This window comes from Corynebacterium tuberculostearicum, assembly GCF_022347385.1.
GTDB classification, from domain to species: domain Bacteria; phylum Actinomycetota; class Actinomycetes; order Mycobacteriales; family Mycobacteriaceae; genus Corynebacterium; species Corynebacterium tuberculostearicum_M.
Map to the genome: position 1 here is coordinate 1 of NZ_JAKRDT010000016.1, position 52,619 is coordinate 52,619.

49 protein-coding genes, 2 tRNA genes and 2 pseudogenes are annotated in these 52,619 nt (G+C 60.0%); 36 read left to right on the plus strand and 17 right to left on the minus strand.

Going from position 1 to position 52,619, the window contains the following annotated elements:
- Positions 1–155: 155 nt before the first annotated feature.
- The 3 genes and pseudogenes from MHK00_RS09055 to MHK00_RS09065 all read left to right on the plus strand — a co-directional run.
- Positions 156–602, plus strand: a pseudogene (locus MHK00_RS09055) (transposase); the annotation flags it as partial.
- 390 nt (positions 603–992) lie between these two features.
- Complete coding sequence (locus tag MHK00_RS09060; RefSeq protein ID WP_200435262.1) at positions 993–1,721, plus strand: ABC transporter ATP-binding protein; 729 nt, start codon at positions 993–995, stop codon at positions 1,719–1,721.
- Positions 1,722–4,265, plus strand: coding sequence for an ABC transporter permease (locus MHK00_RS09065; protein ID WP_250411439.1), 2,544 nt, complete (start codon positions 1,722–1,724; stop codon positions 4,263–4,265).
- A 55-nt stretch (positions 4,266–4,320) separates the two neighbouring features.
- Here MHK00_RS09065 and MHK00_RS09070 read toward each other — a convergent pair whose 3' ends face one another.
- The 5 genes from MHK00_RS09070 to MHK00_RS09090 form a co-directional block, all read right to left on the minus strand.
- On the minus strand, positions 4,321–6,630 hold the full coding sequence (locus MHK00_RS09070; RefSeq protein ID WP_250411441.1) for a bifunctional lysylphosphatidylglycerol flippase/synthetase MprF: 2,310 nt from the start codon (positions 6,628–6,630) through the stop codon (positions 4,321–4,323).
- Positions 6,617–7,819 (minus strand): alpha/beta hydrolase, encoded by a 1,203-nt coding sequence (locus MHK00_RS09075; RefSeq protein WP_250411443.1) that lies wholly within the window; start codon positions 7,817–7,819, stop codon positions 6,617–6,619. Before MHK00_RS09075 ends, MHK00_RS09070 begins: the two co-directional genes overlap by 14 nt.
- Positions 7,820–7,880: 61 nt before the next feature.
- The gene (locus MHK00_RS09080) at positions 7,881–8,240 is read right to left on the minus strand and encodes a fluoride efflux transporter FluC (protein WP_150850471.1); all 360 of its coding nucleotides are present in this window, start codon (positions 8,238–8,240) and stop codon (positions 7,881–7,883) included.
- The gene (locus MHK00_RS09085; protein WP_049360965.1) at positions 8,237–8,539 is read right to left on the minus strand and encodes a fluoride efflux transporter family protein; all 303 of its coding nucleotides are present in this window, start codon (positions 8,537–8,539) and stop codon (positions 8,237–8,239) included. The genes MHK00_RS09080 and MHK00_RS09085 overlap by 4 nt, the downstream gene beginning before the upstream one ends.
- Positions 8,540–8,549: 10 nt before the next feature.
- Complete coding sequence (locus MHK00_RS09090) at positions 8,550–9,971, minus strand: alanine/glycine:cation symporter family protein (protein ID WP_250411445.1); 1,422 nt, start codon at positions 9,969–9,971, stop codon at positions 8,550–8,552.
- Positions 9,972–10,104: 133 nt separating this feature from the next.
- Between MHK00_RS09090 and pgm the strand changes: the two genes are divergently transcribed.
- The 4 genes from pgm (at position 10,105) to MHK00_RS09110 (ending at position 13,137) form a co-directional block, all read left to right on the plus strand.
- Positions 10,105–11,721, plus strand: a complete 1,617-nt coding sequence (pgm, locus tag MHK00_RS09095) for a phosphoglucomutase (alpha-D-glucose-1,6-bisphosphate-dependent) (protein WP_250411447.1) — start codon at positions 10,105–10,107, stop codon at positions 11,719–11,721.
- Between the two features lie 16 nt (positions 11,722–11,737).
- Positions 11,738–12,202, plus strand: coding sequence for a MauE/DoxX family redox-associated membrane protein (locus tag MHK00_RS09100; RefSeq protein WP_250411449.1), 465 nt, complete (start codon positions 11,738–11,740; stop codon positions 12,200–12,202).
- A 54-nt stretch (positions 12,203–12,256) separates the two neighbouring features.
- Positions 12,257–12,988, plus strand: a complete 732-nt coding sequence (locus MHK00_RS09105; RefSeq protein ID WP_250411451.1) for a DsbA family protein — start codon at positions 12,257–12,259, stop codon at positions 12,986–12,988.
- 76 nt (positions 12,989–13,064) lie between these two features.
- Positions 13,065–13,137: transfer RNA gene (locus MHK00_RS09110), tRNA-Ala, on the plus strand.
- A 52-nt stretch (positions 13,138–13,189) separates the two neighbouring features.
- Here the strand turns inward: MHK00_RS09110 and MHK00_RS09115 are convergent.
- A complete protein-coding gene (locus MHK00_RS09115; RefSeq protein ID WP_250411453.1) occupies positions 13,190–14,098 on the minus strand; it encodes an NAD(P)/FAD-dependent oxidoreductase in 909 nt (302 codons plus the stop codon).
- Between the two features lie 79 nt (positions 14,099–14,177).
- Here MHK00_RS09115 and MHK00_RS09120 point away from each other — a divergent pair, with 79 nt between their 5' ends.
- On the plus strand, positions 14,178–14,552 hold the full coding sequence (locus MHK00_RS09120) for a DUF805 domain-containing protein (protein WP_250411455.1): 375 nt from the start codon (positions 14,178–14,180) through the stop codon (positions 14,550–14,552).
- A gap of 30 nt (positions 14,553–14,582) precedes the next feature.
- Positions 14,583–15,308: a fructosamine kinase family protein gene (locus tag MHK00_RS09125; protein WP_250411457.1), complete on the plus strand. Its 726-nt coding sequence runs from the start codon at positions 14,583–14,585 to the stop codon at positions 15,306–15,308.
- On the opposite strand, the gene nadE is transcribed toward MHK00_RS09125, so the two are convergent.
- Positions 15,305–16,126 carry an NAD(+) synthase gene (gene nadE, locus MHK00_RS09130; protein WP_250411459.1) on the minus strand — a complete coding sequence of 274 codons (822 nt, stop codon included), beginning with the start codon at positions 16,124–16,126 and terminating at the stop codon, positions 15,305–15,307. The genes MHK00_RS09125 and nadE overlap by 4 nt on opposite strands.
- A 27-nt stretch (positions 16,127–16,153) precedes the next feature.
- On the opposite strand from nadE, the gene MHK00_RS09135 reads away from it, so the two are divergent.
- From MHK00_RS09135 to nrdE, 6 genes are all read left to right on the plus strand, one after another.
- Complete coding sequence (locus MHK00_RS09135) at positions 16,154–17,509, plus strand: sugar porter family MFS transporter (protein WP_250411461.1); 1,356 nt, start codon at positions 16,154–16,156, stop codon at positions 17,507–17,509.
- Between the two features lie 120 nt (positions 17,510–17,629).
- Positions 17,630–17,752, plus strand: a complete 123-nt coding sequence (ykgO, locus tag MHK00_RS09140) for a type B 50S ribosomal protein L36 (RefSeq protein WP_003847162.1) — start codon at positions 17,630–17,632, stop codon at positions 17,750–17,752.
- A 164-nt stretch (positions 17,753–17,916) separates the two neighbouring features.
- Positions 17,917–19,002: an esterase/lipase family protein gene (locus MHK00_RS09145; protein ID WP_250411462.1), complete on the plus strand. Its 1,086-nt coding sequence runs from the start codon at positions 17,917–17,919 to the stop codon at positions 19,000–19,002.
- Positions 19,003–19,130: 128 nt separating this feature from the next.
- On the plus strand, positions 19,131–19,370 hold the full coding sequence (gene nrdH / locus MHK00_RS09150; protein WP_179386930.1) for a glutaredoxin-like protein NrdH: 240 nt from the start codon (positions 19,131–19,133) through the stop codon (positions 19,368–19,370).
- A 23-nt stretch (positions 19,371–19,393) separates the two neighbouring features.
- A complete protein-coding gene (gene nrdI / locus MHK00_RS09155) occupies positions 19,394–19,825 on the plus strand; it encodes a class Ib ribonucleoside-diphosphate reductase assembly flavoprotein NrdI (RefSeq protein ID WP_005323933.1) in 432 nt (143 codons plus the stop codon).
- A 53-nt stretch (positions 19,826–19,878) separates the two neighbouring features.
- A complete protein-coding gene (gene nrdE / locus MHK00_RS09160) occupies positions 19,879–22,041 on the plus strand; it encodes a class 1b ribonucleoside-diphosphate reductase subunit alpha (protein WP_250409253.1) in 2,163 nt (720 codons plus the stop codon).
- A gap of 55 nt (positions 22,042–22,096) precedes the next feature.
- Here the strand turns inward: nrdE and MHK00_RS09165 are convergent, their stop codons facing one another.
- Positions 22,097–22,792 carry a FadR/GntR family transcriptional regulator gene (locus MHK00_RS09165; RefSeq protein WP_250411464.1) on the minus strand — a complete coding sequence of 232 codons (696 nt, stop codon included), beginning with the start codon at positions 22,790–22,792 and terminating at the stop codon, positions 22,097–22,099.
- 146 nt (positions 22,793–22,938) lie between these two features.
- Between MHK00_RS09165 and nrdF the strand changes: the two genes are divergently transcribed.
- The 4 genes from nrdF (at position 22,939) to MHK00_RS09185 (ending at position 27,983) form a co-directional block, all read left to right on the plus strand.
- Positions 22,939–23,928 carry a class 1b ribonucleoside-diphosphate reductase subunit beta gene (gene nrdF, locus MHK00_RS09170; RefSeq protein WP_005323941.1) on the plus strand — a complete coding sequence of 330 codons (990 nt, stop codon included), beginning with the start codon at positions 22,939–22,941 and terminating at the stop codon, positions 23,926–23,928.
- Between the two features lie 342 nt (positions 23,929–24,270).
- A complete protein-coding gene (gene ctaD / locus MHK00_RS09175) occupies positions 24,271–25,965 on the plus strand; it encodes an aa3-type cytochrome oxidase subunit I (RefSeq protein WP_179386926.1) in 1,695 nt (564 codons plus the stop codon).
- Between the two features lie 103 nt (positions 25,966–26,068).
- Positions 26,069–27,259, plus strand: a complete 1,191-nt coding sequence (serB, locus tag MHK00_RS09180; protein WP_250411465.1) for a phosphoserine phosphatase SerB — start codon at positions 26,069–26,071, stop codon at positions 27,257–27,259.
- Positions 27,252–27,983 carry a peptidyl-tRNA hydrolase gene (locus MHK00_RS09185; protein WP_250411467.1) on the plus strand — a complete coding sequence of 244 codons (732 nt, stop codon included), beginning with the start codon at positions 27,252–27,254 and terminating at the stop codon, positions 27,981–27,983. Before serB ends, MHK00_RS09185 begins: the two co-directional genes overlap by 8 nt.
- Here MHK00_RS09185 and MHK00_RS09190 read toward each other — a convergent pair.
- Complete coding sequence (locus tag MHK00_RS09190) at positions 27,949–29,928, minus strand: ATP-dependent DNA helicase (protein WP_250411468.1); 1,980 nt, start codon at positions 29,926–29,928, stop codon at positions 27,949–27,951. The two genes, MHK00_RS09185 and MHK00_RS09190, sit on opposite strands and share 35 nt — an antisense overlap.
- Before the next feature lie 18 nt (positions 29,929–29,946).
- Complete coding sequence (locus MHK00_RS09195; RefSeq protein ID WP_366511686.1) at positions 29,947–31,275, minus strand: nicotinate phosphoribosyltransferase; 1,329 nt, start codon at positions 31,273–31,275, stop codon at positions 29,947–29,949.
- Positions 31,276–31,397: 122 nt separating this feature from the next.
- Here MHK00_RS09195 and clpS point away from each other — a divergent pair, with 122 nt between their 5' ends.
- The 8 genes from clpS (at position 31,398) to rdgB (ending at position 36,816) form a co-directional block, all read left to right on the plus strand.
- Complete coding sequence (clpS, locus tag MHK00_RS09200) at positions 31,398–31,724, plus strand: ATP-dependent Clp protease adapter ClpS (protein WP_005323948.1); 327 nt, start codon at positions 31,398–31,400, stop codon at positions 31,722–31,724.
- A gap of 4 nt (positions 31,725–31,728) precedes the next feature.
- Positions 31,729–32,265, plus strand: a complete 537-nt coding sequence (locus MHK00_RS09205; RefSeq protein ID WP_005327313.1) for a DUF2017 domain-containing protein — start codon at positions 31,729–31,731, stop codon at positions 32,263–32,265.
- Complete coding sequence (locus tag MHK00_RS09210; RefSeq protein WP_250411484.1) at positions 32,265–33,191, plus strand: P1 family peptidase; 927 nt, start codon at positions 32,265–32,267, stop codon at positions 33,189–33,191. Before MHK00_RS09205 ends, MHK00_RS09210 begins: the two co-directional genes overlap by 1 nt.
- Positions 33,192–33,204: 13 nt before the next feature.
- The gene (locus MHK00_RS09215) at positions 33,205–33,858 is read left to right on the plus strand and encodes a rhomboid family intramembrane serine protease (RefSeq protein ID WP_250411470.1); all 654 of its coding nucleotides are present in this window, start codon (positions 33,205–33,207) and stop codon (positions 33,856–33,858) included.
- Positions 33,858–34,637 (plus strand): glutamate racemase, encoded by a 780-nt coding sequence (gene murI / locus MHK00_RS09220; protein ID WP_250409259.1) that lies wholly within the window; start codon positions 33,858–33,860, stop codon positions 34,635–34,637. The genes MHK00_RS09215 and murI overlap by 1 nt, the downstream gene beginning before the upstream one ends.
- Positions 34,638–34,708: 71 nt before the next feature.
- Complete coding sequence (locus MHK00_RS09225; RefSeq protein WP_239194593.1) at positions 34,709–35,470, plus strand: MBL fold metallo-hydrolase; 762 nt, start codon at positions 34,709–34,711, stop codon at positions 35,468–35,470.
- Between the two features lie 15 nt (positions 35,471–35,485).
- The gene (gene rph / locus MHK00_RS09230) at positions 35,486–36,214 is read left to right on the plus strand and encodes a ribonuclease PH (RefSeq protein ID WP_005323955.1); all 729 of its coding nucleotides are present in this window, start codon (positions 35,486–35,488) and stop codon (positions 36,212–36,214) included.
- Positions 36,208–36,816 (plus strand): RdgB/HAM1 family non-canonical purine NTP pyrophosphatase, encoded by a 609-nt coding sequence (rdgB, locus tag MHK00_RS09235; RefSeq protein ID WP_005327300.1) that lies wholly within the window; start codon positions 36,208–36,210, stop codon positions 36,814–36,816. The genes rph and rdgB overlap by 7 nt, the downstream gene beginning before the upstream one ends.
- Here the strand turns inward: rdgB and MHK00_RS09240 are convergent.
- Together MHK00_RS09240 and MHK00_RS09245 are read right to left on the minus strand one after the other, a co-directional pair.
- Positions 36,813–37,157 carry a DUF3817 domain-containing protein gene (locus MHK00_RS09240; protein WP_179386919.1) on the minus strand — a complete coding sequence of 115 codons (345 nt, stop codon included), beginning with the start codon at positions 37,155–37,157 and terminating at the stop codon, positions 36,813–36,815. The two genes, rdgB and MHK00_RS09240, sit on opposite strands and share 4 nt — an antisense overlap.
- A 2-nt stretch (positions 37,158–37,159) precedes the next feature.
- The gene (locus MHK00_RS09245; RefSeq protein WP_250411472.1) at positions 37,160–37,582 is read right to left on the minus strand and encodes a hypothetical protein; all 423 of its coding nucleotides are present in this window, start codon (positions 37,580–37,582) and stop codon (positions 37,160–37,162) included.
- 90 nt (positions 37,583–37,672) lie between these two features.
- Between MHK00_RS09245 and MHK00_RS09250 the strand changes: the two genes are divergently transcribed.
- Together MHK00_RS09250 and MHK00_RS09255 are read left to right on the plus strand one after the other, a co-directional pair.
- Positions 37,673–37,754: transfer RNA gene (locus MHK00_RS09250), tRNA-Leu, on the plus strand.
- 78 nt (positions 37,755–37,832) lie between these two features.
- Positions 37,833–38,423, plus strand: coding sequence for a hypothetical protein (locus MHK00_RS09255; protein ID WP_234447241.1), 591 nt, complete (start codon positions 37,833–37,835; stop codon positions 38,421–38,423).
- Here the strand turns inward: MHK00_RS09255 and MHK00_RS09260 are convergent, their stop codons facing one another.
- Positions 38,424–40,334 carry a solute carrier family 23 protein gene (locus MHK00_RS09260; protein WP_250411474.1) on the minus strand — a complete coding sequence of 637 codons (1,911 nt, stop codon included), beginning with the start codon at positions 40,332–40,334 and terminating at the stop codon, positions 38,424–38,426.
- A gap of 316 nt (positions 40,335–40,650) precedes the next feature.
- Between MHK00_RS09260 and pflB the strand changes: the two are divergent.
- The 4 genes and pseudogenes from pflB to MHK00_RS09280 all read left to right on the plus strand — a co-directional run bounded on the left by pflB (position 40,651) and on the right by MHK00_RS09280 (position 46,362).
- Positions 40,651–43,032 (plus strand): annotated as a pseudogene (pflB, locus tag MHK00_RS09265) (formate C-acetyltransferase).
- Between the two features lie 2 nt (positions 43,033–43,034).
- A complete protein-coding gene (gene pflA, locus MHK00_RS09270; protein ID WP_005327293.1) occupies positions 43,035–43,904 on the plus strand; it encodes a pyruvate formate-lyase-activating protein in 870 nt (289 codons plus the stop codon).
- Positions 43,905–43,915: 11 nt separating this feature from the next.
- The gene (locus MHK00_RS09275) at positions 43,916–45,154 is read left to right on the plus strand and encodes an alpha/beta fold hydrolase (protein ID WP_250411476.1); all 1,239 of its coding nucleotides are present in this window, start codon (positions 43,916–43,918) and stop codon (positions 45,152–45,154) included.
- Between the two features lie 59 nt (positions 45,155–45,213).
- Positions 45,214–46,362, plus strand: a complete 1,149-nt coding sequence (locus tag MHK00_RS09280; protein ID WP_250411478.1) for an SPFH domain-containing protein — start codon at positions 45,214–45,216, stop codon at positions 46,360–46,362.
- Between the two features lie 131 nt (positions 46,363–46,493).
- Here the strand turns inward: MHK00_RS09280 and MHK00_RS09285 are convergent, their stop codons facing one another.
- Positions 46,494–47,924 (minus strand): peptide MFS transporter, encoded by a 1,431-nt coding sequence (locus MHK00_RS09285; RefSeq protein ID WP_250409268.1) that lies wholly within the window; start codon positions 47,922–47,924, stop codon positions 46,494–46,496.
- A 43-nt stretch (positions 47,925–47,967) separates the two neighbouring features.
- Here MHK00_RS09285 and MHK00_RS09290 point away from each other — a divergent pair, with 43 nt between their 5' ends.
- Together MHK00_RS09290 and bioD are read left to right on the plus strand one after the other, a co-directional pair.
- Positions 47,968–49,239, plus strand: coding sequence for an adenosylmethionine--8-amino-7-oxononanoate transaminase (locus tag MHK00_RS09290; RefSeq protein WP_005323980.1), 1,272 nt, complete (start codon positions 47,968–47,970; stop codon positions 49,237–49,239).
- Complete coding sequence (gene bioD, locus MHK00_RS09295) at positions 49,236–49,895, plus strand: dethiobiotin synthase (protein WP_005323982.1); 660 nt, start codon at positions 49,236–49,238, stop codon at positions 49,893–49,895. Before MHK00_RS09290 ends, bioD begins: the two co-directional genes overlap by 4 nt.
- 21 nt (positions 49,896–49,916) lie before the next feature.
- Here bioD and MHK00_RS09300 read toward each other — a convergent pair whose 3' ends face one another.
- The 3 genes from MHK00_RS09300 to bcp form a co-directional block, all read right to left on the minus strand.
- A complete protein-coding gene (locus tag MHK00_RS09300) occupies positions 49,917–50,903 on the minus strand; it encodes an HNH endonuclease signature motif containing protein (protein ID WP_250411480.1) in 987 nt (328 codons plus the stop codon).
- Positions 50,904–50,978: 75 nt separating this feature from the next.
- Complete coding sequence (locus tag MHK00_RS09305) at positions 50,979–51,605, minus strand: TetR/AcrR family transcriptional regulator (protein WP_250411482.1); 627 nt, start codon at positions 51,603–51,605, stop codon at positions 50,979–50,981.
- Positions 51,606–51,608: 3 nt separating this feature from the next.
- Entirely contained in the window at positions 51,609–52,076 is a 468-nt protein-coding gene (gene bcp, locus MHK00_RS09310; RefSeq protein ID WP_005327287.1) for a thioredoxin-dependent thiol peroxidase, read from the minus strand.
- 96 nt (positions 52,077–52,172) lie between these two features.
- On the opposite strand from bcp, the gene MHK00_RS09315 reads away from it, so the two are divergent.
- Entirely contained in the window at positions 52,173–52,451 is a 279-nt protein-coding gene (locus tag MHK00_RS09315) for a DUF3618 domain-containing protein (protein WP_005323988.1), read from the plus strand.
- Positions 52,452–52,619 lie beyond the last annotated feature (168 nt).

Below are 52,619 nucleotides of genomic sequence, written 5' to 3' on the forward strand. Positions count from 1 at the left end.
CATGAGCGATCGGGCGCTCTGACTCGATTACCAAGTTCGCGGCTTCACGCCGGTACTCCGGCGTGTACTTCTTGCGCTGTTGACTCACAATGAACATCCTCTCCTACGGACACAAGATCCGCACAAATAGGGTGTCCACTAAACGAGGGTAACCTCACCTTGCCACAGTCATTGACACGTATTCACGTAAACTTGCAGGTTATGCACTCGCAGACCACATGCGGGTCTCACTAGTTATCGATGCTCTAGCCCACGCACACGGCGTGCGCGGCAGTCTTGACGGGACTATTTTCCATTCCGATCACGGCAGCGTGTACACCTCACAAGCCTTTAGGAACTACTGCTCGTCGTGAGGTGTGCGCCAGTCCATGGGCGCGGTTGGAACGAGTGCCGATAATGCCCTGGCAGAATCCTTTAACGCCACCTTAAAGCGGGAAGTGCTGCGTGATCGGAAAGTCTTTGACAACCCAATTAGCTGTCGTCAAGAGGTCTTCCGGTGGTGCATGCGCTACAACACGCGCAGGCGGCACTCCTGGTGCAATCTCGTAGCTCCTGATGTCTTTGAAGCCGAGACTTCGGCTATACTGACCACAGCAGCATAGCTAGCCCCCGATGTGTCCACTTTCCGGGGGTCGGGCCCTCACCACAACATCAAAACCGACCGTCGAGTCCACTACATCCTCGACCCCATCACCGGTACCATCGCCTGGCTCCATAACGACGGAACATACCAATTAGACCAAGCCACCGGACCACTAGCGACTACCCAAACCCTCTGGAACTACACCTGGGCACAATACCTCGCACTACAACAACAAAAAACAAAGAGAAAGGCAGCAACACAATAGGTTGATAGCATCCGGAGCACGGTTGTGTGAACGATCGTGCCTCGCTTTAATGTGCAGTTTTCCTCCTCTGGGATGATGTTTGCCGTCGTTCAGGGTAGTTAAACTATAAGAGGTAATTTCCCATTTACAAGGAGAATTTGTCTTATGACTGATGCTGCGGCTCGCGCCGTTGACTTGTTCAAGCAATACGGAAGCGATGACACAGCCGTTGTGGCCCTAGATCATGTATCCATTGAATTCGGCAAGAACGAATTCACTGCGATCATGGGCCCATCGGGCTCCGGTAAGTCGACGCTAATGCACACGATGGCTGGTTTGGATTCCGAGACTTCCGGCTCGGCGTTTATCGGCGATACCGATATGTCGGCGCTCAACGACAAGGACATTACGGCGCTGCGCCGTGATCGGCTGGGCTTTATTTTCCAGTCCTTTAACCTTGTTCCTACGCTGACAGCCGCGGAAAACATTACGTTGCCGACCGACATTGCAGGAAAGAACGTCGATAAGCAGTGGTTCGAAGAGGTAACTCGCCGCTTAGGATTGGCAGAGCGCTTGGAGCACCGCCCAGCTGAGCTGTCCGGTGGTCAGCAGCAGCGCGTCGCCTGCGCACGCGCATTGGTTTCCCGTCCAGAGATCATTTTCGGCGATGAGCCTACCGGCAATTTGGACTCCAATTCTTCGGCCGAGGTGCTCGATATTTTGCGCACTGCGGTGGATAAGGACAACCAAACCGTGGTCATCGTGACGCACGATGCCAAGGCGGCGTCGTACGCGGACCGGGTGGTATTCCTTGCTGACGGCAAGCTTGTGAACGAGTTGCACAATCCGACGATGGAAGCCATTCACCAGGTAATGGCGGAGATTGAGGGCTAAATGGCACGCGGAAATGCAATGCGCAGGGTGTCCCTGCGCAATATCGTGGCGCATAAGTTGCGCCTTGGGCTGACAATTCTCGCGGTGGTTTTGGGCACGGCGTTTATTGCCGGTTCGTTTATGTTCACCAATTCGCTGAAGTCTACGTTTGACTCCGCCGTGGATAATCAATTCCATGGCGTGGATGCGGTGGTGAGCCAAAAGGACGATAACGGCGGGAAGCTGGATGAAAAGCTTCGCCAGAAGTTGGCCGACGATAAAGATGTCAAGAACATCAACATCGCGGATTCTGAGACTGTCGTCGCAGCCAATGAGAACTCGGAGGCCTATCAGACTCAGGGCGGTACGGCCAGCGTTGTCCCGTTTTATCCAGAGGATAAGGTCGTTGGCGGTGCCGATAAGCTGAAGGAGGGCGAGGAGCCGAGCGGTAAGGACGAAGTCCTTGTCAATTCCTCCGCGGCGGATAAATATGGAATCTCCGTGGGACAAAAGCTCATTGTGGTTCACCCCGATGAGCAGGATATGGTTACCGTTTCTGGTATCTCGGAGCCCGCCGTCGACCAGGGCGAGAGCATCGTACTGAGCATGGCTGAAAAGGATTACCTGGAGCGCTACGGTGATCCGAGCCAGCTCAAGGTCTCGGCAGCCGATGGCGTGGATGCGAATGCCTTGGTGGATCACCTGAACGAGAAGTATGAAGTCAAGGCGGAGTCGGGTGAGCGCCTGGCTGAGGAGACCTCGGAGATGATGTCCTCTGCCTTGAAGTTCATCAATTACTTCCTCATCGCGTTTGGCCTGATTGCGCTGTTGGTGGGCACCTTCATCATTGCTAATACTTTCTCGATGATTGTCGCGCAGCGCACCAAGGAGTTCGCTCTCTTGCGTGCGCTGGGTGCTTCCCGTCGCCAGATCACAAACTCGGTGGTGGTGGAGTCTGCCATTGTTGGTGTTCTGGGGTCCATTGTCGGCGTGGTTGCCGGTATGGGTTTGGTCGCAATCATTAAGGCAGTAATGAGCGCGCAGGGAATGCCTCTCGATGGCGGCTTGGGCCTGAGCGTTTCGGCAATCGTAGTTCCAATCATTTTGGGCACTATCGTGACGGTTGTATCCGCGTGGGCTCCGGCACGGCGCGCGGGCCGGGTGCAGCCGGTGGAGGCAATGCGCACTACCGAATCTGCTTCCGGAAACTCCCTGAAGGTACGCACGATTTTCGGTGCCATTATCTTGCTGGTGGGCATTGTTGCGGCGTTGGCAGGCGTGCTTTCCGACGCCGAGACGAACGTCCGCGCCATCCTCGTCGGCTTCGGCGCATTCGGCGTCATCGTGGGATTCTTCCTGGCCGGCCCTGCTTTGTCGCTGCCTTTGGTGCCGACGGTGGGCAAGGCAATCGGGGCACCGTTTGGCGCTATTGGTTCACTGGCGGCGACCAACTCGCGTCGCAATCCGCGCCGTACGGCAGCCACCGCCTTTGCGCTGACCTTGGGCGTGGCCCTAGTGACCGCCATTGGCATGCTTGGCGCAACTATGAAGTCTTCTGTGGCCGATACTGTGGAGCAGAACATCACCTCCGATTACCTCCTTTCTGGCCCTAGCTCCGGTGAATTCCCAACACCGAAGGACACTGGTAAGCGTGCGGCTGAGGCCGAGGGTGTAGATAAGGCCATCACCATCGGTATGGCTCCAGTAACCGTGGATGGTCAAGCATCGATGGATTATGGTCCGCAATTCCAACAGACGATGACCGCGGATGGTGATCCATCGTCGATGATTGCGCTCGACATGGTAGAGGGCGATGCCAACTTGGATAAGGGATTCATTGCTACCGAAGACTTTGCCAAGGAACACGGCTGGAAGGTAGGAGAGACCTACAAGGTTACTTCTGCGGAAAAGGACAAGAAGGCCGAGGCCAAGTTGGTCGGTACCTTTAAGCCCACCGATGTGGTCCAGAATATGGTGCTTTCGCAGGATGTGGCGGAAAAGGTCGCACCGAAGAAGTCCTTTACCGTCCAAATGGTGGGCGTCTTGGGCAAGGAAGGCTATGACAAGGAAGAGCTGCGCCACAACCTAGAGGACTCGGTCAAGGATTTGGTCGTGGTTCAGGTTAATTCTGGCGAGGAGTATGCGGGCCAGGCGGCTGGCTTTATCGACCAGATGCTTTCCATTCTGTATGGCCTGCTTGCCCTAGCAGTGATTATCGCCGTGCTGGGAATTGTCAATACCTTGACCCTGGGTGTTATTGAGCGACGCCAGGAGATTGGCATGTTGCGTGCCGTGGGTACGCATCGCCGCCAGATCCGCACGATGATCACTCTTGAATCGGTGCAGATTGCGCTCTTCGGCGCGGTGATGGGCATCCTTATCGGCCTCGGCTTGGGCTGGTCCTTCATCGAGATCCTCGGTGATGAGGGATTGGATTCCGCGCAGATTCCGTGGGCGATGGTGCTCATTATGCTCGTAGGCTCGGCCATCGTCGGCATTATCGCGGCCGTCTGGCCGTCGAACCGTGCGGCAAAGACGCCGCCATTGGAGGCAATCGCGGACTAGCCTAATAAGCCTAAGGTCTCCCTTCTTGGTACAAAGAAGGGAGACCTTATTGTATTTACGCGGCCATCCAAGCCCTGACCGCCGATACCGCATCCTTGGTTTTCATATCCGGCAGGTAGGCATGCATGGTGGCCAATGCGATGGAAGGAAGTTTCAGTTCATCGTGGTAACAGAGGTACCACGGGTGCTCCTCGGGTTGGAATTTGCGCTTGCTGGCCGCTAGGGTGCGGAATCCATAGAGCGGTTCGACTTCCTCACCGATGCGGTTGAGGGCGATGTCGAGCCAGCTAGGCTCGTCTGGTTGTCCGGCAAGTGGGGCGCCGGAAAGGGAGATCCAGCCGAGGTCTTCGTCATGAGCGATGAGCATCGCTTCTGAGATGAGGAGCTCGATGACGCCTTTGAAGCCGTGCTCATTGCGGCGCATGACGTCGAGAACGTAGCCGACAATGGCACCATTTTCGTATACCGGCATCCAGCTGGTGACACCGTGTAGAGTGCCGTCGGCGGACTCAGCCAGCAGGAGCCGAGTGCCGTCCACCATCATTTCCTCAAGACCGCCGAGGGTAAAGCCCATTTCAGGGAGGGCTTTGTCAGAGACCCAGTCCTCGCTCAGCGCGGTGATGCGGGCGATGGAGGCGATATCCAGCTCCTTCCAGGTGGTCCACCGTGTCGTGATGCCTTCCTTTTCTGCTTTGTTTCGTGCGGTGCGCACGTTTTGGAATTTCTTCCCCTTGAACTCTACGGATTCGCAGTTGAGTACGGCTTCTTCTGCGACCTGGAGGCGTTTTAGCTCCGGGTGCGCGTCAGCGAATTGTGCATTGACGGAATACCACGCGACGGCCCAGCCTTGCTCGGCGGCGAATTGTTCAAATTCGGAGCTGATATCGAGGCCGACGGGGGCGCCCAGCGTGAGGGCAATGCCATTGGAAACCCGGTACGCCACGTAGGAATCACCGTGGAAGAAATACCGGTTGGATTTCCACAGGGTCATAAAAGATAGGTGATCGCCGGTACCGGCTTCGAGTAAGCGGCGCGCGGTGTCGCGATCGGACTCTTGGGCTGGGTCAACAGGACGGGAAAATCCGAGGTAGAGCCGTATAGCTACGAGGAGCCAGAAAGCATTTCCTACCCACTCGTAGATGAACCAAGAAATCATGGTTGCTGGTGCGACGTGGTGGGGGAGGATGAGCGCGACGACGGCCGGTACGAAGCGCAGTGGGGTTTCTGCAAGGATCGCCGCGAGGTTCGCCGGGGGTACGGTGTTGTGCAACGAGGCGGTGAGGATCCACAGGCCCGCGCCGATGGCGGCGGCAAGTATGGCGAGGGTGACCGTCCGAGTGAAGAATGCGCGGTTTTCGTGGGTGTGAAACAGTGAGCGGTTAATTAGCAGCATGAACAGTGTCAGTAGCCAAGGCAAGAGGACGAGCACGAGGTTGGGCAGGAGATAACTCAGGCGGGCGTCATCCCAAAGCTGGTAGGTCAACAGGGTGATGGCAAGTACCTGGGTAATGACCGCCATCCACCACGCGAGCACGCGGCCGCGGGTAAGACCAAAGCACACCACTAGCTGGATGATGAACGGCATGATATTGGCTACCACGGCGCCGATGCCTTGGGCGCGGGCGAGATCGACTGCCGCGGTGCAACTGGCAGAAGTGACCGAATCCGCGCAGGACTGGGTGGCCTCCAAAGCGGATAGATGTGGGGTCCAAAGGAGCTGCGTGATTTGGGAGAACGGGCCTTCTGCCATTGGATCGAGGGCTACGAACGCAGGCCCGATGGCCACGCAGGCGACGCCAACGGCGAGGAGCACTCGGCGCTCCCTGATGGAAGGCGGTGCGGGTTCGGGCTTAAAGAGAAGTTGGCCCGCCGTAATGGAAAGTGCGGCGGCAACGATGCCGAGGACATCGGACATGGTGCCGGAATAGAGCACAAAGGTAGCGGTAAGCACGATAAGCGAGATGCGTAGCCGGCGGCGCCACAGGCGGGGTAGTAGGGCGGAAGCAAAGCCAGCGGCACCGGCGATGAAACCGATTGGGGTGAGGAAGGTATCGCTAAGGAGATCATTGCCCCACCGGTTCAGCCCTGCGGTCTCGATTCCGCGGGCAAGGACGATGGATAGGGGCACAGTAATGAGCTGAGAGGTAATTCCCACCGCCAACGTGCGCAGGGAGCCCAAGCGCCATTCTGCGGGAACGAGCCACAACAGGATAAGGACCGACAAGATGATAGCGCCGCCAGGGTGCGCGGTAGTCAGCGCCAACCAGTGAGAGGTGGGGAAGTCCACTAGGTGGAGCGCCCACATGATGACTAAGACGGCCAGGGAAACAGGAAACCTGGTCAGGATGGTTTTAAGAACGGACATCGTTGGCTCCAATTCCGTCGAAGGGATCCTTAATCGCGGTCATGCCACCGCGGCTAGCGGCCCAAGCGAAAGATTCGCGCAGGGCTGGGCGCCACACCTGAAAGGAGTGGCCGCCGGGTCGGGTGCCAAAGTAGGTTTTCATGCCGGCAGCGCGGGCGGCATCGGAAAGCGAACGCAAAGCATTGACCGAAGCAGTGTCCTTATCGCCAGCGATGAAGATGGCCTGGGTAGAGAAGTGCTTGTGGGCGAGCAGGTGGGCGGGGTCTTGGTCATTGAAGGCGGATTCGTCCCCGGCGAAGAATCTCTTCACCGTCGCCGCGTGGTTGCCAATGGTGGGCTCAGCCTCGCCGGAAATGTCGATGATGGAACCATAGGCTTCGGGGCGGTTGGTGGCGATCTGTAGGGAGCAGGTGCCGCCGTAGCTTAATCCGCCCACCGTCCAGGTGCGCTGATCCGGGTTGACTTTGAATTTTTGTTTAATGGCCTGTGGTACGTCCTGGCTGAGGTAGGTCATTACCTTAGCCTGGGAGCTATCGGCGCAAATGGGGTTGGCGGTTTCAGAGCCGGTGGCGTCCACAGCTATGACGATGGGGCTGTGGCCCCCGTTAGCCGCCTGGAATTGGTCTGCAGTTTCGGCCGCCTCGCCCGAACCGAACCACTGATCTGGGCCGCCCGGGTTGCCGTGCAGGAGCACGATGACAGGCAAGGTGTGGTCCGTCCAGTATGCCGGCGGAATATACGCCGTGGCTTGCCGAGCGGCGAAATGGGAGGTGGTGCCGGGAAGATCCACATGGACGATGGCTGCACCAGACTTGGTGTGGGAAAACTCTTCGTAGCTCATTTCCTTTGCCACAGGGCGCGGGTCAAGGGACGCAATATCTGGATAGGTTTGGTATTCCATGTTGACGATGCCGACCGTGGCCAAAAGGGAAAAGATTCCGACGGTGACCGTGACAATCTTAGGTTTGCGTACCAGCGCCGCCACGGGGACGAAGGCGGCGAGGAAGATGTACCACGGTACTTGCCAGTGACGGAGTAGGAACCAAGCAATAATGCACAGCAAGGCGGCGATGACCAGTGGCCACACCTTGCGTTGGAGGAGAATGATGATGGCCGCAATCGCGAGGATGGCGTAGAAGATCACGCCATTGATGGGATCCGCCAAAGGCAGATTCAAAAGGAAACTCACGCGAAAAATATTAGGCCTGAGCGGGCCAAAAGTAACTGCTAGTTAGCTGGGAGTTTACCCTTTAAATCCCGTGATAAATGCGGGCCGCCCAGATGGTGCCGCGCCAAGCTAATACGATGCCGAGCCCGATGGTCCAGAAGAGATACTTGCTAAGCCGCCACCATTGCCTGCGTTTGATCATTTCTCCTAGTTCCTTGGCCAGCGTGGACCAGGTGGACAGGCCACCTGCAAGGCCGAGGGCGAGGAAGGGGTGGATGAGGGGGACGTCGGCAAGCTGGGCGAAACCATAAGCCAGGCCGAGGGCGAGGGAACCCAAAATATTCGCCACGAAGGTGCAGTAGGGGGCAGGTAAAAGCCGGGTAAAACCATAGCGGAGGCTGCCGCCTATGAAGCCGCCGAAAAGGACACAAAGAAGATTCATCGCAGCTTGTCACCTGCCAGGTAGCCGCCTACGCAGCCGACGATGGTGGCTAGGACATATGCCAGAGCAATGGTCCAGTGTGCCTCGGAAGTGAGGAAGGCGAAGGTGGCGAAGCTGGTGAAACCGCCCAGCACGCCCGTGCCCCAGAAGGGGCTGGGGCGGAAGTAGCCCATGAGCGCGCTGCCAAGGATATTGATGATGAGCAGCGGGATCATGCCGCCGCCGAGTGCTACGGAAAGCAAGTATCTGGCAGCCGCACCGAGCGCGGCGCCAGCACCCACGACGAGGAATTGAGGCATGCGCCCTATGTTACTTCCACTTCATTCCTTGGGACTTTACGAACACGCGCACCTCATCCACTGGCTTATTGAGCTTGGGGTCAAAGGCTAAGTACGCCTTGGTTTCGCGGGCCACGAGGCCGGAGAGCAGGAGCAGGCCAATGAGGTTCGGGATGGCGATGAGGCCATTGGCCAGATCGGAGAAGGTCCAGGCAAGCTCCAGCTCCGAGACGGAACCGACAAAAAGCAGGCAGGCGAAGAACATGCGGTAGGGGATGGAAGCCTTGCGTCCGCAGAGGGACTCCAGGGAACGCTCGCCGTAATAAGCCCAGGCCATGATGGTGGAAAAGGCGAAGAAAATAATGGAGAGCGAAACGATGGTGCCGCCCCAGTCGCCAGGCAATACACGGGAGAAGGCCTCGGCCGTCATAATGCCGGCTTCTTCGCGGCCCATACCCCAGGTGCCACCGACCACGATGACCAAACCGGTAATGGTGACCACAATGATGGTGTCAATGAAGGTCTGTGTCATGGAGACTAGCCCCTGGCGCGCCGGGTGTGGGGTTTTGGCGGCCGCGGCGGCGATGGCGGCGGAGCCCATGCCGGACTCATTAGAGAAAATGCCGCGGGCGACGCCGTATTGAATGGCCATCATGATGGTCGAGCCCACGAAGCCGCCGCCGGCAGCCGTGCCGGTGAAGGCATCGCTGAAGATCATGGCGAAGGCGGCGGGGATCTCGGTAGCGTGCGAGAAAATCACATAGAGTCCGCCAAGAACATAAACGATGATCATTAAAGGTACGAAGGCCGCGGTGATGCGGCCGATGGCCTGGATGCCGCCGAGGAGCACGGAGCCGACCAAGACAAAAAGGATCGCACCGGTGGCCGCCGGGGCGATGCCGAAGGTCGATTCCATATTGGTGGCCACGGCATTGGCTTGGGCGAGGTTGCCAATGCCAAAAGAGGCACAGATTGCAAAGATAGCAAAGAAGACAGCTAGCACGGAGCCGAGCGGTCCGGGGATGCCGCGCTTGAGATATTGTTGCGGGCCGCCGGACATCTCGCCCTTGGAGTCGGTGGTGCGAAAGCGTACACCGAGGTATGCCTCGGTGTATTTGGAAGCCATGCCAACCAGGCCCGTAATCCAGATCCACACCAGCGCGCCAGGGCCGCCAATAGACAGCGCAGTGGCCACGCCCACGATATTTCCCACGCCTACGGTGGCGGCAAGGGCGGTGGTCAGCGCTTGATAATTGGAAATATCTCCTTCGGTGGACTCATCGTCAGAGTCTGTGGCAAAGACGTGGCGCATCGCCCGCCCCAGCGTTCGGAACTGGAGGCCGCCCAAACGGATGGTCAGCCACAGACCTGTGCCCAACAGGAGCGGAATGAGGATGAATGGTCCCCAGACCACGGTACTGATGGCGGAGAGGATGGAATTAAGCGAGTCCATTCTGTAAAACTAGCGAACTATAGAAATGGAGTAAATTTGCCCATACCCCCAGCCGGGGGAATATTCGTCCTGCGCAATCACCGGGGAAAAGGCAAGCTATAACTATACGGACCCCAACCCCAAGGAGCACGCCATGGCCCACGAGCGCGCCGGCACCCTGGCACAACCATCGGACCTTATCGATATCGCGGAACTGGTTACCGCCTACTACACCCGCACCCCGGACGCGGAGAACCCGGATCAGCAGGTCTCCTTTGGCACCTCTGGGCATCGCGGTTCCGCACTCGACTGCGCTTTTAATGAGGCGCATATCCTGGCGATCACCCAAGCCATTGTGGACTATCGCGCGGAGCAAGGCGTTACCGGGGCAATTTTTATCGGCCGCGATGCCCATGCGCTATCCGAGCCCGCCATGGTCTCCGCCCTCGAGGTGCTGCTGGCCAATGGGCTGGAGGTTCGCGTCGATGATCGTGGCCGCTATACCCCGACCCCGGCGGTATCCCACGCAATTTTGACCAATCCCGGTACCGACGGCATTGTGATTACCCCGTCTCATAACCCTCCGCGCGATGGTGGCTTCAAGTACAACCCGCCAACCGGCGGCCCGGCCGATGCGCAGGCAACCGATTGGATTGCAGGTCGCGCCAACGACTACCTGCGCGCCGGGCTGGAGGGCGTGAAGCGGACGTCTGTCGCGGGCGTGCTGGACGAGCGCTGCGTGAAGCACGACTACGTACACAACTATGTTGCTGACCTAGAAAACGTGGTGGATATGCAGGCCATCAAGGATTCCGGCTTGCGTATCGGCGCCGATCCCATGGGTGGTGCCTCGGTGGACTATTGGCAGGCCATTGTGGAGCACTACGGACTGAATATGACCGTGGTCAACCCTGAGGTGGACTCCACGTTCCGCTTTATGACCTTGGATACGGACGGCAAGATCCGCATGGATTGTTCCTCGCCGGATGCTATGGCCTCGCTTATCGACGCCCGCTCTAACTTTGACCTCGCCACCGGCAACGATGCCGATGCGGATCGCCATGGCATTGTCACTCCCGATGCGGGCTTGATGAACCCCAATCACTACCTTGCCGTGGCTATCGAGTACCTCTTTAGTCACCGCCCGCAGTGGGGGAGCGCCGGTGTGGGCAAGACTTTGGTGTCCTCCTCCATGATTGACCGCGTGGTGAAAAGCTTGGGACGCGAATTGGTGGAGGTTCCCGTCGGCTTCAAGTGGTTTGTGCCGGGATTGGTCGAAGGCACCATTGGCTTCGGTGGCGAAGAATCCGCCGGTGCGTCTTTCCTCCGCTTCGATGGCTCCGTGTGGTCCACCGATAAGGATGGCATCATTATGGACTTGCTTGCCGCGGAGATCACCGCCGTCACCGGCAAGACTCCGTCCCAGCGTTATGCAGAACTGGCGGAGAAATTCGGTGCCCCAGCCTATGCTCGCACCGACGCCCCCGCGAACCGCGAGCAGAAGGCCATCCTCAAGAAGCTGTCTCCGGACAAGGTCACCGCAACGGAACTGGCGGGCGAGGACATCGTGGCCAAGCTGACGGAGGCGCCCGGCAACGGTGCGGCCATTGGCGGCCTGAAGGTAGCGACGGAAAATGCCTGGTTCGCCGCTCGTCCTTCCGGCACGGAAGATAAGTACAAAATCTATGCCGAGTCTTTCTTGGGTGAGGAACATCTCAAGCAAGTGCAAGCAGAAGCACAGGCAGTTGTTTCCCATGTATTAGGGGTTTAACGCTACACTCAACCTCGTGAGTAGCAAGATTAATGGGAAGCTGGTGCTAGATAGCATCAGCTTCATCGCCCGCTTTGGCATGGCCTGGGTGTGGATTGACGCCGGCGTGCATAAGCTCGGCAAAACTCTAGACATGACCCAGGCCATCAAGGGCTATGACATTTTTACGCCTGATTGGGCTCTTTACCTAGCAACGGTCATTGGCCCATTAGAAGTTATTGGTGGCGTGCTCTTGCTTCTCGGGCTGTTTTTGCGCAAGTCCTCCATCGTGGCAACCATCGTATTGCTGTTGTTTATGGTGGGCATTGCGCAAGCCTGGGCCCGCGGGTTAGATATTGACTGCGGCTGCTTTGGCTATGACACCCAAAATCCTGACCGCGGAATGGACTATGCGAAAACGCTGTTGCGCGATGCCGCGTATCTATTCCTCACTGTTTGGACTATTAAACGCCCTTTCACCAAGTTTGCTCTTCACCCCTAATGGGAGGGCAAGGTAGGCTGTATTGGTCCGAAAATTTTCAAAGGCAAGGTTCAAATGAGCAAAGTAACTGACCCGAACGATAAGGGTGGCAACGGTTTTATCTGGGGAGTCGGTGTACTTCTCGTCATCATTGCCGTTGTTATTGGCTATATCGTGTGGAATGGCAAGCAATCTGATGATGGCATCGAAGACGTCAATATGACTATGGAGTTCAATGATGGTGCTATCACGTTGAGGGGCGAGAGCGCTACGGACGATACCCCTGAGGTAGATCTGTACGAAGATTACTCCTGCCCGCACTGTGCTGAATTGGCTCAGGCTACCGACGGAGACATGAAGAAGGCTATTGAAGAGGGCAAGCTGATCGTTCATGTGCGCACCCTCAACTTCCTGGATGGCAAGGATATTGAAGGCCAGGAAGGCTACTCCACAAAGGCAGCAGCCGCTATGTCGGAGTTGGCAAAGTCCGGCGACATCAAAACCTATTGGAATTTGCGTGACTTCCTCATGCAAAACCAGCAAAGTGTTGCTAATAAGTGGGGCATCGAAGACATTGCTAACCAAGCCAAGGAGCTTGGCGCGGAAGATGATGTTGTTGAGTCCATGAAGGACGTAGACATCAAGCAGGGCAATAAGGTGGCGAAGACCAACTACGACAAGCTGGATAAAGAAACCGGCTCTGTCTCCTCGCCGCGTATTGTTCAAAATGGCAAAGATGTTCCATCCGAGAAGGATCAAAAGGCCGGCAAGAACCTGGGTGACTGGGTAGAAATCGTCACTAAGTAGCAGGCGATTTGGAGAGTTAAATACCCTCCATGTATATTTAAGCGAGTTGCAGCCCACAGGGTTGCACCTCGTTTGAGGGGCTATGGCGCAGCTGGTAGCGCACCACACTGGCAGTGTGGGGGTCACGGGTTCGAATCCCGTTAGCTCCACAATAAAAAGGAGAGGAACATTAGTTCCTCTCCTTTTTATTGTTGCGGTGGGCTAGAGCTCCGCCAGATCCTCATCGAGCATGCGCTGATCGATGGCGATGCCCACGGCCGCGCCGCTGCCCATCGCTTGCGAGACTTGGTCCGGTGAGCTGACCACATTGCCGGCCGCCCACAGGCGCGACACCGAGGTCTGGCCATGCTCTACGCTGACCCACCCGTTGGCTGATTCGCAGCCGGCATCCCGCAGCAGTGCGTCATTGGGCAGAAAATCGGGCCCAGTAAAGCATGCTTCATAGGTGTCTTCTCCAGCAGAGCTGTGCACCTTTACGCCGGTTGGAGTCGCTTCATCTGTTTGGACCTGTGTCACCTCTGCATCGACTACTTTTACGCCCAATCCGGCGAGTTGAGTGCGATCAAGATCGGTGAGCTCAAGGCCGTTGGGGTAGAAGGTCAGAGTACTCGTCCACTTAGAAAGCAGTTTGCTAATGCGGATAGTAAAAGGCGGATTCGCGCCGCCAATGAGCGCAACGTTCTTCCTTTTGACCTCGTGGCCGTGGCAATAAGGACAGTGAAAGAGGCGCGTTCCCCATAAATCACTAAGACCTGGGACATCAGGAAGCTTGTCCGTGAGGCCAGTAGCAACGAGGACATGGCGGGATTCTAGAAGCGTGCCATCGGTGAGTCCTACTTGCCACAGGGCCTGCTCGGAAGGCCGGGAGAGGCTTTCCACCGTGGCGTGGGTAACGGTGCCGCCGAATTTTTTAACCTCCGCGTGGCCCCGCTCGAGCAGCTCGGTGGGAGCTACGCCATCGAGGCCAAGGATGCCGTGGGCATGGTCACTGAAGCGATTGCGGGGAGCCCCGGAATCGATTAACTGAATATTTCGGTTAGCGCGGGCCAAGGTGATGGCGGCTGCGGTGCCGGCAAAGCCACCGCCGACGATGATGACGTCCGAGTACATTGCTCCTCCTTTATAGGAAGTGGGTAGCATGGTGCGCAGCCGAGTATATGCAGTCAACATCAAAGGGGCTCGCGCGAAAATGAATCGTGACTCCACGGGGTTCTTTACACGCGAAGCGCTCTATGGGGCGTCGCCTGTACAGGCGGTAGGCAGGTTCTTTGTAAAGTACTTCAACTTTCGTGGCCGGGCGTCCATGAGTGAGTTTTGGTGGGTCTTTGGCTTCCTCGTGCTGCTTTCTGTGTCAATCGGCATTATCGACCGGCACTTTGGCGTGGACATTGAGACTATTGCAGAGGCGGTACTTGTGATTCCAGTCGTTTCCTTGATGTGCCGGCGCTTGCATGATTCTGGGCGGACGGGCCTGTTATGCCTGATTGGGTTCATTCCCGTGCTCGGTGGGATTGCGTTGCTCTTTATGATGGCGCTGCCCACGCGCGAGCGCGCGGCGCTTTAAAAATTGCCTTGCCTGATTAGGCTGGGTGACATGCAGACTTTTTCAAAGCGAGTACGCGACACGGATCAAGCAGGTGCCGAGGCAGCCGGACTGCGGTGGCTCGGGGAAGCCACCGACGCGGTGGTCAACGTCGTGAGCGCCGACGGGCTAGAAATCGTTACCGAGCGCGTGGACGAGGTCATGCCCACACCGGAGGCGGCGCGGACATTTGGTGCGGAGCTGGCACGCATGCACCGTGCGGGAGCCGAAGCGTTTGGCGCGCCTCCTGCCGGATGGGAGGGCAAGAACTTCATCGGCAGCATCGAGCAAGACTGTATCCCGACGGATAATTGGGGCGAGTTCTACGTTAACCAGCGCGTATTGCCCTTCGCGGAACTGGCGGGGATAAGTGCGGCGCAATTGGACTTGGTAAGGCGCGCTTGCGATGCCATCGCCGCGCGCAGTTGGGATGTGGCGCCGGCACGCATCCACGGCGATCTATGGGCGGGAAACCTGCTCTTTGGTTCCGACGGCGGAATCATGATCGACCCTGCTGCCCACGGTGGGCATCCGCATACGGATTTGGGAATGCTGGCGCTTTTCGGGGCACCGTACCTGGAAGAAATTTTCCGGGGCTATGGTGTGCCGAAGGACATAGAGAAGTGGATTCCCATGCACCAGCTGCACCCGCTGGCGGTGCATGCGCTTACGCACGGCGCTAGCTATAACCGGCCGCTGGAGCGCGCGGCGGCCGCAACCTTGGAGGCGCTGGGCTAAAGGTTCGGCCCCTGCGGCATGATGCGCTTATGGGAACCGCGGTGCCATAAGGTTTCAATGCGTTCGCGAGCGGCGTCGGGAACCGTCTTGCCCTCCAGGTAGTCATCGATGTGGGCGTAGGTGACGCCGAGGGCCTCTTCGTCAGGAAGCTGGGGCTTATCGTCTTCCAAGTCCGCGGTGGGGACCTTCTCCCAAGTAGAGCGCGGGGCACCGAGGTGCTCTAGGAGGGCGGCGCCCTGGCGTTTATTGAGCCCGGCCAAGGGGAGGAGGTCTGCCGCGCCATCGCCCCACTTAGTGAAGAAAGCGGTGACGTTTTCCGCCGCATGGTCGGTACCGATGACGAGGGCGCCGACCTCGCCGGCGATGGCGTACTGGGCGGTCATGCGCAGGCGCGCTTTGGTATTGCCGCGGTTGAAATCGGTGACGTCGGCAAGCTGCAATGCATCCGCCACTTGCTCATCGAGGGCGAGGGTGGCCGGTTTGATATTGACGGTGGGGCGGTGATCGGGCTGGATGAAATCCAAGGCAATCTGGGCATCGTCCTCATCGGCCTGCACGCCGTGGGGTAGGCGCACGGCCCAAAACTCCGCGCCGTCGACGCGCTCCACCGCCAGCTGCGCAAGCTTTCCCGCCAAGGTGGAATCTTGGCCGCCAGAGATACCCAGCACGTAGCCTTTAGCGCCGGTGGTACGAAGGTAGTCAGCCAAGAAATCCACGCGGCGCTGGACTTCCGCTTCTGGATCGATAAAGGGGCGTACACCCAGGGCTTTTATGATGTTTTGCTGCAGGTTTTTGGCATCGTTCGACATGACGTTCATGGTAGCCGCCTGACACAATATTGTGCTGTGAATAAGGAAGTTTATGTCAAGGTAGTAGCTGGCATAGCGGCCCTAGGCGGGCTGCTTTTTGGATACGACACCGGAGTGATGTCCGGTGCCTTGCTTTTTATTAGCCCCGCATTCGACATGAGCGCCCACCAAGAGGGGTGGGTGACCTCGATGCTGCTCGTGGGTGCTGCAGTAGGGGCGCTGACGGCCGGGCGCATCGCCGATAGGTATGGGCGCCGCTTCACGCTGATTGCAGGCGGCATTATTTTCGTGCTGGGTTCCATCTGGTGTGCGCTTTCCGGCTCGGTGGGAATGCTGGCCACGGCCCGCACCTTTTTGGGCTTTGCCGTGGGCGCGGTCTCCATCGTCTCCCCCATGTACATCGCGGAGATAGTGCCCGCCAAGGTGCGCGGGCGCATGGTCTCGCTCAATACCCTGGCGATTGTGGTGGGCCAGCTGATGGCCTACCTGGTCAACTCCGCGTTGGCCTCTACCGGCAGCTGGGAATGGATGCTGGGCTTGGCCGCAGTACCAGGACTAGCGTTGGCGCTCGGAATGGTGTTTCTGCCAGAGACGCCGGTATGGCTGGCAACCAACGGGCGCATGCCCCGCGCCCAAGAAATTGCCGGGCGCGCCGGGATGGATATCTTCGAGCTGACTTCGCAGGAGACCGCGCGAAAGTCCAGCGGATCCGAATGGAAGGCGCTGAAGGCCAATCGGTGGATGCAGATTACGGTGCTGCTGGCCATGCTGATGGGGTTGACGCAGCAGATTACCGGTGTCAACGCCATCGTGTACTTCGCGCCGACCATGATGAACCAGGTGGGGATTTCTACGGCCAATTCGGTCTACACCTCCATCGTTATCGGCACGGTGTCCGTGCTCGCCTGCTGGGTTGGCCTGAAGGTAGTAGACCGCATTGGGCGCAAGCGCCTATTGCTCATCGGCCTGACCGGCAACGTGGTCTCGCTATTCATTCTTTCCTTCGCCTACTCCCACGCCCAGGATTCCACCGCTATGGCCATGGTCTCGTTGGTATTTATGGCGCTGTTTATCGCCTTCCAGCAGGCTGCAGTGTCGCCCACTACCTGGCTACTCATCTCCGAGCTGGTGCCGCTGCAGGTGCGCGGCCTGGGCATGGGCATTGCGGGACTATCGTTGTGGGCCACCAACTGGGCCGTGGCGCAGTACTTCTTGCCGCTAGTGGAGTGGCTGACTGGCCCGGTGGCGTTTATGGTCTTTGGAGTCTTTGGTCTCATCGCCATCGGCTACACCAAGGTTTTGGTTCCAGAGACTATGGGACGTAGCCTGGATGAGGTAGGCGAGGAGATGAAGTCGCGCTACGAGCGCGAGTCCGCAGCCGTGAAGCCTTAGTGTTTTGGTATTGACGGCCGTGTGAGGTAACATTTTTCCTCGTGTCATGGCTGGGGATTCCCAGTCCGTGCTTTACTTATTCAACCGCATGTAGATTGCGCATAACGAAAGGAGCGCCCGATGAAGGTCCGTAAGTCCCTTCGGTCGCTGAAGAAGAAGCCGGGCGCCCAGGTTATTCGCCGCCACGGTAAGGTCTTCGTGATCAACAAGAAGGATCCCCGTTTCAAGGCTCGTCAGGGCTAATTGATTCGCGATTCCATCCGCTCCCTCCGGCTTTCCGGAGTGGGGCGGATTTTTTATGCCTCCGCTCTGGCACAAAGAATAAATTCTTTTAGACTCAGGTGAACATAAAGGCAAATATATGAATATAATCATTTTGTCTATCCATGCCGTGAGAAAGAAGAATAATGTCCCAGCGAATCGTTGCCGCGCTTGTCGCTGCCGCCCTTGGGTTATCCGCCCCTATTGCTAATGCCTCTCAGTCGGAGTGGGAGTCCTCTGTTCCAGAGTCCTTTGGGATCAATGACCCTTCCTGTGTGCCTTCTGGCCAGATTGTTGAGCCGGTGGTGCTACTGCATGGCACCTATAACAATGCGGGTGTGTGGAAAAGCTTGATTCCGATGTTGAAGGATCAGGGTGCGTGCGTATGGGCCTTTGATTATGGAGCGGATGATGTTTCTTTGCAGAATGCCTCTCCCTCAACGAAGGCCATTTCAGATTTGGATGATGCGGCCGAGGAAATAGCGCAGCACGTGGACTATGTCCGAGCGGTAACCGGCGCAGAGAAAGTGGACTTGGTAGGCCATTCCCAGGGCGGTACCCATATTAAGACCTATACCCAAATGTACGGCGGGGCTGAGCACGTCGCTCGGGCTGTGGCTCTAGGCGGCAACTTTCATGGCACCACACTGAATGGGCAGGGGGAGGGGCTCTCTAAGTTCATCGCTTTCGCGCCCCGCCTCGCCGCCTTCTTGGCTAGCACGGCCGGCATCCAACAGGTGGTGGGTTCGGAATTTATGCAAAGGCTCAATGCGCTGCCGGACACCGCGCCAGGCGTGCTCTACACCTCCATCTACTCGCCAGCGGATACGACGGTAACCCCGAATAGCTCCTCGCAGCTGGCAGCCGTTGACGGCGCCGATGTGGTCAACCTCGACTTAAGCGAAGTCTGTGGCGTGGCTCCTCGGCACGACAAGCTGCCGACCGACTGGACGGTGTTGAGTCAGGTCATTTTTGGCCTGAAGCGCGCCCCGGGGGAGGGTCCGGACCCGTCGACCTGCGTCTCTGAGGGGGGCGCCGATAAGCGGGGCCTAGAGCGGGCCGCCGGCCCCTTAAATGTGAACTTTGACACACAAAATGGTGAACGCCAGGTAAACCTGCAGGAATCCCATTGGTGTAGTTTCATGGCTGTCCGTAGGTGTGGTCAACATGTGGGGTCCAGGGGTGTGCCATCCTGGGAATACCATGACTGTAACTACTACATATTGTGTTAGTTGCGGGTATTTCCCCCAAAGTATAGTGTCGTTGATGTTGCTCAGAGCGGCGCAGGAAGCGCCCGTTTAGGCGGGAAAACGCTCCCCGCTCTGACGAATTTTTCAATGCAGGAGCTTTAAGGATCTATATGTCTATCACCGTTTACACCAAGCCAGCATGCGTCCAGTGCAATGCCACCAAGAAGGCCCTCGACCGCGCCGGTCTCGATTACAACTTGGTCGATATTTCTGTTGATGATGAAGCCCGTGACTACGTCATGGCACTGGGCTACGTTCAGGCCCCGGTAGTTGAGGCTAATGGCGAGCACTGGTCCGGTTTCCGCCCTGACCGTATCAAGGGCTTGGCTTCCCTGACCGCATCCGCTTAGGGGAGTAGGGGAGGCCAGTAGCGATGTTGGTCGTGTATTTTTCCTCCGCGACGGAAAATACGCACCGGTTCGTGCAGAAACTGGGCTTTCCTAGTGCGCGCATCCCGTTGCGCCGCACGGGCGAGCCCCTCAAAGTCAACGAGCCTTATGTTTTGGTGTGCCCCACCTACGGCGGGGGTGCGTCCATTAGCCACCAGAACTCTCGGCCGGTGCCCACACAGGTAATTAAGTTCCTGAACGATGAGCACAACCGTAGTTTCATTCGCGCGGTGATCGCGGGTGGCAATAGCAATTTTGGTGCCGACTTTGGCAAGGCTGGTGACGTCATCAGCGCCAAATGTAAAGTGCCCTATGTATATCGTTTCGAGTTGCTGGGAAACGATGACGATATCAAAATTTGTCGTGAAGGTTTATTGGCTAACGCCGCCGAGCTTGGGCTCGAGGCTGCGGCCTAGCGCCCACCACGACTTAAATAAAGATCCTGATTTTTAGAAAGGCCTTGTCAGCTGTGAGTACGCAATTGGGGAAGACCGTCGCCGAGCCAGTAAAGCCAGAGGAGCAGTTGGATTACCACGCTCTGAACGCGATGCTGAATCTCTACGATGCTAACGGCAAGATTCAGTTTGAAAAAGACCGCGAGGCCGCTAACCAATTCTTCCTGCAGCACGTTAATCAAAACACGGTCTACTTCCATGATCTGGAAGAAAAGATCGATTACCTGATTAATAACAAGTACTACGACCCGCAGGTCATCGAGCAGTATGATTTCTCCTTTATTAAGGAGCTATTCAAGCGCGCTTATTCCTATAAGTTCCGCTTCAAGTCCTTCCTAGGCGCGTATAAGTACTACACCAGCTACACGCTGAAGACCTTTGATGGCCGCCGCTACCTCGAGCGCTTTGAGGACCGCGTGTCCATGACCGCCCTGTTCTTGGCAGACGGCGACGCAGGCTTGGCCGAGCACCTCGTAGACGAGATCATGACCGGTCGCTTCCAGCCGGCTACCCCGACCTTCCTCAACGCTGGCAAGGCCCAGCGCGGCGAGCTCGTCTCCTGCTTCCTGCTGCGTATAGAGGACAATATGGAGTCCATCGGCCGCTCCATCAACTCTGCGCTGCAGCTTTCCAAGCGCGGTGGCGGCGTGGCCCTGCTGCTGTCTAATATCCGCGAGTCCGGTGCCCCGATTAAGCACATTGAGAACCAGTCTTCCGGCGTCATCCCCGTGATGAAGCTGCTGGAGGATTCCTTCTCCTACGCCAACCAGCTTGGTGCCCGCCAGGGTGCCGGTGCGGTCTACCTCAACGCGCACCACCCGGACATCATGAACTTCCTGGATACCAAGCGCGAGAATGCGGATGAGAAGATCCGCATTAAGACCCTCTCGCTGGGCATTGTCGTGCCGGATATCACCTTTGAGCTGGCTAAGCGCAATGATGATATGTACCTCTTCTCGCCGTATGACGTTGAGCGAGTCTATGGCAAGGCCTTCGGTGACATCTCCGTCACCGAACACTATGAGGAGATGGTGGAAGACCCACGCATCCGCAAGAAGAAGATCAATGCCCGCCACTTCTTCCAGACCGTGGCCGAGCTGCAGTTCGAGTCCGGTTACCCGTACATCATGTTCGAGGACACCGTAAACCGCGCGAACCCAGTCAAGACCTCGTGGATCAACATGTCCAACCTGTGCTCGGAAATCCTGCAGGTTAATTCCGCCTCCGAGTTCAACGCGGACCTGACCTATGAGGAGCTGGGCAGCGATATTTCCTGCAACTTGGGTTCCCTGAATATCGCGATGACCATGGATTCGCCGGACTTTGCCAATACGGTGGAAACCGCCATCCGCGGCCTGACCGCCGTGGCGGATAAGACCTCCATCGATTCCGTGCCGTCCGTGCGCCGCGGAAACGACGAGTCTCACGCCATTGGCCTGGGCCAGATGAACCTGCACGGTTACTTGGGCCGCGAGCACATCGAGTACGGCTCGGAAGAGGGCTTGGACTTCACCAATGCCTACTTTGCGGCTGTGCTGTATGCGGCGCTGCGCGCTTCCAATAAGATTGCCCGCGAGCGCGGCGAGTACTTCACGGAGTTCCCGCAGTCCGAGTATGCCTCCGGCGAATTCTTTGACCGCTACGATCCGGAAGAGTTCAAGCCGAAGACGAAGAAGGTGCAGGAGCTTTTCGACGCCTCTTCGATCCACACCCCGTCCGCCCAGGACTGGGAGGATTTGAAACAGGATGTGGCTAAGTACGGCCTGTACAACCGCAACCTGCAGGCGGTGCCGCCGACGGGCTCGATTTCCTATATCAATAACTCCACCTCGTCCATCCACCCGATTGCCTCCAAGATTGAGATCCGCAAGGAAGGCAAGATCGGCCGCGTCTACTACCCGGCGCCGCACATGGATAATGACAACCTGGAGTACTTCAAGGACTCCTATGAAATTGGCTACGAGAAGATCGTCGATACTTATGCCGTAGCCACCAAGTATGTGGACCAGGGCCTATCGCTCACGCTCTTCTTCAAGGACACCGCAACCACCCGCGATGTCAACCGCGCGCAGATTTATGCGTGGCGCAAGGGCATTAAGACCTTGTACTACATCCGCCTGCGCCAGATGGCGCTGGAGGGCACCGAGGTCGAGGGCTGCGTATCCTGCATGCTCTAAACCGCAGGTAGGGCGCCTCGCTGCACGTCGAGGGGAAGGACGTGCAGCGAGGCGCTTAGCCGTTTTCTGCCCGGGTGCGGTCGAGGATGGTGCGAGAGGTTTCTTCGGCGGCGTCGGCAAGCCCGGCATCAATGGCGCGGGCCAGCTCCATGTGCAGCTGTGTGGTGCCGCCGATGGGGTCGCGCTTGCGGGAGCCAAAAACCGACTTGCCCTTGAGCATCGCCACCAGGGAAGGGGCGAGTGCGGCCAGCATCTCATTGCCGGAGGCCCGCAGGATGAGGGTGTGGAAGTGCAGATCGGTTTCCAATTCTTCGCCCACGCGCGGAGACGGGGTGGATTCCAGCTCGGCTAAGCGCGCGGCGAGGCCCAGCAATTCAGCCCGCTGCTGGGCGGTGGCATTGCCTGCAGCCAGACGCGCGGCCACCGGTTCGATGCCAAGCCGCAGCTCGTTGAGTCGGGCCACTTGCTGCCCGCGCGTTTTATCGTTGTCTAAGCGCCAGCCAATGACCGCCGGGTCATAGACCGCCCACTTTTCCATCGGCAGCACCGTGATGCCCACGCGGCGCCCAGAGCTGACCATGCCGAGATGCTCCAGGGCGCGCATGGCCTCGCGGGCCACGGTGCGGGAGATGCCAAAGCGCTTTTCGACGTCCCCCAGCCGGAACCGCTCGCCCTCCGCGAGGTCTCCGCTTACTATATCCGCGCCGAGTTGGTCCACCACGGAGCCGAGTAGGGGAGGGGTGGCGCTCATGGTGGGTGAATCCTCTCTGTGCGGGCACTCGGTATAGCTGGGATCAGTATAGGCATGAGGCATCCACCACAATGATCTAGAGGGCGGGCGAATTGGGTATGCTGGGGAGCTAAAAGTGTCCGTATTATGTATTGGAGTGACGCCGCGTGTCGCACGAGTACGATGACTACGTTTCTAGTCATGAAAAGCCAGTTAAGGCCATTAACTGGAATAGCATCCCGGATGAAAAGGACCTCGAGGTTTGGGATCGCCTCACCGGTAATTTCTGGCTGCCAGAAAAGGTCCCCGTCTCCAATGACCTGCCCAGCTGGAAGACGCTGACGGAGAAGGAAAAGGAAACCACCATGCGGGTCTTTACCGGCCTGACGCTGCTGGATACCATCCAGGGCACAGTGGGTGCGATTTCCCTCCTTCCGGATTCCCAGACTCTGCATGAGGAAGCGGTCTACACCAATATCGCCTTCATGGAGTCTGTGCACGCCAAGTCCTATTCCAATATCTTTATGACCCTGGCGTCCACGCCGATGATCAACGATGCCTTCCGCTGGTCCGAAGAGAACGAGAACCTGCAGAAGAAGGCAAAGATCATCTTGTCCTACTACAAGGGCGATGATCCGCTGAAGAAGAAGGTAGCCTCCACGCTGCTGGAGTCCTTCCTGTTCTACTCCGGCTTCTACCTGCCGATGTACTTCTCCTCCCGCGCGAAGCTCACCAACACCGCCGATATCATCCGCCTGATCATCCGAGATGAGGCTGTGCATGGCTACTACATTGGCTATAAGTTCCAGCAGGCGTATAAGCAGCTGGATGAAGAGCACCAGGCGGAGCTGAAGGAATACACCTTCGACTTGGTCTATGACCTCTATGACAATGAGATCGACTACACCGAGGATCTCTACGATGACCTGGGCTGGACCGAGGACGTTAAGCGCTTCCTGCGCTATAACGCCAATAAGGCACTGAATAACTTGGGCTTCGAGGGGCTCTTCCCGGCCGATGAGACCCGCGTTTCCCCGGCTATCTTGTCCTCGTTGTCGCCGAACGCCGACGAGAACCATGACTTCTTCTCTGGTTCGGGTTCGTCCTATGTCATCGGCAAGGCTGAGGACACCACGGATGATGACTGGGACTTCTAAGCATTCCCGCTGATCAGCGTGGTCTAGCGGCACACCTTCTGCTCGAACTCAACCGAAAGGTTGATAACGAGCGGGGGTGTGTTTTTGTGTTTTGGGGCCGCACAATTCGGCGCGGCTGTGACATATAGCACGCTGTATCTTTGGTGAAAACCGTAGGTGGAAATAGTGGCCGCGCCACGTGCAGGGGCAATGTGGCAGATGTGGTCAATGGTGAGGCGTGTCTTCGCATCCGAGTATTGGGGGAAGCTGGAAAGAACAGGGGAAAATGGCCTAATATAAGGCGAGTAAACCTAGGTGTAGGTGGAGTCTGTCCACAGACACTTTGTTATTCAGGAGGATTTTATGACCGCTGTGGCGCCACGGGTCGACGATTACGTCGCCCCCACACGTCCAGAGCCAACCGGTAACGCGAAGACCGGTTCAAAGGCTTGGGTATTTCTAACCACCACCGACCACAAGCAGCTGGGCATCATGTACTTGATCATGTCCTTCAGCTTCTTCTTCCTCGGTGGCTTTATGGCACTGTTGATCCGCGCGGAGCTGTTCACCCCGGGTCTCCAGTTCTTGTCCAATGAGCAGTTCAACCAGCTGTTCACCATGCACGGCACCGTGATGTTGCTGCTGTTTGCGACCCCAGTCGTGTGGGGCTTTGGTAACTACATCCTGCCGCTGCAGATTGGTGCGCCGGACGTGGCCTTCCCGCGTCTGAACGCCTTCGGCTTCTGGGTTACCCTGCTGGGCGGCACCGTGATGCTGCTGGGCTTCGTTACCCCAGGTGGTGCGGCTGACTTCGGCTGGACCATGTACATGCCGCTGGCTGATGGTGTCCACACCCCGGGCATCGGCGCGGATATGTGGATCGTCGGCGTGGGCGCTACCGGTGTCGGTACTATTGCCTCCGCTGTCAACATGATTACGACCATCCTGACCCTGCGCGCACCGGGCATGACCATGTTCCGCCTGCCGGTCTTCAGCTGGGCAGTGTTTACCGCATCCGCCATCGTGCTGATGATCTTCCCGCTGCTGACTGCTGCGGCACTGGGCGTTCTGTATGACCGCAAGCTGGGCGGCCACATCTACGATTCCGCTAACGGTGGCGGCATCCTGTGGCAGCACCTGTTCTGGTTCTTCGGCCACCCTGAGGTTTACGTCCTCGCGCTGCCGTTCTTCGGCGTTGTGTCTGAGGTCGTTCCGGTCTTCTCCCGCAAGCCGGTCTTCGGCTACATCGGCCTGGTCTTCGCACTGCTGGCCATCGGCTCCCTGTCCATGGCTGTGTGGGCACACCACATGTTCGTCACCGGCGCTATCCTGCTGCCATTCTTCTCCTTCATGACGTTCCTGATTGCGGTTCCAACCGGCGTTAAGTTCTTCAACTGGGTCGGCACCATGTGGAAGGGCCACATCACCTGGGATACCCCGATGATCTTCGCCATGGGCTTCATGGCAACCTTCCTCTTCGGCGGTATGACCGGCGTTATGCTGGCATCCCCGGCACTGGACTTCCACCTGGCTGAGTCCTACTTCTTGATTGCACACTTCCACTACACCCTGTTCGGTACGGTTGTGTTCTCCGCCTTCGCCGGCCTGTACTTCTGGTTCCCGAAGATGACCGGCCGCATGCTGGACGAGCGTCTGGGCAAGATTCACTTCTGGCTGACCTTCATCGGCTTCCACGGCACCTTCCTGGTCCAGCACTGGGTCGGCAACATGGGTATGCCGCGTCGTTACGCTGACTACCTGGAGTCCGATGGCTTCACGGTCTTCAACCAGATTTCCACCATCTTCTCCTTCGTCCTCGGCGCTTCCGTTATCCCGCTGGTGTGGAACGTATTCAAGTCCTGGCGCTACGGTGAGATCGTCACCGTGGATGACCCATGGGGCTACGGCAACTCCCTCGAGTGGGCAACCTCCTGCCCGCCGCCGCGCCACAACTTCGTGTCGCTGCCGCGTATCCGCTCCGAGCGTCCGGCCTTCGAGCTGCACTACCCGCACATGGTTCAGCGCATGCGCGAAGAAGCACACGTGGGTAGCCACTAAAGCGATATAACTCGCTAAAGCACTCCTGACTTAAGCCGCCTCCCAGCCCGCCAAGGGCCGTGGGAGGCGGCTTTGGCGTATCTTGTTTGCCCTACGTGCGATAATGGGCGGCGTGAGTACCCAAGCTGATACCTATGCCGTTATTACCACCACCGGGCCGGACAAGCCTGGGGTCTCGGCGGCCTTCTTCCGCGTGTTAGCGTCTTATAACGCCGCGCTTGTCGACGTCGAACAGGCCATCTTTTCCGGCCGCATCACCCTTGCTGCCCATACCCGCATTCCCCGTACGCGCGCCGATCAGATTGCACAGGGGTTGCGCAATACCTTGAGCATCTACGGGCAACAGGTATCCGTGGACGTGCGGGAGGAGGAATCTAGCGCGCGAGCTCGCTCCACGCATGCGGTGGTCCTCATGGGAACGGAAGTAACCGCCCACCACGTTGAGGAGGTCGCCCGCGTATTGGCCAATTTCGATGCCAATATCGATCGCATCCGCGGGCTCTCGACCTCCCCGCTCACCGGCCTGGAGCTGTTTTTGTCCCTCGATGGTTCCGCGGCACCTGTGCGCCAGGCGCTGGCAGAGCTGGCACAGCAGATTGGTATCGACATTGCCATCGAGCCGGCGGGGCTGGGCCGACGCTCCAAACGCCTCGTCTGCTTCGACTGCGATAGCACCCTCATCCAAGGCGAGGTCATCGAGATGCTAGCCGCGCACGCCGGCAAGGAAGAAGAGGTTGCCGCCATCACGGCCCGGGCTATGCGCGGCGAATTGGATTTTGAGGAGTCCCTACGCGAGCGCGTGGCCGTTCTGGCCGGCCTGGATGCTTCCATCATTGATGAGGTAGCCCGCGAGATTCAGCTGACCCCCGGTGCCCGCGAGACCATTGCCACGCTCAACCACATCGGTTATCGCACCGCTGTGGTCTCCGGTGGGTTCATCCAAGTTCTAGAGGGCCTAGCCGCAGAAATGCACTTAGATTACGTCCGCGCCAATACCTTGGAGATCGCCGATGGCAAGCTCACCGGCCGCGTCACCGGCAAGGTGGTTGACCGCAAGGCCAAGGAGGAATTCCTGCGGGAGTTCGCCGCGGATTCCGGCGTGAGCATGCGCCAGACGGTCGCCGTGGGCGACGGCGCCAATGACATCGATATGATTACCGCTGCGGGGCTGGGCATCGCCTTTAACGCTAAGCCGGCGCTGCAAGAAGTGGCGGATACCTCGGTAAATCACCGGCGGCTGGATGAGGTACTACAGATCTTGGGAATCCCGGCAGAGGAGGTTGTTCGTGGATAGGTTTGTAATCGCCCACCAGCGTCTGGTGAAGGCATGTGATTCGCGCTCGTGGCGCGATGACCCAGAAAACCCCGACGAGCCCGCCACCATCCAAGCGATGCAGATTGCGCTTAACCTGCCAAAGCAGGAGCCGCCGGCGCGCACGGAGGTGCTGGAGGCGGCCGCTCGCGCCGTTGTGGCCGTGTGCCTGGACGAGCGCGCGGGGGAGGACGGGGCCTTCGCCCACGCCCTGGGACAGTGGTATGGCCACCGCATCCGCAAGATCGCCCGTCGGGCGCGCAATAAGGCCTGGCGCGATGTGCAGAGCCTGCCGGGCGTGACCGTGGCGGACCGTGCCCGGGCCTTCGCGCCTTCGGCCGTGGGGGAGGTGGATCCGCTCATCGGCAAGCTGCAAATCGGTCACACCGACTTGCCCTATGATGAGCCAGGAGCCCCGCTTGGCGATGCCCCCGTCATCTACGTCGACCGCAGCCTCGACATGTCTGCCGGCAAGGCCGCAGCGCAGGTGGGCCACGGTTCGATGATGCTCGCCGCGGCGATGTCGGTGGACGAGGCCCGTGCCTGGGCCGATACCGGTTTTGAGCTTTCGGTGCGCGAGGTGTCCGGCGAAGATTTTCGCACGGCCTGCGCGCAGGACGGCGCCGTGGTCATCGTGGACGCTGGGTTCACGGAGATTGCGCCGGACTCGGCTACCGTGTGCGCCCTGCGGCGACCAATCGCTTAAGCGCGCCGCGCACCGTATCCGCGTCGGTGGTCTGCCAAAAGCGTGGCATGGAGGCCTTGAGGAAGCTGCCGTAGCGCTTATATTCTAAGCGGTTATCGAGCACGGCCACCACGCCGCGGTCGGTCACGTGGCGCAGCAGGCGGCCTGCGCCTTGGGCCATGAGCAAGGCGGCGTGGTTGGCGGAGACCTCCATGAATCCGGAGCGGCCCGCAGCATCGGCCGCCTGGGCGCGCGCCTGCATCAGGGGATCATCCGGCCGGGGGAACGGAATGCGGTCGATGATGACCAGCGAGCACGCCGGCCCCGGCACGTCCACGCCTTGCCACAGGGTAAGCGTGCCGAAGAGGCAGGAGTTTTCCTTTTGGGAGAATTTCTCTACCAGTGCGCCGATGGAATCCTCGCCTTGTACGAAGAGGTCAAAGGGGATGCGCGGCTTGAGGGCGGTGGCTGCCTCTTCCGCCGCGCGGCGGGAGGAAAACAGACCAAGCGTGCGCCCGCCGGCGGCCATAATGAGCTCGTAGATCTCATCGATGGTTTCTTTGGGCAGGCCATCGCGGCCCGGCGTGGGTAGGTGTTTGGCGGTGTACAGGATGCCGGATTTGGCTGGGTCGAAAGGCGTGCCCGCATCCAAGGTGTCGTAGGTGCCGCTCGGCATGCCCCACTGGGCGGCCATGGCATCGAAGCGACCGCCGAGGGCGAGGGTGGCCGAGGTCAGCACCACCGTTTGCTCCCCAAAGAGGTTCTCGCGCAGCATGTGGGCGATGGAGAGGGGAGCCACGGCGAGGGTCTCGGCGTCGCTGCGCGGATCGCGCTCGAGCCAGACGACGTCGTCTTGCTTGGCTGGGTCATCGGTGGCGAAAACCTCCAGCATGCGTGCCACGGCCTGCGCGAGGTCGGAGAGGTGGTTGCTCAAGTTTTGGCGCTCGGCGTTTTTCTCCGGATCGTCGGTGGCTTCGCCTTCTGGGACGCGAGAAATGAGGGACTTAACGCGCAGGAATTCGTCGGCAAGCGCGCGCAGGTGGCCCTGGGAAGTTTCATCCAAGTCGGTCCAACGGCCTGGCTCTTGGATTTTCATCAGGTCATCAAATTCCTCGGCCAAGTCCGAGAGGCTACCGGCATTTCCCAGCGACTTCGCGCGGTTGGCGGCCATCTTGATGGCGCGGGTAGTAATCTCCGCGGTGGATACAGAGGTGATGCGGCCGTCGAGCTCATGGGCCTCATCGATAATGGCGACGTCGTGCTCCGGCAAGATATTTGCCTCAGAAACCGCGTCGATGGCGAGCATGGCGTGGTTGGTGACCACGATGTCGACGTCGGCAGCCGCCCTGCGAGCCTCTTCCGCAAAGCAATCCGGCCCGTGCGGGCAGCGCGAGGCGCCCAAGCACTCGTTGGAGGTTACCGATACCGCTCGCCACACCAAGTCCGGCACGCCCGGCTCTAGATCATCGCGGTCGCCGGTGTCGGTTTCCTGCGCCCACTCGTGGATGCGCCGCACGGCCTTGCCGCGGTGGGATATCTCGGATTCGTCGATAAGAGCTTCTGGGTCATCCGGGGTAGCCGCAATCTTATTCATGCACAGGTAGTTATTGCGGCCCTTCATGATGGCGAAGGTGGGCGTTCGTTCCATGACAGGGGCGAGGGCCTTAGTAAGCCGCGGCAGATCGCGCTCCACCAGCTGGCGCTGTAAGGCCAGCGTCGCGGTGGAGACGATGACAGTGGACCCCGAGTTCATCGCATGCCGGATAGCCGGGACCAAGTAGGCCAGGGATTTACCGGTACCGGTACCGGCCTGCACAGCTAGGTGACGCTCCTTTTCGAGCGCGGCCGAGACGGCGGTGGCCATGCGCACCTGGCCTTCGCGCCGGCTGCCGCCCAGCGCGTCTACGGCCTTGCCCAGCAGCGTTTCCGTGTCGAGGTTTAGGGGCTCATCTGCGTGCTCACTCACCCCACACAGTCTAGCGGCCTACTTTTTAAAGCCCACCATCCGCGTGGGCACGGCCGCTTCATCGCGGGAGAGTGCCAGGCCTTCCCATGGCAGGGTCTTGCGGGCCTGAGCTAAATACTCGCGGGAGGAATGCAGATCCGGCAGTCCGTCGACGATGTGGCCATCGCGCATGAGCGGAATGGTCATGTCGCGGGTATCGAGCTGGCCGGTATCCGGCGCTGGTGCGTCGAAGGGGTAGACGATTTCCTCCACGGCGACGCCGGAGGAACGGTAGGTGCGCAGCGCACGCTTGGCACCGCCGACGGATTGCTTGGAGGAAGAGCGCTTTGCCACCGGTATGCCGTCTACCTCAACGACCTTGTAGACCATGCCGGCGGTGGGCGCACCGGAGCCGGTTACTACGGACGTACCGACGCCGTAGGCGTCTACCGGATCGCCGCGCAGGCCAGCGATGGCGAACTCGTCGAGGTCGGAGGAGACCACGATATTGGTGTTGTGATTGCCCAAATCATCCAGCTGCTTGCGCACGCGGCGGGTGACCGCACCCAGGTCACCGGAATCGATGCGAACGCCGCCGAGCTTCGGTCCGCCTACCTTCACTGCGGTCTCGACACCCTTGGTGATGTCATAGGTATCGACCAACAGCGTGGTGTCCACACCGAGGGTGTCGATCTGGGAGCGGAAGGCGGCCTCTTCGTTCGGGGTACCATCCGGGTTGGTATGCGCCAAGGTCCAAGAGTGGGCGGCAGTGCCGGAGACCGGAATGCCGTAGCGGTAGCCTGCCTCCAGGTTGGAGGTGGCATTGAAGCCGGCCAGGTAGGCCGCGCGGGCGGAGGTTACCGCCGCATACTCGTGGGTGCGGCGCGAGCCCATCTCGATAATGGGGCGGCCGTCGGCCGCCGTGACCATGCGGGAGGCGGCCGAAGCCACCGCGGAATCGGCGTTCATGATGGACAAGATGACGGTCTCCAAAATCAAGCATTCCCCAAAGGTGCCGCGCACCGTCAGGATGGGGGAGTTGGGGAAATAAAGCTCGCCCTCGCGGTAGCCGTCAATCTGCCCGGAAAAGCGATAGTGGCGCAGATACTCCTTGGTCTGCTCATCCAGGAAGTCCATCTCCGCTAACTGATTGGCCGAAAAGCGGAAATCCTCCACTGCGCGCAGGACGCGTTCGGTGCCGGCAACGACGCCATAGCGGCGCTCATTGGGCAGGCGACGGCCGAATACCTCGCAGGTGACCTGGCGGTTTGCCGAGCCATCGCGCAGCGCAGCCTGGAGCATCGTCAGCTCATATTTATCCGTGAGCAGTGCAGTAGAGCGATCATTAGGGATAGCTTTGTCATTCACGGGAGTGATAATACCCACTGACTAGGTGGTTTTCAGGGGTTTAGATTCTTTGGCGCCGGAATGTGCGAAGCCAGATTGCGCGGGCCCACAATAGATTCCCAAATATGGTTAGGCTAGAGGGCATGAAGGCGCAATTTCCTGTAGTCCGGATGAGCTCTCCGATGGCTACGCCCGAATTGGATGAAGAACTCGACGTAGACGTAGCCACGAGCGAGAACCTGCCGTGGATGTGCATCGTGTGGGATGACCCCGTCAATCTGATGAGCTACGTGTCCTATGTATTCCAAACAGTGTTGGGCTATGACAAGAAGCGGGCCAATGAACTCATGATGCAGGTCCACACCGAGGGCAAGGCCGCCGTGTCCAGCGGCGAGCGCGACAAGATTGAAGCGGACGTGAAAAAGCTCCAGATCGCCGGTCTGTGGGCAACGATGCAGCAGGCAGGTTAAATAGATGCAACCGTGGAAGAAAAAGAAGTCCCTCATGCGCGCGCCGAAGATCACGGCCGTATTCGAACCAATGGAGCGCGAGGTGCTGGGCGATCTCACCGCTACCGTCTCTGAGGCGATCATTAAGCGCGCCCAGTCCGCGCCCAAGGACGAGCTGGCGGAAATGCTGGACATGCCCACCGGCCACACCGAAGCCCCGGACGATCCCTCGCTGGCTCGTCTCTTCCCGGACTTTGAAATGCCCGGCGATGAGGAATATGAAGGCGATGCGTCGTTGCTGCGTTCCCTGCATGAAAACGACATTGCGCGCGCCAAGCTGGAAAACCTGCAGGTAATTGGCTCTGCCCTCGGACCTACCGGTGGGGTAGAGGTTACTATCAACGAGCAAGAGGCCCAGGCCTTCGTCGCTGGCCTGAACGACCTCCGCCTCTTTGTCGCGGCGGGCGATGTGGCCGATAACAACCTGATGTCTGACCGCGATAGCCTCGTGGAATGGCTGGCTTTTTGCCAGGATTCGCTGCTGCAGGTGTTGATGGACTAATGCTGGATGGCATGAGCATCGGGCACTATAGCGGCACCGATACCGGAGTCACGGTGCTCTACTGCGGGCCGGGCGGAGCGCTCGGCAGCGTCGATGTGCGCGGCGGCGGCCCAGGCACCCGCGAAACGGACCTTTTACAGCCGCACAATACGGTCGAGCGCGTCCACGCCGTGGTGTTAGCAGGCGGCTCCGCCTTTGGCCTGGCCGCTGCCGACGGCGTGATGAATGAGCTGGCAGAGCAAGGGATCGGCTTTCCCGTCTTCGGCGAGGACAAGCCTGGGCCGCGCGTGCCCATCGTTCCCGGCGCAGTCATTTTTGACTTGCTGGTCGGGCCTTCCCGCCCTGGGCCGAAAGAAGGCGCGGCTGCACTGCAAGCTGCGCTCGCGGGCAGCGACGAATCCATGGGTTCGGTGGGAGCCGGCGTGGGCGCTACCGCGGGCAAGCTGCGGGGCGGCTTCGGGCTGGCCACCCGCCGGGTGGGTGACTACGAGGTCAGCGCCGCGATGGTTGCCAATCCCGTGGGCGAGGTCATTGAGCCGCAATCCGGCCGGCTGTACGGCGCGCCGGGGCGCACCCCGGTCAATGCTGCCGCCTACCGCGCCTTGCCGCACCCAGCGGAGTCCAAGCTCAATACCACCATCGGCGCCGTGCTTACCGACGCCCCCGTTACCACCGCCCAAGCCCAACGCCTGGCCATGACTGCCCACGATGGCATCGCCCGTGCGGTACGTCCTGCGCATTCGCCGCTGGATGGGGATACGATCTTTGCCCTGTCCACCGCCAAACGCCCGGCCGACCTGAGTACGCAGATGGTAACCCAGCTGTGCGCCGCGGCCGCCGATGCCGTGGAAGAAGCCATCGTCAACGCGGTCACCGCCGCCGACCCCGGCCTAGGCTTGAGCGCGTACCGCGATCTGCTGGACTAAGATAAGGCGCATTATGACTTCAGGTGGAACATCTAACTACCGGCCGGCGCCCACGAGCCAGGTCAATCGCGGCGATTCCAAGAACTACACCCGCAGCGGTCGCATCACCACCGGCTTTTCCATAGCCATTGGCTTTCTCGTGGTGGAGTGGGCGGTCCACATCATCAACGCCTTCCTCTTTGGTGGCCAGCTTTCTAATTACGGCATTCGCCCGCTGGATTTCAATGGCATCTGGGGCATTGTCACCGCCCCGCTGCTCCACGCGAACTTTGAGCACTTGATGTCTAACTCGGTGCCCGGCGCCATCTTCTGCTTCCTCATCGGCCTTTCCGGCCGCAAGGCCTGGTGGGAGGTCACGCTGATCACCACGTTGGTTGCGGGCCTGGGAACCTGGTTTATCGGCGGCCCCGGTACCTCGCATATCGGTGCTTCCAGCCTGGTCTATGGCTGGTTGGCATATCTGATTGTGCGCGGAATTTTTAACCGTTCGCTCATCCAGACCATCTTGGGCATCGTGCTCGGCTTCGCCTACTCCGGCTTGGTATGGGGCGTGTTGCCCGTCTACGAGGGCGTGAGCTGGCAGGGCCACCTCTTCGGCGCCATCGGCGGAATCCTCGCCGGCATGACCATTACCTCGGACGACCCGGTTAAGGCAGTGAAGCGCTAATGCCAACTGCGACCTCTCCCATCGGCATCTTTGATTCCGGCGTGGGCGGGCTCACCGTGGCCCGCGCGGTGATGGAACAGCTGCCGCACGAATCCGTCATCTACACCGGCGACACCGCCCACAGCCCTTACGGCCCTCGGCCCATCTCTGAAGTCCGCGCCTTTTCTCAAGACGTGGCCGATCGTCTGGTGGAGCGCGGCTGCAAGATGCTGGTCATTGCCTGCAATACCGCCACCGCCGCCTTCTTGCACGATGCGCGCGAGCGCTACGACATTCCCATCGTGGAGGTCATCCGGCCCGCGGTGCGCCGCGCCATGTCCACCACGCGCAATGGAAAAATCGGTGTCATCGGCACCGAAGGCACCATCAAATCTGGCGCCTATCAAGACTTATTTGCGCTCAACCCCAAGGTGCAGGCCTTTGCCACCGCCTGCCCGGATTTTGTTCCCTTTGTCGAGCGGGGCATTACCGCCGGCCGCCAGATTCTCGGCGTCGCCGAGGGCTACCTGGCCCCGCTGCAAGCGCAGGGGGTAGACACCCTGGTCTTGGGCTGCACGCACTATCCGCTGCTGACCGGCATTATCCAGCTGGCGATGGGCGAAAATGTCTCGCTGGTGACCTCCTCGGAGGAAACCACCAAGGACGTGATACGGATTCTCACGGAAACGGATATGTTGGCCCCCGCAGAGAATCAGCCGGTCCACACTTTTGAATCCACCGGCGATCCGGAAGCCTTTGCCCGCCTTGCCACGCGCTTTCTCGGCCCCCAGATTGCATAAAGAAGTGCAATTTCTCCCCCGTTTGCACGTTGAGTACGCATGTGGGGCGAATTCATGGAACTATTGAGCCCATGAAGCTGACCATCCTAGGCTGCTCCGGTAGCGTCCCCACCGCCCAGAATCCCGCCTCCGGCTACTTGCTGTCTTTCGATAATGCGCCGTCCATTGTCCTCGACATGGGCCCTGGCACCTTGGCGCAGCTGGAACAGCAGCAGGATCCTTGTGATGCGCACGTGGCCTTTAGCCATCTGCATGCCGATCACTGCCTGGATTTTCCTTCCCTGATGGTGTGGCGCCGCTTCCATCCCACGGCGCCGGCGGCTTCGCGCAATATGTGCTTCGGGCCGAAGGCTACGCCTACGCATCTGGGCCGCCTGTCCTCGGATGAGGTCGATGGCATCGATGACATGTCCGATACCTTCGCCTTTAGCGCCTGGGAGCCGGGCGAGCGCCAGCTCGTGGATGACGTCTATATCACCCCCTTCCCGGTAAATCACCCGGTAGAGGCCTATGCCTTGCGCGTGGAGCACACGAAGACGGGCCAGACCATTACCTATTCCGGTGACTCTTCGTATACGCCCGCGCTTGTCGAAGCCGCCCGTGGTGCCGATATCTTCCTCTGCGAGGCGGCCTGGGGCGAGACCTCGGAGGGCAAGGCGCCGGACATGCACATGTCGGGCGCGGAAGCCGGTAGGGCGGCGCGCGAGGCGGGTGTGAGCAAGCTGGTGCTCATCCACATTCAGCCGTGGGGCGATGCGCAAGCAACTTTGGAGGCAGCCCGCTCCGAATTCGATGGAGAGATTGTCCTCGGCGCCGCGGGGATGGAGTTCTAAGATACGCTGGACGGCATGACTGAATTTACTCGTGCCGATGGGCGCGCGCTGGACCAGATGCGCAGCGTCCGCATTACCCGCAATTTCACCACCAACCCGGCCGGCTCGGTGCTGGTGGAGTTTGGCAATACCCGCGTCATGTGCACCGCATCCGTGGAATATGGCGTGCCGCGCTTCAAGCGTGATTCGGGCGAAGGCTGGCTTACCGCCGAGTACGCCATGTTGCCTTCTGCCACCCATGACCGCATGCCGCGCGAATCCATGAAGGGCAAGGTCAAGGGCCGCACCCACGAGATTTCCCGCCTTGTCGGCCGCTCCCTGCGCGCTGCGGTGGACCTCGAGGAGCTGGGCGAGAACACCATCCAGCTCGACTGCGACGTCCTGCAGGCCGATGGCGGCACCCGCACTGCGTCTATCACCGGCGCCTATGTTGCGCTTGCCGACGCCATCGCACACCTCAAGGCCGAGGGCGTCGTCCCCGGCGAGCCGCTGCTCGATCCCATCGCCGCGGTCTCGGTCGGCATCATTGATGGCGAAATCTGCCTCGACCTGCCTTATGAGGAAGATTCCCGCGCGGAGGTCGACCTCAACGTGGTGATGCAAGAATCCGGTGACTTCGTGGAAATCCAGGGCACCGGCGAGCACGGCCTCTTTGGCCGCGAGGAACTCAACGAGATGCTCGACGTAGCGCAGAAGGGCTGCCGCGAGCTCATCGCCGCACAGAAGGCGGCGCTGGGGTGGTAATTCTCGTCGCGTCCAATAACCCGAAAAAGCTCGCGGAGCTCGAGCGCATCTTGGCCGATGCCGGCATCGAGGGCGTCGAGCTGCGCCCGCTATCCGCCGTGGAGCCCTACCCAGAGCCGGTGGAGGACGGCCGCACCTTTGCCGATAACGCGCTCATCAAGGCCCGCGCCGGCGCGGCCGCTACCGGCTTTGCTACCGTCGCGGATGATTCCGGCCTGGCCATCGAAGAGCTCAACGGCATGCCCGGCGTGCTTTCCGCCCGCTGGTCCGGCCAGCACGGCAATGACCAGGCCAATAATGACCTGGTCTTGGCACAGATGGCCGATGTCCCCGATGAGCGCCGCGCCGCCGCCTTTGTCTCCGTCTGCGCGCTCGTGACTCCCGATGGCACCGAGCACGTGGCCGAGGGCCGCTGGGAAGGCCGCTTCCTGCGCGAGCCGCGCGGGGACAACGGCTTTGGCTATGACCCGCTCTTTCAGCCAGAAGGCGAGTCCCGGTCGGCCGCGGAGATGTCCCCAGAAGAAAAGAACGCGGTCTCGCATCGCGGCCGCGCTCTAAGTCAACTAGTCCCCGCCATCGCGGAGCTGGTTCGCAGTTCCTAGAGCTGGAACTCCTCCTTAATCTCCTTGCGGCGCTTGTGCTCCATCCAGAAGGACAGGAAGGGCACCACGCCGGCAAGGGCGGTGGTAAAAAGCTTGCCTACGGGCCACAGCGCGCGCGGGCCGAGGATAAGGATGGACAGCAGGTAGGTCATGTACGCGATGCCGTGCACGATCGCGATATAGGTGGCCCACTCTGGGATCTCCATGCCGATGAGGTACTGACAGACCATGCGGATGACCAGGATAATCAGGAAGATACCGGTCACGGTGGCCGCGATGGAGAAAAACTTCAAAGGTCCGCGGATGCGGGCCTGGCGGGCGGGGTGAACTTTATTGGTCATAATCAGCTTTCTTCATTCTCGCCGCGCCGGCGGCGCGGGGTATTCATGGCGTTGAACGTGTCCACATCTATCTGCGGCCGCTGGGGCAGGAAATCCTCATCGATTTTGGTATCTGCCTGCGGCGGTGCGGGAGACTCAGCCGGGGCCTCAGTGGTGGTGCTATCCATGTCGCGGGCTTCTTCCTCGGCCGCGAGGCGCTCGTTTTCATAGCGGAGCGTGGTGCGATAGGCGTAGACCACGAACACGGCGAACAGTGGCCACTGGAAGGCATAGCCCAAGTTTTGGAAGGTGCCTGAGCCGGAGCGGAAGCGCGTCCATTGCCAATAGGCCAGGAATAGGAAGAGCACGACGAAAAACGCGATGAGGAGGATGTGCCACCACCGCACCTGCACGCGCTTGTTCTTCTTTTCCTCTTGAGTGCTCACGCGATCCACCCTACCCACCAGCGGCCGGAAAACAGAACACCCCTGGTTTCTGGATTGCCGGCGTGCCGTGTACACTATGGCAAGTCCCCCGCGCCCGTGGCGGAATTGGCAGACGCGCTAGATTTAGGTTCTAGTGTCTTATGACGTGTGAGTTCAAGTCTCACCGGGCGCACAATCGGCGCCGCCGGCTCACAGAGCTGGCGGCGCTTTCGCATATCACCGCCCGCATATTCGCCTTAAGATGGTCATCATGAAAAAGCTGCTATCCACCCTTATCGCCGTCATTCTCATTGCCGCCGTGGCTGCCGCCGCGGTGTTCATTTGGCAGGTGCGGGAACCGGTGGAGGTGGAGACCGAATCGAGTAATACCAAGGTCATCAAGGCCGTGGAGCGCGAAGAGCAGGTGGTGCTCGTCTCGCTGGGCATCGAGGGCCTATCGGAGGAATCCGCCACCAGTAAGCTGTGGAATTGGCAGGTCCCGGGCAGTGAGCGCACCCAGTACATCAAATACTCCTATCGCGCGAAGCTCGGCATCGAAGGATCGCAGGTTCAGGTGGAAGAAGAATCCCCGCACCACTTCCGCGTGGAGATCCCCGAGTTCATTTTCATCGGGCACTCGGATGAGAATTTCGAAACCGCGGTGGAGGACAACGGGGCGCTGAGTTGGATTACCCCGGATATCGATAAGGCGGAAACCATCACCAAGATCCTCAACGAGGACAAAAAGAAAGAGGACATCGCGGATAATCGCGATGTCCTCCAATCCCAGGCCAAGCAGTTCTACACCGGCATTATTTCCGGCGTGGACCCAGAGGCCGAAGTGGACTTTTCCTTTCGCTAACTAGTCCACCTCGGTGAACTTGCGGTCCCACGAGGAGCGGACCGGGTTGGCATCGGCCAGCAGAATATCGAAGCGGTCGTTGGCAATTTCTACGATTTCGCCCAGCACGGTGCGGTTTTCCTGTTCCGGGGAGTTGGCCAGGCGGCGCACGCCGGCATCAATGACGCGGTCGACGGTGTCATTGGTATCCAAATAGGCCACAAACGGCATGTCAAAGCGCTCGCGGTAGGCGGCGGAGAGCTCGGTGATGCGCTCGGTCTGCACATCATCCAGGTCGGTCAGGCCCAGGGAGCCGCGGTCGGCGGAGATGGTGGCGGCTTCGTCGGCGTCGGCAAGCAGCAGCTCATCCATGGCCGGGTAATCGTGGATGAGGGCGGCGCGGCGGGAATCATCCGCGGTCAGCACGGCCACCTGAATGGCCGCGCGCAGCTCATTAACATCGCCGAAGGGCCGCGACTCCCACGCCAGCTCCAGCGGCCAGGTCTCGTTATTAAACAGCGGGCGCAGCGCGGAGACGAATTCTTCGCGGGAGGCGCCGTTGAGCTGCTGGAGGCTCACGCTCTTGCCGACGGCCCGAGACACTTGCGTTCCCTGCTTGCCTCCTGTGTGGAAGAACAAAAGGTTGAGCACAATGGCGGTAATGGCGCCGATGGACATGCCAGAAGAGACGAAGGTTTGCGCCCACTCCGGGAAGGCGGTGGCGATATCCGGCTTGAAGGTCACCAGCATGGCCAGCCCCAGCGCGGAGGTGACGATGACGGAGTTGCGGCCATCGGAAAGATCGGCCTTGGCGATGGTCTGTAGGCCCACCCACGCCACGTTGGCAAAAAGCGCCAGGGAGGCGCCGCCGAGAACGGGGGAGGGGATGGAGGCTACGACCGCGCCGGCCTTGGGCAAAATGCCCAGCACCATCATGAACCCGGCGGCGGCAACGGCCACCCAGCGTGACTTCACGCTGGTCAGGCGTACCAGGCCAACGTTTTGGGCAAAGCAGGTATAGGGGAAGGAGTTCATCACGCCGCCCACCAGGGTGGACAGGCCATCGGCGCGAATGGCACGCACGACGTCATCGCGGCGGATGCGCTTTTTTACAATCTCGCCGGTGGCAAAGACGTCACCGGTGGTCTCCACCATGGTGATGATCATGACGATGATGAGCGAGAAGATGGCTACCAGGTCAAACTTCGGCATGCCGAAGTAGAACGGGGTAGTAATGCCGAGGGCGGGGGCGGAGGAGACCTCGTCAAAGGAGGCGTCGCCAAGCACGAGCGCCACGCCCGTGCCCAGGACTAGGCCGATGAGCACGGCCAGGGTGCCCAGGAAGCCGGAGGAAAAACGCTGCACCAAGATGATGACCGCGAGCGTGCCAAAGCCATAGAGTAAGTCGCGGGTGGCCGGCACGCCCTCGGCGTAATTGACAAAGTCATTGGCCGACACCCCCAACAGCGACGTACCCATAACCAGCAGGACCGAACCGGTGACCACCGGCGGAAAGAAGCGCAGCACCTTGCCAAAGACCGGCGCCGCGAAGAAGGTAAAAAGGCCGGCGACAATAATGGCGCCATAAATGGTTGGCAGCGAGGCCACCCCACCCGCGCCGTCGGTCGCGCCCAGGCCAATGGCAATAATCGGGGAGACGGCCGTAGTAGTCACGCCCTGCACGATGGGCAGGCGCACGCCAATGCGCTTGCCGACGCCCATGGACTGAATGATCGTCGCTATGCCACAGGTCAACAGGTCCGCATTAATGAGGTGGATGGTCGTTTCCGCATCCAGATTGAGCGAGCCGGCAATGAGCAGCGGGACGATGACTGCGCCGGCATAAAACGCCAGCACATGCTGTAAACCCAAGGCGGCTAGTTTGGGCGCGGGTGGGACGATATCTACTGGATGCTTGGGCTGGGAAGCCACGAAGTCCTCCTTTGTGCGGAAGCGAAGCTGAACGGGATTAACAGTAGAGGTTCGCGCAGGTAGCGGCCAAAATTTAGTGGTGATGCGGAACACGTTCGGGGCTATTTCACCCCCGATGGAAGACGTACGTGCGTACTGCATAAAATCACTCACCTGCGAAACAACACGACCGGTTTATTACTTAGCTTTCAAACGTTTGCGAGACTTGTTATTACCAGGGAATTGGTCAACAATTGAGGCCAGAGGGGCTTGGTGCTGTGGCTCGAAGAAAGCGGCATTTATCCCCTGCTAGAAATTCGCCCGAAAGAAGGGAATTATGACTACCGCAACGCAGCCTCAACAGTTTGAAGCTTGGAAGGGATTTGAGTCCGGTCCATGGACCGAGGGCATTAACGTCCGCGACTTCATCCAGCGCAACTACACGCCGTACGACGGCGACTCCAGCTTCCTGGCAGGCCCGACCGAGAAGACCGAGCGCGTCTGGGACACTCTGGAAAAGAAGTATCTGTCCGTCGAGCGCGAGCAGCGCGTTTACGACGTTGACACCCACACCCCGACCGATATCGACGCCTTCCCGGCCGGCTACATCTCAGAGGACGACGACGTTATCGTCGGTCTGCAGACTGATACCCCGCTGAAGCGCGCCATGATGCCGTTCGGTGGCTGGCGCATGGTCAAGCAGGCTATCGCCGAAGCGGGCAAGGAAGTAGATCCTGAGGTGGAGAAGATCTTCACCCGTTACCGCAAGACCCACAACGATGCGGTCTTCGATATCTACACCCCGCGCATCCGCGCTGCTCGTTCATCACACATCATCACCGGCCTGCCGGATGCTTACGGCCGTGGCCGCATCATCGGCGACTACCGCCGTGTCGCACTTTATGGTGTGGATTACCTGATCGAGGAAAAGCAGGCTTCCCGCGATTCCGTCGCAGATGCTGGCTTCTCTGAGCACTGGGCACGCTTCCGCGAGGAGCACTCCGAGCAGATCAAGGCCCTGAAGAAGCTCAAGAAGATGGCCGAGTCCTACGGCTTCGACATCTCCCAGCCGGCCAAGACCGCTCACGAGGCAGTACAGTGGACCTACTTCGGCTACCTGGCTTCCATTAAGTCCCAGGATGGCGCCGCAATGTCCATCGGCCGCCTGTCCGCCTTCTTCGATTGCTACTTCGAGCGCGACCTCGCCGCTGGCATCATCACCGAGGAAGACGCCCAGGAGATCATCGACTCCCTGGTTCTCAAGCTGCGTATCGTTCGCTTCCTGCGCACCATCGACTACGACCAGATCTTCTCCGGCGACCCATACTGGGCAACCTGGTCCGACGCTGGCTTTGGCAACGACGGCCGCCACATGGTCACCAAGACTTCCTTCCGTCTGCTGCAGACCCTGGTTAACCTTGGCCCATCACCTGAGCCAAACATCACCATCTTCTGGGATCCGAAGCTGCCAGAGGGCTACAAGGAATTCTGTGCCCACATCTCCATTGAGACCTCCTCCATCCAGTACGAGTCTGACCGCCAGATTCGTGAGCAGTGGGGTGACGACGCCGCAATTGCTTGCTGTGTCTCCCCGATGGAAGTTGGCAAGCAGATGCAGTTCTTCGGCGCTCGTGTGAACGCCGCAAAGGCTCTGCTCTACGCCATCAACGGTGGCCGCGATGAGGTATCCGGCAAGCAGGTTGTCGAAGGCTACGAGCCCATCAAGGGCGACGGCCCGCTGGACTTCGACGAGGTATGGCAGAAGTACGAGGAGATGCTGGACTGGGTTGTTGGCACCTACGTAGAAGCCCTCAACATCATCCACTACTCCCACGACAAGTACGCCTACGAGGCAGTCGAGATGGCGCTGCACGATTCCAATATCGTCCGCTCCATGGGCTGCGGCATCGCCGGCCTGTCCATCGTCGCCGACTCCCTGGCTGCTATCAAGTACGCTAAGGTCACCCCGGTACGCGACGAGACCGGCCTGATTACGGACTACGTCACCGAAGGTGACTTCCCGTTCTACGGCAACGATGATGACCGCGCCGATGATATCGCCGCTACCATTGTCCACACCGTGATGGAAAAGATTAAGGCCATCCCGATGTACCGCAATGCCATCCCAACCCAGTCCGTGCTGACCATTACCTCGAACGTGGTCTACGGCAAGGCAACAGGCGCCTTCCCGTCGGGCCACAAGGCCGGCACGCCGTTCTCCCCAGGCGCTAACCCTGAAAACGGTGCTGACAGTCACGGCATGGTTGCTTCCATGCTGTCCGTCGGCAAGCTGGATTACAAGGACGCCTTGGACGGCATCTCGCTGACCAACACCATTACTCCTTCCGGATTGGGCCGCACCCCAGAAGAGCGCATCAATAACTTGGTGGGCGTTCTGGATGCTGGCTTCATCATGGAGAAGTAAAAACCACTAACCCCCCTCAACCATCTCGAAAAGGAGAAAATCATGGCAACCCCAACTTTCGAAGACCGCATGTCAGCAATGAAGGCAAACCGCGATGCACACCAGATGAACTCTGGTCTGTACCACGCAAACATCAACGTGCTGGACAAGTCCACCCTCGAGGACGCCGTTGAGCACCCAGAGAAGTACCCGAACCTCACCGTTCGCGTCTCTGGCTACGCTGTCAACTTTGTCAAGCTGACCAAGGAGCAGCAGCTCGACGTTATCTCCCGCACCTTCCACCAGGGTTCCTAATCATGGCAGATGGCGTTACTGGTGTCGTTACCCTCTCTCCTGAAGAGGGAGAGCGAGTCCGCGGCGCGGCCGCGGGCCTGGGAGACGACGCTCAATTCGATGACATTACCCGCCCCGAACTCATGGAGGCGCGCCGTACCGGCGATATTGCCCTCGTGCACTCTTGGGAGCTCGTGACCGCCGTCGATGGCCCGGGTACCCGCATGACGATGTTCATGTCCGGCTGCCCACTGCGCTGCCAGTACTGCCATAACCCAGACACCTGGGAGATGAAGACCGGCACGCTAGAGCGGGTCGAGGATGTGGTCAAGCGCATTAAGCGTTATAAGCCAATCTTCAACGCTTCCGGTGGCGGTCTCACCATCTCCGGTGGTGAACCCCTCTTCCAACTTTCTTTCACGCGCCGCGTGCTGAAGGAAGTTCACGATGCGGGCATCCACACCACCATCGATACTGCCGGTTATCTCGGTGCGCGTTTGCGTGACGAGGACCTGGACAATATCGACCTCGTGCTTCTCGACGTCAAGTCGGGCGACGAGGAAACCTATCGCAAGGTCACTCAGCGCGAACTCCAGCCGACGCTGGACTTCGGCGACAGGCTAAACAAGATGGGCAAGGCGGTGTGGATCCGCTTCGTGGTGGTGCCAGACCTCACGGACTCGCCAGAGAACGTGGAAAATGTGGCCAATATCGTGGCGCGTTGGAAATCCAACGTTGAGCGCGTTGAGGTCCTGCCTTTCCACAATATGGGCAAGGACAAGTGGGATAACTTGGGTATGAACTACCAGCTAGCTGACACGAAGCCACCAAAGCCGGAGGATGTGGAGAAAATCCGCGACGTCTTCCGCTCGAAGGGTCTGGAAGTCCACTAGCCTGGGAGTACATGACCTCCTATCGCCGCTTCGGCCACACAATTAAAGAGCACCACCTAGAAGTCCCGTGGGATTATTCCAATCCCCACGGGACTTTTGGGCTCTACGCCCGCGAAATAATCCCGCCCGGTGGAGAGGACCTGCCCGCATTGCTCTACCTGCAGGGCGGTCCCGGTTTCCCGGCGCCTCGGCCATTGGCGCCTACGGGGCTGATTGGCAAGGCACTGGAGCGCTACCGCGTTATCCTCATGGATCAGCGCGGCACCGGCCGCTCGCACCGCATTGATGCGCTTAGCCCGGCCGCAGAGCGCACTGCAGGGCACTTGGCGTTGCTGCGCCAAGACAATATCGTCCGCGATGCCGAGCGCCTGCGCGAGCACCTCGGACTCGAGAAATGGTCGCTGTTCGGCCAATCCTTCGGCGGCTTTTGTATCACCGCCTACCTTTCCCAAGCGCCCGAGCGCGTCGAGCATGCCTTCTTCACCGGCGGTATCCCCACGCTGAAAGGCGCGGACGATCTTTACCGCGCTACCTTCAGCAAACTCAAGGCCCGCCAGGAGCGCTTCTACCGCGAATTCCCGTGGGCACAGGGCCGGATCGAGGAGATCATTTCCCACCTCGACAATTCGGATGAGCGGCTTCCTACCGGTGAGCGCTTGTCCGCACTGCGGTTTCGCACTATCGGCATCGAGCTCGGCCGCGGCACCGGCTTTGATTCGCTGGCCTATCTGCTGGAAGAGCCCTTCCGCACCGTAGCGGGGGAGAAGCGGTTGCGGGGTGACTTCCTGGCGGACGTCGGCCAGCGCGTGAGCTTTGCGGATGCTCCGTTGTACGCCGCAATCCATGAGTCGATTTACGGCGGCGCCGGTGGCCAGGCCGCTACGAACTGGGCGGCGCACCGCGTGCGCGAGGAATTTCCGGAGTTTGCTGAGGTCGGCACCTGGCTGACCGGCGAGCACATTTTCCCCTGGCAGTTCGACGAGGACCCGGCCTTGCACGCGTTTGCCGACGCCGCCCATGGCCTCGCCCGCCACGAATTCTCCCCGCCCTATGCGTTGGGCGAGGTGCCCACCACGGCCGCGGCCATCTACGTCGATGATATTTTCGTCCCTCTCGAGGAGTCCTTGGCTACGGCCGCGCACCTGGGAGACCTGCGGCCGTGGATTAACAATGAGTTCCAGCACAACGGCATTCGCGAGGATGGTGCGACCATCTTGGGGAGGCTCTTTTCGCTTATCGACGATCACTAGCATTTCGCTATTTCCTATGCGAAAATATTAGTGATCATCACGACATTTAGGGAGATTCAATGATTGCCACCATAGTAATAGTTTTTATCCTGCTGATTATCTTGGGAACGCTTTTCGATGGCTATTTCATCGTTCGCACTCGCGAAGCTGCCATTTTGGAGCGTTTGGGCAAATTCCAAAAGGTGGCGCATGCTGGCCTGCACTTTAAGATGCCGTGGGTGGACCGTGTACGCGATAAGATTTCGCTGCAGGTGCGCCAGCTGGACGTGATGGTGGAGACCAAGACGAAGGACAATGTCTTCGTCCAAATCCCTGTCGCCGTGCAGTACGAGGTAGTCCAGGGTCGCGAGCGCGAGGCGTACTACATGCTCTCCAATCACGAGCAGCAGATTGTGGCCTACGTGCAGGACAATGTTCGCTCTTCCGTGGCGAATATGAACCTGGATGATTCCTTCTCTTCCAAGGACACCATCGCCCGCAATGTTGCGGCCTCCCTGCGCGACAACATGGCCGAATATGGCTGGAACTTCGTCAATACCTTGGTCACCGATATTCGCCCTGATTCCCGGGTGCGTGAGTCCATGAACTCCATTAACGCAGCGCAGCGCGAGCGCGAGGCGGCCGTCGCTCAGGCGGAAGCCGAGAAGATCCGTGTGGTCAAGGAGGCCGAGGGTGCAGCCGAGGCGAAGAAGCTGCAGGGCCGCGGCGTCGCCGACCAGCGTAAGGAAATCGTCGAGGGCATTGCCCAGCAGTACGAGATGCTTCGCGACGCCGGCGTGGAAGAATCCCCCGAAGCCCTCATGCTGGTCTCCCAGTACCTCGACGCTATGGTCGACGTCTCTCACAACGGCCAGGCGTCCGTTCTCTACATGCCCTCCAACCCGCAGGGGATGGGCGATCTTTTCAGCGGTATGCGCGATGTGCTCATGGCCAACCGTGCCCTCGACTCCGCCGAGGAGCCGTCCCAGTGCCGTCGCCCGCAGCCTAAGAAGCCTTCTCGCGCCGAAGAAATCGAGCGCGAATCTAAGCGACAGGCCGAACGCGCTAAGCGCGAAGCCATCGCCGCTTCCCAGCGCGCTGAGCAGCAACGCTCCGAGAACCAGCAGGCAGAGCCGCAGCCGCAGCAGGGCCAGCACTCCACCGCGCAGCCCCAGGCTGCCCGCGAGTACTTCCAGCAGCTGCGCGAGCAATTGAAAAACGAGGACTAGTCCTGAGCATCGATAACCTCTTTGATGCCTATACCGCGCAGCGTGGCATAACCCGCCGCGCGGAAGTTGTGCCGGATCACGAGTGTCAGATTTTCTCCACTGACACCCAAGCTACCTCAGGAGCCGATACCTTAGACGCCGCCCGAAACCTCGTCCACGACGTCCTTTCGGCCGACCAAGAGCATGAGCCCCAGTGCGACGGGGACGATTCCGACAATAAGTAGGTAGTTCCGCTCCGCATCTGCCGAGGAAGGGTCATAGAGCGTCGATAGTGTTCCCGCCAGCGAGGTGCCGATGGCCATGGTGAGAAAGTACAGTGCTGAAAAGCGCGTCGCGTAGGCCCGTGGTGCGTGCGCGGCCGATGCCGCCATGCCCACTGGTCCGATGAATAGCTCGCCGAGCGACATCAAGAAGATGGTCAAGGCCAAAACCGCGAACGGCGTTGAGTTTTCTCCGCCCCCGACGAACGGCAACAGCACAAACATTCCGGAACCAGCCACCATGATGCCTACGGCCATTAATAGACGTCGCGAGCGAGCCCATCGGGCCATGCCAGCAGCCAATGGAAGGGACAACACCAAGATGAACAGGGGGTTGAGCGATTGCGTCCACGCCGCTGGAATCTCAAATCCGCCTACCATGCGGTTTACACGCTGATCCGAGTACACGGCTAGCACGCCGTAAATCTGCGGTTGGAGGGTCCAATAGGCCGTAGAGCAGAAAAACAGCGGAATATATGCCACGACCTTCCGCCGCTCCGGCGCGCTGACCCGCGGCGACCGCAGCATGCTGGCGAAGAGAGCGAGGGCGGCCGTGATCGTGGTAAGGAGCAAAAGCACGGCCAGCTTATCTGGCGAGACAGTCACCGCAACGACGACGCCGCCCACGACGGTCGCCAACGCTATCGCCGCGGCCCTGCCCGGTGTGGTGGTGGGGTTGGGCGGCCGCGAATCGAATTCCGCAACTACCCGCCGGCGCAGCGTGCCGTAGAGGGCGCACCCGCAACACATGAGGATCGCGGCCGCGAGGAAGCCAGCGTGGTAACCGTATTCTTGTGCCAGCCAGCCAGTAAGCATTGGCCCGAGTAGGGCGCCGATATTAATCCCTAGATAAAAGATCTGGAAGGCGCCATCTCGTGCGCCGGCCGCGGGAGGAAAAGCCGCACCCAGAATGGTGATTGCTGCTGTCTTGAGCAGGCCTGAGCCCAGTGCAAGCGGCAAAAGCCCGGCTACGAGACCTGCCGCGCCAGGCACCAAGGACAACGAAAAGTGCCCGCAAATGAGCAGAACCGCGCCGGCAAGGAGCGTGCGTTCGGCGCCCAAGAGCCGGTCGCTGACCCACCCGCCTACGAACGTGCACAGATAGAGCAGGCTACCGTATGTGCCGACAAGCGCGGTGGCCTGTGCTTGGTCCATGCCGAGCCCGCCGGAGGTGGAATAGAGGTAGTAGGCGAGGATGGCTTGCATGCCGTAGAAGCTAAAGCGCTCCCACATTTCAATTCCGGCGACTGCTGGTAAAGCCGCCGGTAGACGCCGGATTGAACGCTGTTTAATAATTGTCATAAAAGCACTATAACGGCCGAAAGTCTGTGATAGACCTAAAATCATGGATATTTCAGCGGAGGATATTGCCGCTCTCGATGCGCGACACATTTGGCACCCCTACGCCGAGCCAGGCGAGCCAACGCTTGTGGTGGACTCGGCCGCCGGCGTCCATCTAACGCTTGCGGATGGCACCACGCTTATCGACGCCATGTCTTCCTGGTGGGCCGCCGCCCACGGCCACGGACACCCGCGACTCAAAGCAGCAGCGGCCGCACAAATCGAGCGAATGAGCCACGTCATGTTCGGCGGGCTCACCCACGAACCTGCCGCGCGGCTTACCCGCAACCTCATGGAACTGACCCGGGGTGATTTCGAACAGGTCTTTTATTCGGACTCCGGATCTGTATCGGTAGAAGTAGCCATCAAAATGGCGCTACAGTACGCCCGTGGCCTAGGGCACCCCGAGCGCACCAAGATGCTGACGTGGCGATCGGGGTATCACGGCGATACCTTCGCGGCGATGAGCGTGTGCGATCCTGAAGGCGGCATGCACTCGATGTGGACTGGCACCTTAGCGCGCCAGATTTTCGCCCCAGCGCCGCCTACCCGCGGAGCTAGCCCGGCCGAGCGCGCAACCTATCTGCACGAGCTGGAAGCGTGCATCACTGAGGAGGTCGCGGCCCTAGTCATTGAACCTGTAGTCCAAGGTGCGGGAGGCATGCGCTTTCATGACCACGAGCTGGTGCGCGGGGCCCGGGATATCTGTGACCGCCACGGTATCGTGCTCATCGCCGACGAAATCGCCACCGGATTCGGCCGAACTGGCGACCTTTTTGCTACCCAAGCAGCCGGCGTCGTGCCGGATATTATGTGCGTTGGCAAGGCGATGACCGGTGGGTTTATGACCATGGCCGCCACGCTCGCTACCGCGAAGGTGTCCGAGAGAATGCGCCCGCGCGCGTTGATGCATGGGCCGACGTTTATGGCTAATCCGCTCGCTTGCGCCGTGTCGGCCGAGGCGACTGCGCTCATTGTGGAAGGGCACTGGCGCGAGCAGGTAGCGGGCATCGAAAAGCAGCTGCAGCGCGGGCTTGCAGACCTAGCCGAGGAGCCGGGGGTAGCGGATGTGCGCGTGCTTGGTGCCATCGGCGTGGTGGAAATGGAACGCGAAGTAAATATGGCCGCTGCGACGGCCGCGGCCGTGGAACAGGGCGTGTGGTTGCGCCCGTTCGGCCGACTGATTTATATCATGCCGCCGTTTATCAGCACCGCCGACGAAGTAACCCAGATGTGCCGCGGCGTGCGCGCCGCGGTAGCAGGAGGACGACAGTGATTATTTACGTGACGGGGACGAACACGGACGTCGGCAAGACGGTGGCCACGGCCGCGCTCGCCAGTGCCTTCAAGCAGCGCGGCCGTGAGGTTGTCTACGCTAAGCCACTGCAGACGGGGGAGCCGGAGGGGAAGGGGGATGCGGTGACCGTCGGCAAGCTGGCAGGCGTGGAGGTCACCGAGATGGTGCGCTTCCCGGAGCCGCTGGCGCCAAACCTTTCTGCGCGCCGGGCCGGCATGGACCAACCCGGCCTGCAGGAACTCAAGGAGTGGATTGCCGCCCTTGACGCGCCCGGCCGCGTGGTGCTTGTTGAAGGCGCCGGCGGGCTGCTCGTGCGTCTGGCGGACGCCTATACGCTTGCCGACGTCGCCGATAGGCTCCTCATCGTCACCTCCCTCAGCCTAGGAAGCCTCAACGCGGCCGAGCTGACTGTGCGCGAGGCGCAACGCCACGGAATCGAGGTGCTCGGGCTGATTGGTGGCTCGCTGCCGGCCGATCCGGATTTAGCTACCCGACTGAACCTCGAGGAGATGCCGCAGGTGACCGGCTGTCCGCTGTGGGGCAGCCTGCCGGAGGGCATGGCCCGCATGACGCCCGCCGAATTCGCGCGGGTAGCCGCCGAAGTCTACGCGGACTTTTTAGAGCACGCCGAGTAGCGCTACCTCGCAGAGGCAGCGCTAACGAACCCAGCGGACCTTGCCATTGACTCGGGCAAGGCGCCCGCGCAGCGGCGGGGCATTTGGATCATCCTGGTTGACCCCGTTGTGGTAGGGGCAGCACACCGTCAGGTTCTCCATATTGGTCAACCCGCCGTGTTTCCACGCCTTGAGGTGATGGATCTGGGCCTTGTCTGCCGGGTGGTTGCACGGCGGCCACGGGCAGGTGGGATTTTCGGCCGCGGCCATCTGCCGCTGTTTCTCGGTGGCGTAACGTGATGTGCGATACAGGTTGACGGGGCCCTTGACGGGGTGGATTAGCGTCGCAAGGCCGTGCTCGGTGAAGGTGCGCTCGACGAGCTCGGCGCCGGAAATGGTGGCGCCATTGGTAAGGCGCAGCGTGACTTCCTCGCCGTCGCCGTCCAGGATTTGGTCTAGGGCGTTGAGCGGGATGATGACGTTAGTGGTGGTGCGCGCGGAGGGCGCGCCGGTGCCGCGAAGTAGGTCGCGGAGGGAATCGAGTGGGCGGTCGGGGTCGAGCGCGGCGTCGAATTCAGCAAGGAAGGCCGAGGGTGCGGTAATCCGCATAGTCCACGGTCCGTTCGGGCGGCGAAGGAGTTGGACGCCTTCGCGGGGTGGCATGCGGCGCGGGCGAAGTTCGCGCAGGCGTTGCTTAGCGCGGCGGGCGATTTCAGAAGCCGGCCCACGCAGGCGGCACAGCTCCACGCGCAGGTCCCACGCCTCACGCTTAGCGCGCACCCGGGAGACGTACTTTTCAATCAGCTTGAGCGTTACGAGGTCGTGGTGTCGGGCGGCCGCGGCTGCGTGGCGTTGCTTGCGGCTGAAGCCGGTCGGGCCGAAGTAGACCGCGGCCAGCGCGCGGAGGTCGCGGGCCTCGACATCCGGCAAGCCCAGCTCGACAAGGGCGCGTTCAGACATGCTGTGGGCCTCGGCGAGGATGTCCATCGCCGAGGCTATGTGGGTGGCATAGGCCTTCAGTGCGCTCATGGCTGCAACTTTAAGCAGAGCCGGCGGGTAAGCCGAGGCGAAGACGTCCGCAGCTGTGGATAACTTGTTTAAGCGTCAACTGCCCCAGTGGGCCGCAATGGCAAATAGATACGAAACGAGCATGCGCTTAATCTCTACGACCACGGCATCAAAGTCACTGGGGTCGCCCGCAGTTGCGTAATTGAGTTGCGAGACCACGCTGTGGATAAGGAAGCCGGCCAGGTCAATGCGTTCGTCATCGCTCATGGACGGCGCGAGCGGGGAGAGGATTTCTGACAAGGGGCAAAGCAGCTGCCGCTCGGTATCTGCGGCCGTCGCGCGAGTGGCGGGGGTGGATTGCACGGCATGCCACACGGCGCGCCGGGAGGGATCGTCGCGCCACATGCGCGCCAGGTGATCGATGGTTTCATCCAGCACATCGGGCCACTGCGCGGCCGGGGCGCGGCGGGAGAAGCGCTCGATTTCGGCCCGGCTGGCGGCCGTGTCTTGGCGGTCGAGCTCGCAGATGAGCACGTATTTATTGGCAAAGTACTGATACAGCGTGCCGATGGGCACGCCGGCGCGGTGGGCGACCTCGTCGACGGTGAAGGATTCAAAGCCGACGTCGACAAGCACGGCGCGGGCGGCCTGCAGAATGCGCTCGAAGCGCTCGCGACTGCGCGCCTGCGCTGGCCGACGCCGCGGTAGCAGAATCTCTCTCACGCGCTAGCTAAGACCCTTCATCACGCGGGCAACGTGGCCGGTGGCCTTGACGTTGTAATGCGTCTGGCCGATGGTGCCATCCGGCTCGACTAAGAAGGTGGAGCGGATAACGCCCTGGACCACCTTGCCGTAGTTCTTCTTCTCCCCAAACGCGCCGTAGGCGGTCATGACAGACTTATCCGGGTCCGAAAGCAGCGGGAAGTTCAGCTCGTGGTCCGCGCGGAACTTCGCTAGCGCCTCCGGCTTATCTGGCGAGATGCCTACGACGGCAATATTGAGATCATTGAGCTGTTCCAGGGAATCGCGGAAATCGCAGGCTTCCTTGGTACAGCCCGGGGTATTGGCGCGGGGGTAGAAGTAGACCAGTACGCGCTGGCCTGCGTAATCAGCGAGGGAAACGGTGTTTCCGGCGTCGTCGGCAAGCGCAAAAGCAGGGGCGGTATCTCCAACGTTCAAACGGTTTTCAGTCATGGTTTCCACCTTACTTACCGCCCGGGCTGCACGCTTTTGGGGCGGCGGGGTAGAATGACCCCGTTAAGAGCGAACCTAAGTTAAGAGGAGAACTTCGTGGCACGCAATATTGAAGACATTCAGCGCGATATCGAGCGCACCCGCCGCCAGCTGGCCGGCACCCTGGACGAGTTGGCACAGCGCAGCAAGCCGCAGAACTTTGCCAACGAGGCTAAGACCGCGGCCACCGATAAGCTGCAGGACCGCAACGTGCAGATGGCCCTGGGTGGCGTCGGCGCCGCTGTGGTTGGCCTGATTGCTTTCTCGGTCTTCCGCTCTCGCCGCCGCAAGAGCGACCTGAAGGAGCTGCAGCGCCTGCTGTCCGAGCGCCACTAATTGTGAAGTCCCCGCACACCGCGGGGACTTTTTTCGTAGGCTGGGTTGCTTGAGTTCAGAGGGTCGTTGCAACACTTTCCCTTAGGAGGGTGTTGTTGTGTCTGGGGTTGTTGGCCCGTTTCATTCGTTGTCTGAATCGGATCGTCGTGGCTTAGTTGCCTTGGTTGG

What these genes read in the sequence shown, in the direction of transcription:
- MHK00_RS09060 (WP_200435262.1), top strand. Translation starts at nt 993, where the DNA reads ATGACTGATGCTGCGGCTCGCGCCGTTGACTTGTTCAAGCAATACGGA.
- MHK00_RS09065 (WP_250411439.1), top strand. Translation starts at nt 1,722, where the DNA reads ATGGCACGCGGAAATGCAATGCGCAGGGTGTCCCTGCGCAATATCGTG.
- MHK00_RS09070 (WP_250411441.1), bottom strand. Translation starts at nt 6,630, where the DNA reads ATGTCCGTTCTTAAAACCATCCTGACCAGGTTTCCTGTTTCCCTGGCC.
- MHK00_RS09080 (WP_150850471.1), bottom strand. Translation starts at nt 8,240, where the DNA reads ATGAATCTTCTTTGTGTCCTTTTCGGCGGCTTCATAGGCGGCAGCCTC.
- MHK00_RS09085 (WP_049360965.1), bottom strand. Translation starts at nt 8,539, where the DNA reads ATGCCTCAATTCCTCGTCGTGGGTGCTGGCGCCGCGCTCGGTGCGGCT.
- MHK00_RS09090 (WP_250411445.1), bottom strand. Translation starts at nt 9,971, where the DNA reads ATGGACTCGCTTAATTCCATCCTCTCCGCCATCAGTACCGTGGTCTGG.
- pgm (WP_250411447.1), top strand. Translation starts at nt 10,105, where the DNA reads ATGGCCCACGAGCGCGCCGGCACCCTGGCACAACCATCGGACCTTATC.
- MHK00_RS09105 (WP_250411451.1), top strand. Translation starts at nt 12,257, where the DNA reads ATGAGCAAAGTAACTGACCCGAACGATAAGGGTGGCAACGGTTTTATC.
- MHK00_RS09115 (WP_250411453.1), bottom strand. Translation starts at nt 14,098, where the DNA reads ATGTACTCGGACGTCATCATCGTCGGCGGTGGCTTTGCCGGCACCGCA.
- MHK00_RS09120 (WP_250411455.1), top strand. Translation starts at nt 14,178, where the DNA reads ATGAATCGTGACTCCACGGGGTTCTTTACACGCGAAGCGCTCTATGGG.
- MHK00_RS09125 (WP_250411457.1), top strand. Translation starts at nt 14,583, where the DNA reads ATGCAGACTTTTTCAAAGCGAGTACGCGACACGGATCAAGCAGGTGCC.
- nadE (WP_250411459.1), bottom strand. Translation starts at nt 16,126, where the DNA reads ATGAACGTCATGTCGAACGATGCCAAAAACCTGCAGCAAAACATCATA.
- ykgO (WP_003847162.1), top strand. Translation starts at nt 17,630, where the DNA reads ATGAAGGTCCGTAAGTCCCTTCGGTCGCTGAAGAAGAAGCCGGGCGCC.
- MHK00_RS09145 (WP_250411462.1), top strand. Translation starts at nt 17,917, where the DNA reads ATGTCCCAGCGAATCGTTGCCGCGCTTGTCGCTGCCGCCCTTGGGTTA.
- nrdH (WP_179386930.1), top strand. Translation starts at nt 19,131, where the DNA reads ATGTCTATCACCGTTTACACCAAGCCAGCATGCGTCCAGTGCAATGCC.
- nrdI (WP_005323933.1), top strand. Translation starts at nt 19,394, where the DNA reads ATGTTGGTCGTGTATTTTTCCTCCGCGACGGAAAATACGCACCGGTTC.
- MHK00_RS09165 (WP_250411464.1), bottom strand. Translation starts at nt 22,792, where the DNA reads ATGAGCGCCACCCCTCCCCTACTCGGCTCCGTGGTGGACCAACTCGGC.
- ctaD (WP_179386926.1), top strand. Translation starts at nt 24,271, where the DNA reads ATGACCGCTGTGGCGCCACGGGTCGACGATTACGTCGCCCCCACACGT.
- serB (WP_250411465.1), top strand. Translation starts at nt 26,069, where the DNA reads ATGGGCGGCGTGAGTACCCAAGCTGATACCTATGCCGTTATTACCACC.
- clpS (WP_005323948.1), top strand. Translation starts at nt 31,398, where the DNA reads ATGAAGGCGCAATTTCCTGTAGTCCGGATGAGCTCTCCGATGGCTACG.
- MHK00_RS09205 (WP_005327313.1), top strand. Translation starts at nt 31,729, where the DNA reads ATGCAACCGTGGAAGAAAAAGAAGTCCCTCATGCGCGCGCCGAAGATC.
- MHK00_RS09210 (WP_250411484.1), top strand. Translation starts at nt 32,265, where the DNA reads ATGCTGGATGGCATGAGCATCGGGCACTATAGCGGCACCGATACCGGA.
- MHK00_RS09215 (WP_250411470.1), top strand. Translation starts at nt 33,205, where the DNA reads ATGACTTCAGGTGGAACATCTAACTACCGGCCGGCGCCCACGAGCCAG.
- murI (WP_250409259.1), top strand. Translation starts at nt 33,858, where the DNA reads ATGCCAACTGCGACCTCTCCCATCGGCATCTTTGATTCCGGCGTGGGC.
- MHK00_RS09225 (WP_239194593.1), top strand. Translation starts at nt 34,709, where the DNA reads ATGAAGCTGACCATCCTAGGCTGCTCCGGTAGCGTCCCCACCGCCCAG.
- rph (WP_005323955.1), top strand. Translation starts at nt 35,486, where the DNA reads ATGACTGAATTTACTCGTGCCGATGGGCGCGCGCTGGACCAGATGCGC.
- MHK00_RS09240 (WP_179386919.1), bottom strand. Translation starts at nt 37,157, where the DNA reads ATGACCAATAAAGTTCACCCCGCCCGCCAGGCCCGCATCCGCGGACCT.
- MHK00_RS09255 (WP_234447241.1), top strand. Translation starts at nt 37,833, where the DNA reads ATGAAAAAGCTGCTATCCACCCTTATCGCCGTCATTCTCATTGCCGCC.
- pflA (WP_005327293.1), top strand. Translation starts at nt 43,035, where the DNA reads ATGGCAGATGGCGTTACTGGTGTCGTTACCCTCTCTCCTGAAGAGGGA.
- MHK00_RS09275 (WP_250411476.1), top strand. Translation starts at nt 43,916, where the DNA reads ATGACCTCCTATCGCCGCTTCGGCCACACAATTAAAGAGCACCACCTA.
- MHK00_RS09280 (WP_250411478.1), top strand. Translation starts at nt 45,214, where the DNA reads ATGATTGCCACCATAGTAATAGTTTTTATCCTGCTGATTATCTTGGGA.
- MHK00_RS09285 (WP_250409268.1), bottom strand. Translation starts at nt 47,924, where the DNA reads ATGACAATTATTAAACAGCGTTCAATCCGGCGTCTACCGGCGGCTTTA.
- MHK00_RS09290 (WP_005323980.1), top strand. Translation starts at nt 47,968, where the DNA reads ATGGATATTTCAGCGGAGGATATTGCCGCTCTCGATGCGCGACACATT.
- MHK00_RS09300 (WP_250411480.1), bottom strand. Translation starts at nt 50,903, where the DNA reads ATGAGCGCACTGAAGGCCTATGCCACCCACATAGCCTCGGCGATGGAC.
- bcp (WP_005327287.1), bottom strand. Translation starts at nt 52,076, where the DNA reads ATGACTGAAAACCGTTTGAACGTTGGAGATACCGCCCCTGCTTTTGCG.